Annotated in this window: 53 protein-coding genes, 1 tRNA gene, 3 pseudogenes and 1 riboswitch (1 of these 58 cut by a window edge); of the genes and pseudogenes, 20 read left to right on the plus strand and 37 right to left on the minus strand. The window is 70.4% G+C overall.

Features of this window, described 5'->3' with window-relative positions; genetic code table 11:
• The 6 genes from ACGFWI_RS11165 to ACGFWI_RS11190 all read right to left on the minus strand — a co-directional run.
• Positions 1–1186 carry the 5' portion of a sugar kinase gene (locus ACGFWI_RS11165; protein ID WP_393905663.1) on the minus strand. Its footprint begins 155 nt before the window's first position, so 1186 of the gene's 1341 nt are visible here — the first part of the coding sequence; it begins with the start codon at positions 1184–1186; its stop codon lies beyond the left edge, outside the window.
• Entirely contained in the window at positions 1183–1803 is a 621-nt protein-coding gene (locus ACGFWI_RS11170; RefSeq protein ID WP_393905664.1) for a bifunctional 4-hydroxy-2-oxoglutarate aldolase/2-dehydro-3-deoxy-phosphogluconate aldolase, read from the minus strand. Before ACGFWI_RS11170 ends, ACGFWI_RS11165 begins: the two co-directional genes overlap by 4 nt.
• A gap of 286 nt (positions 1804–2089) precedes the next feature.
• Positions 2090–3235: a galactonate dehydratase gene (gene dgoD / locus ACGFWI_RS11175; protein WP_393905665.1), complete on the minus strand. Its 1146-nt coding sequence runs from the start codon at positions 3233–3235 to the stop codon at positions 2090–2092.
• 335 nt (positions 3236–3570) lie between these two features.
• Positions 3571–4272: a FadR/GntR family transcriptional regulator gene (locus ACGFWI_RS11180; RefSeq protein ID WP_393905666.1), complete on the minus strand. Its 702-nt coding sequence runs from the start codon at positions 4270–4272 to the stop codon at positions 3571–3573.
• Positions 4273–4569: 297 nt separating this feature from the next.
• Positions 4570–5319 (minus strand): DUF4383 domain-containing protein, encoded by a 750-nt coding sequence (locus tag ACGFWI_RS11185; RefSeq protein ID WP_393905667.1) that lies wholly within the window; start codon positions 5317–5319, stop codon positions 4570–4572.
• Between the two features lie 204 nt (positions 5320–5523).
• A complete protein-coding gene (locus ACGFWI_RS11190; RefSeq protein ID WP_393905668.1) occupies positions 5524–6906 on the minus strand; it encodes a hypothetical protein in 1383 nt (460 codons plus the stop codon).
• Positions 6907–7048: 142 nt separating this feature from the next.
• Here ACGFWI_RS11190 and ACGFWI_RS11195 point away from each other — a divergent pair.
• Positions 7049–7123 (plus strand) — tRNA-Val (locus tag ACGFWI_RS11195).
• A gap of 20 nt (positions 7124–7143) precedes the next feature.
• Here the strand turns inward: ACGFWI_RS11195 and ACGFWI_RS11200 are convergent.
• Together ACGFWI_RS11200 and ACGFWI_RS11205 are read right to left on the minus strand one after the other, a co-directional pair.
• Positions 7144–7715: pseudogene (locus ACGFWI_RS11200) on the minus strand (site-specific integrase); the annotation flags it as partial.
• Positions 7716–7953: 238 nt separating this feature from the next.
• Positions 7954–8691 (minus strand): VOC family protein, encoded by a 738-nt coding sequence (locus tag ACGFWI_RS11205; protein WP_393905669.1) that lies wholly within the window; start codon positions 8689–8691, stop codon positions 7954–7956.
• 267 nt (positions 8692–8958) lie between these two features.
• On the opposite strand from ACGFWI_RS11205, the gene ACGFWI_RS11210 reads away from it, so the two are divergent.
• Positions 8959–9105 (plus strand): hypothetical protein, encoded by a 147-nt coding sequence (locus tag ACGFWI_RS11210; protein WP_393905670.1) that lies wholly within the window; start codon positions 8959–8961, stop codon positions 9103–9105.
• A 526-nt stretch (positions 9106–9631) separates the two neighbouring features.
• Here the strand turns inward: ACGFWI_RS11210 and ACGFWI_RS11215 are convergent.
• The 3 genes from ACGFWI_RS11215 to ACGFWI_RS11225 all read right to left on the minus strand — a co-directional run bounded on the left by ACGFWI_RS11215 (position 9632) and on the right by ACGFWI_RS11225 (position 12425).
• On the minus strand, positions 9632–10432 hold the full coding sequence (locus tag ACGFWI_RS11215) for a DUF4239 domain-containing protein (protein WP_393905671.1): 801 nt from the start codon (positions 10430–10432) through the stop codon (positions 9632–9634).
• Between the two features lie 289 nt (positions 10433–10721).
• Positions 10722–11303, minus strand: a complete 582-nt coding sequence (locus tag ACGFWI_RS11220; RefSeq protein WP_393905672.1) for a DsbA family protein — start codon at positions 11301–11303, stop codon at positions 10722–10724.
• Between the two features lie 381 nt (positions 11304–11684).
• A complete protein-coding gene (locus ACGFWI_RS11225; RefSeq protein WP_393905673.1) occupies positions 11685–12425 on the minus strand; it encodes a GntR family transcriptional regulator in 741 nt (246 codons plus the stop codon).
• Between the two features lie 81 nt (positions 12426–12506).
• On the opposite strand from ACGFWI_RS11225, the gene ACGFWI_RS11230 reads away from it, so the two are divergent.
• On the plus strand, positions 12507–13607 hold the full coding sequence (locus tag ACGFWI_RS11230; RefSeq protein WP_393905674.1) for a DUF1152 domain-containing protein: 1101 nt from the start codon (positions 12507–12509) through the stop codon (positions 13605–13607).
• A 130-nt stretch (positions 13608–13737) separates the two neighbouring features.
• Here the strand turns inward: ACGFWI_RS11230 and ACGFWI_RS11235 are convergent, their stop codons facing one another.
• Both ACGFWI_RS11235 and ACGFWI_RS11240 read right to left on the minus strand, forming a co-directional pair.
• A complete protein-coding gene (locus tag ACGFWI_RS11235; protein WP_393905675.1) occupies positions 13738–14055 on the minus strand; it encodes a hypothetical protein in 318 nt (105 codons plus the stop codon).
• 239 nt (positions 14056–14294) lie between these two features.
• Positions 14295–15194, minus strand: a complete 900-nt coding sequence (locus ACGFWI_RS11240; RefSeq protein ID WP_393905676.1) for a LysR family transcriptional regulator — start codon at positions 15192–15194, stop codon at positions 14295–14297.
• A 235-nt stretch (positions 15195–15429) separates the two neighbouring features.
• Here ACGFWI_RS11240 and ACGFWI_RS11245 point away from each other — a divergent pair, with 235 nt between their 5' ends.
• From ACGFWI_RS11245 to ACGFWI_RS11275, 7 genes are all read left to right on the plus strand, one after another.
• A complete protein-coding gene (locus ACGFWI_RS11245) occupies positions 15430–15876 on the plus strand; it encodes an ATP-binding protein (RefSeq protein ID WP_393905677.1) in 447 nt (148 codons plus the stop codon).
• A 215-nt stretch (positions 15877–16091) separates the two neighbouring features.
• Positions 16092–17369: an MFS transporter gene (locus ACGFWI_RS11250; RefSeq protein ID WP_393905678.1), complete on the plus strand. Its 1278-nt coding sequence runs from the start codon at positions 16092–16094 to the stop codon at positions 17367–17369.
• A 160-nt stretch (positions 17370–17529) separates the two neighbouring features.
• Positions 17530–18900, plus strand: coding sequence for a M20/M25/M40 family metallo-hydrolase (locus ACGFWI_RS11255; RefSeq protein WP_393905679.1), 1371 nt, complete (start codon positions 17530–17532; stop codon positions 18898–18900).
• Between the two features lie 47 nt (positions 18901–18947).
• Positions 18948–20174: a CaiB/BaiF CoA transferase family protein gene (locus ACGFWI_RS11260; protein ID WP_393905680.1), complete on the plus strand. Its 1227-nt coding sequence runs from the start codon at positions 18948–18950 to the stop codon at positions 20172–20174.
• Between the two features lie 5 nt (positions 20175–20179).
• Entirely contained in the window at positions 20180–20965 is a 786-nt protein-coding gene (locus ACGFWI_RS11265) for an enoyl-CoA hydratase/isomerase family protein (RefSeq protein WP_393905681.1), read from the plus strand.
• Between the two features lie 148 nt (positions 20966–21113).
• The gene (locus ACGFWI_RS11270) at positions 21114–21665 is read left to right on the plus strand and encodes a DoxX family protein (RefSeq protein WP_393905682.1); all 552 of its coding nucleotides are present in this window, start codon (positions 21114–21116) and stop codon (positions 21663–21665) included.
• Between the two features lie 165 nt (positions 21666–21830).
• Positions 21831–22331: a VOC family protein gene (locus ACGFWI_RS11275; protein ID WP_393905683.1), complete on the plus strand. Its 501-nt coding sequence runs from the start codon at positions 21831–21833 to the stop codon at positions 22329–22331.
• A 68-nt stretch (positions 22332–22399) separates the two neighbouring features.
• Here ACGFWI_RS11275 and ACGFWI_RS11280 read toward each other — a convergent pair whose 3' ends face one another.
• The 3 genes from ACGFWI_RS11280 to ACGFWI_RS11290 form a co-directional block, all read right to left on the minus strand.
• Positions 22400–23572 carry a HoxN/HupN/NixA family nickel/cobalt transporter gene (locus ACGFWI_RS11280; RefSeq protein ID WP_393905727.1) on the minus strand — a complete coding sequence of 391 codons (1173 nt, stop codon included), beginning with the start codon at positions 23570–23572 and terminating at the stop codon, positions 22400–22402.
• A 30-nt stretch (positions 23573–23602) separates the two neighbouring features.
• A riboswitch (cobalamin riboswitch) is annotated at positions 23603–23810 on the minus strand.
• 150 nt (positions 23811–23960) lie between these two features.
• Complete coding sequence (locus ACGFWI_RS11285; protein WP_393905684.1) at positions 23961–24809, minus strand: alpha/beta fold hydrolase; 849 nt, start codon at positions 24807–24809, stop codon at positions 23961–23963.
• The gene (locus ACGFWI_RS11290) at positions 24806–25426 is read right to left on the minus strand and encodes a MarR family winged helix-turn-helix transcriptional regulator (RefSeq protein ID WP_393905685.1); all 621 of its coding nucleotides are present in this window, start codon (positions 25424–25426) and stop codon (positions 24806–24808) included. The genes ACGFWI_RS11285 and ACGFWI_RS11290 overlap by 4 nt, the downstream gene beginning before the upstream one ends.
• Before the next feature lie 152 nt (positions 25427–25578).
• Between ACGFWI_RS11290 and ACGFWI_RS11295 the strand changes: the two genes are divergently transcribed.
• A complete protein-coding gene (locus ACGFWI_RS11295; RefSeq protein ID WP_393905686.1) occupies positions 25579–26004 on the plus strand; it encodes a hypothetical protein in 426 nt (141 codons plus the stop codon).
• Here ACGFWI_RS11295 and ACGFWI_RS11300 read toward each other — a convergent pair.
• The 8 genes from ACGFWI_RS11300 to ACGFWI_RS11335 form a co-directional block, all read right to left on the minus strand.
• Complete coding sequence (locus ACGFWI_RS11300; RefSeq protein ID WP_393905687.1) at positions 25961–26617, minus strand: nucleoside/nucleotide kinase family protein; 657 nt, start codon at positions 26615–26617, stop codon at positions 25961–25963. The genes ACGFWI_RS11295 and ACGFWI_RS11300 overlap by 44 nt on opposite strands.
• A 182-nt stretch (positions 26618–26799) precedes the next feature.
• The gene (locus ACGFWI_RS11305) at positions 26800–27993 is read right to left on the minus strand and encodes a methyltransferase (RefSeq protein ID WP_393905688.1); all 1194 of its coding nucleotides are present in this window, start codon (positions 27991–27993) and stop codon (positions 26800–26802) included.
• Positions 27994–28194: 201 nt separating this feature from the next.
• Positions 28195–28779, minus strand: a complete 585-nt coding sequence (locus ACGFWI_RS11310) for a GNAT family N-acetyltransferase (protein ID WP_393905689.1) — start codon at positions 28777–28779, stop codon at positions 28195–28197.
• 91 nt (positions 28780–28870) lie between these two features.
• Positions 28871–29521 (minus strand): DedA family protein, encoded by a 651-nt coding sequence (locus ACGFWI_RS11315; RefSeq protein ID WP_393905690.1) that lies wholly within the window; start codon positions 29519–29521, stop codon positions 28871–28873.
• 243 nt (positions 29522–29764) lie between these two features.
• Positions 29765–30229 carry a DoxX family protein gene (locus tag ACGFWI_RS11320; RefSeq protein ID WP_393905691.1) on the minus strand — a complete coding sequence of 155 codons (465 nt, stop codon included), beginning with the start codon at positions 30227–30229 and terminating at the stop codon, positions 29765–29767.
• Between the two features lie 79 nt (positions 30230–30308).
• Positions 30309–32342: an FAD/NAD(P)-binding protein gene (locus ACGFWI_RS11325; RefSeq protein ID WP_393905692.1), complete on the minus strand. Its 2034-nt coding sequence runs from the start codon at positions 32340–32342 to the stop codon at positions 30309–30311.
• Between the two features lie 204 nt (positions 32343–32546).
• Complete coding sequence (locus ACGFWI_RS11330) at positions 32547–34295, minus strand: alkaline phosphatase D family protein (RefSeq protein WP_393905693.1); 1749 nt, start codon at positions 34293–34295, stop codon at positions 32547–32549.
• A 135-nt stretch (positions 34296–34430) separates the two neighbouring features.
• Positions 34431–35075 (minus strand): HNH endonuclease family protein, encoded by a 645-nt coding sequence (locus ACGFWI_RS11335; RefSeq protein ID WP_393905694.1) that lies wholly within the window; start codon positions 35073–35075, stop codon positions 34431–34433.
• Between the two features lie 210 nt (positions 35076–35285).
• Between ACGFWI_RS11335 and ACGFWI_RS11340 the strand changes: the two genes are divergently transcribed.
• The gene (locus ACGFWI_RS11340) at positions 35286–36044 is read left to right on the plus strand and encodes an ABC transporter permease (RefSeq protein ID WP_393905695.1); all 759 of its coding nucleotides are present in this window, start codon (positions 35286–35288) and stop codon (positions 36042–36044) included.
• A 180-nt stretch (positions 36045–36224) separates the two neighbouring features.
• Positions 36225–36806: a TMEM165/GDT1 family protein gene (locus ACGFWI_RS11345; protein ID WP_393905696.1), complete on the plus strand. Its 582-nt coding sequence runs from the start codon at positions 36225–36227 to the stop codon at positions 36804–36806.
• Positions 36807–36895: 89 nt separating this feature from the next.
• Here the strand turns inward: ACGFWI_RS11345 and ACGFWI_RS11350 are convergent, their stop codons facing one another.
• Positions 36896–37558, minus strand: a complete 663-nt coding sequence (locus ACGFWI_RS11350; protein WP_393905697.1) for an HAD-IA family hydrolase — start codon at positions 37556–37558, stop codon at positions 36896–36898.
• A 216-nt stretch (positions 37559–37774) separates the two neighbouring features.
• Positions 37775–38821, minus strand: a complete 1047-nt coding sequence (locus ACGFWI_RS11355; RefSeq protein ID WP_393905698.1) for a peptidoglycan-binding protein — start codon at positions 38819–38821, stop codon at positions 37775–37777.
• A gap of 233 nt (positions 38822–39054) precedes the next feature.
• On the opposite strand from ACGFWI_RS11355, the gene ACGFWI_RS11360 reads away from it, so the two are divergent.
• Positions 39055–41133, plus strand: a complete 2079-nt coding sequence (locus tag ACGFWI_RS11360; RefSeq protein WP_393905699.1) for a DHA2 family efflux MFS transporter permease subunit — start codon at positions 39055–39057, stop codon at positions 41131–41133.
• 86 nt (positions 41134–41219) lie between these two features.
• Here ACGFWI_RS11360 and ACGFWI_RS11365 read toward each other — a convergent pair whose 3' ends face one another.
• Both ACGFWI_RS11365 and ACGFWI_RS11370 read right to left on the minus strand, forming a co-directional pair.
• Positions 41220–41744, minus strand: coding sequence for a GNAT family N-acetyltransferase (locus ACGFWI_RS11365; protein ID WP_393905700.1), 525 nt, complete (start codon positions 41742–41744; stop codon positions 41220–41222).
• A 67-nt stretch (positions 41745–41811) separates the two neighbouring features.
• Positions 41812–42042 carry an antibiotic biosynthesis monooxygenase family protein gene (locus ACGFWI_RS11370; RefSeq protein ID WP_393905728.1) on the minus strand — a complete coding sequence of 77 codons (231 nt, stop codon included), beginning with the start codon at positions 42040–42042 and terminating at the stop codon, positions 41812–41814.
• A gap of 41 nt (positions 42043–42083) precedes the next feature.
• On the opposite strand from ACGFWI_RS11370, the gene ACGFWI_RS11375 reads away from it, so the two are divergent.
• Both ACGFWI_RS11375 and ACGFWI_RS11380 read left to right on the plus strand, forming a co-directional pair.
• Positions 42084–43103 carry a recombinase family protein gene (locus ACGFWI_RS11375; protein ID WP_393905701.1) on the plus strand — a complete coding sequence of 340 codons (1020 nt, stop codon included), beginning with the start codon at positions 42084–42086 and terminating at the stop codon, positions 43101–43103.
• Positions 43104–43179: 76 nt separating this feature from the next.
• Entirely contained in the window at positions 43180–43428 is a 249-nt protein-coding gene (locus tag ACGFWI_RS11380; protein ID WP_393905702.1) for a hypothetical protein, read from the plus strand.
• 56 nt (positions 43429–43484) lie between these two features.
• On the opposite strand, the pseudogene ACGFWI_RS11385 reads toward ACGFWI_RS11380, so the two are convergent.
• A pseudogene (locus ACGFWI_RS11385) lies at positions 43485–43981 on the minus strand (transposase); the annotation flags it as partial.
• Positions 43982–44488: 507 nt separating this feature from the next.
• On the opposite strand from ACGFWI_RS11385, the gene ACGFWI_RS11390 reads away from it, so the two are divergent.
• Both ACGFWI_RS11390 and ACGFWI_RS11395 read left to right on the plus strand, forming a co-directional pair.
• Positions 44489–44782, plus strand: a complete 294-nt coding sequence (locus tag ACGFWI_RS11390; protein ID WP_393905703.1) for a type VII secretion target — start codon at positions 44489–44491, stop codon at positions 44780–44782.
• 15 nt (positions 44783–44797) lie between these two features.
• A complete protein-coding gene (locus tag ACGFWI_RS11395; RefSeq protein ID WP_393905704.1) occupies positions 44798–45925 on the plus strand; it encodes a hypothetical protein in 1128 nt (375 codons plus the stop codon).
• A gap of 514 nt (positions 45926–46439) precedes the next feature.
• Here ACGFWI_RS11395 and ACGFWI_RS11400 read toward each other — a convergent pair.
• From ACGFWI_RS11400 to ACGFWI_RS11415, 4 genes and pseudogenes are all read right to left on the minus strand, one after another.
• Positions 46440–46616 (minus strand): annotated as a pseudogene (locus ACGFWI_RS11400) (IS701 family transposase); the annotation flags it as partial.
• A 259-nt stretch (positions 46617–46875) separates the two neighbouring features.
• The gene (locus ACGFWI_RS11405) at positions 46876–47193 is read right to left on the minus strand and encodes an antibiotic biosynthesis monooxygenase family protein (protein WP_393905705.1); all 318 of its coding nucleotides are present in this window, start codon (positions 47191–47193) and stop codon (positions 46876–46878) included.
• 64 nt (positions 47194–47257) lie between these two features.
• Complete coding sequence (locus ACGFWI_RS11410; protein WP_393905706.1) at positions 47258–47404, minus strand: antibiotic biosynthesis monooxygenase family protein; 147 nt, start codon at positions 47402–47404, stop codon at positions 47258–47260.
• 61 nt (positions 47405–47465) lie between these two features.
• A complete protein-coding gene (locus ACGFWI_RS11415) occupies positions 47466–47876 on the minus strand; it encodes a DUF2000 family protein (protein ID WP_393905729.1) in 411 nt (136 codons plus the stop codon).
• 139 nt (positions 47877–48015) lie between these two features.
• Here ACGFWI_RS11415 and ACGFWI_RS11420 point away from each other — a divergent pair, with 139 nt between their 5' ends.
• Positions 48016–48867: an AraC family transcriptional regulator gene (locus tag ACGFWI_RS11420; protein ID WP_393905707.1), complete on the plus strand. Its 852-nt coding sequence runs from the start codon at positions 48016–48018 to the stop codon at positions 48865–48867.
• A 21-nt stretch (positions 48868–48888) separates the two neighbouring features.
• Here the strand turns inward: ACGFWI_RS11420 and ACGFWI_RS11425 are convergent, their stop codons facing one another.
• From ACGFWI_RS11425 to ACGFWI_RS11440, 4 genes are all read right to left on the minus strand, one after another.
• Positions 48889–49962: a DUF2330 domain-containing protein gene (locus ACGFWI_RS11425; protein ID WP_393905730.1), complete on the minus strand. Its 1074-nt coding sequence runs from the start codon at positions 49960–49962 to the stop codon at positions 48889–48891.
• A gap of 322 nt (positions 49963–50284) precedes the next feature.
• A complete protein-coding gene (gene proP, locus ACGFWI_RS11430; protein ID WP_393905731.1) occupies positions 50285–51664 on the minus strand; it encodes a glycine betaine/L-proline transporter ProP in 1380 nt (459 codons plus the stop codon).
• 617 nt (positions 51665–52281) lie between these two features.
• Positions 52282–53313, minus strand: coding sequence for a CU044_5270 family protein (locus ACGFWI_RS11435; protein ID WP_393905708.1), 1032 nt, complete (start codon positions 53311–53313; stop codon positions 52282–52284).
• The gene (locus tag ACGFWI_RS11440) at positions 53306–53974 is read right to left on the minus strand and encodes an RNA polymerase sigma factor (RefSeq protein ID WP_393905709.1); all 669 of its coding nucleotides are present in this window, start codon (positions 53972–53974) and stop codon (positions 53306–53308) included. The genes ACGFWI_RS11435 and ACGFWI_RS11440 overlap by 8 nt, the downstream gene beginning before the upstream one ends.
• A gap of 127 nt (positions 53975–54101) precedes the next feature.
• Here ACGFWI_RS11440 and ACGFWI_RS11445 point away from each other — a divergent pair.
• Positions 54102–54620 (plus strand): cbb3-type cytochrome c oxidase subunit I (locus ACGFWI_RS11445; protein ID WP_393905710.1); only part of this gene is annotated, 519 nt, incomplete at its 3' end.

Consider the following 54620-nt stretch of genomic DNA (forward strand, 5'->3'; position numbering starts at 1 on the left):
ACAGATAGCCCGCCACGAAGGCATCGCCGGCCCCCACGGCATCGACGGCTCGTACTGGCGTGGCGGGCCGGTGCAGGGAGCCGCCGTGGGTGAAGGCCGTTGCCCCGTCCGCGCCGAGTTTGACCACGATCTCGCCGACACCCAGATCCAGCAGGAGCTTGGCCTGCGACACGATGGTGGCGGCAGAGCCGCCGGCGGTTTCCCCGAGTGGGAGGGGAGCGGTGTCCCCTTCCGCGCCGCCCCGCGCCGACGTAGCGGCCGCGGGAGCTCCCACCTGCTCCGACCCGGGACGGGCCGCCCCTTCGTCGGCTACCTGCGGCCTCTGCGTCCCCTGCATCACCTGCATCCCGTCGGCTCCCTGGGCCGCCTCAGCCGCCCGGGTCCCTTCGGCGCTTTGGGCTCCCTCGACGTCTCCGGTACCTGGAGCCCCCTCGCCCCCTTGGGCCCCGCCCGGCACGCCCTCCGCACCCGCCCCGTCCGGCAGGCACAGCGGAAGCTCGTCATCGGAGGCGATCAGGACATCCACGGAGGGAATCCACTCGCGTAGGACCGCGGCGGCCTCCTCGGCGGTCCACAGCCGAGCCCGGAAGTTGACATCGAGGCAGACCAAGGAGCCGTGCTCGCGGGCCAGTTGGAGACACCGCAGAGCCGCTGAGCGAGCCGTGGGGCCCAGGGACGGGGTGATGCCCGTCAGGTGCAGGACGCGGGGCGGGGCCGCGCAGAAGGCGCGCTCGACGATGTCTGCCGTGACCCGCGAGCCGGCCGATCCCGCACGGTAGTAGTGCACCCGGGTGACCTCGGGCAGTCGCGGCTCGAAGAGGAGCAGCCCGGTCGGGGCACCGGGGTCGGTCGAGGCACCGGAGACCTCGACGCCCTCGGCGCGCAGCGTACGCAGCACCAGTTGGCCGGCCTCGTCCTCGCCGACCGCGCCCGCCCAGCGGACGTCGTGCCCGAGCCGCGCCAGCCCGATCGCGACATTGCTTTCCGCTCCGGCGATGGAGACCTGCACCGTGCCGCCGAGCTTCAGCGGGCCGCTGCCGCGTAGCGCGACCATGGTCTCGCCGAAGGTGAAGACGTCCGGGCGGCCCGGTTGCCGGGGAACCCGTGGACGGCCGGGGTCGGCCCCGGGGTGGGCAGCGGCGCCGCCCCGCTGCGCCTCCTCGTCCCCCGAAGTCGGCTGCGTCATCGTGCGCACACCGCCCTGAACTCCGCCGCGCGCTTGCGCAGCCCGTCCAGATCGCCGCCGTCCGCCGCGTCTCCGACCAGCGGCGAGCCGACGCCCACCGCCACCGCCCCGGCGGCGAAGTACGCCTGCGCAGCGGCCGCGTCCACGCCTCCGACCGGCACGAACGGCAGCTCGGGGAAGGGAGCGCGCAGCGCCTGCAGATACGAGGGCCCGCCGACCGACGCCGGGAACAGCTTCAGGGCCGAGACGCCCAGCGCGTCGGCCGCGATCACCTCGGACGGCGTCATCACCCCGGCGAGCGTCGCCAGCCCCTGGCGCACGGACTCCTCCAGACCGGCCCCCAGACCGGGCGTGACGATGAGATTCGCCCCGGCCTCGGCGGCGCGCCGGGCGTCGGATGCGGTCAGGACGGTGCCGGCGCCGAGCCAGGCCGCGTCGCCGAGCTCGGCACGCGCCCTTCGGATCACGGTGAGGGCGTCCTTTCCGCTGAGCGAGATCTCGATCAGCGGAAGGTCCGCTTCCGCAAGCGCCATGACCGTACGGAAGGACGCCTCCGCATCTCTGCCCCGGATGATGGCGACCAGCCGCTCGGTCCGGAGCGCTGTGCTGAAGTCCATGGCGTTTCCTGCTTTCTCCTGCACCCCGCCGCGTGCGTCTGCGCGGCTGGGTCGGTCGGGCGCGCGGGTGACACCTTCGATTATTCCGGGCCGGACTGACGGATGTGCGGGGTGTGCAGCCTGGGACGGTCCTGGAGCTGTGGGGTGACCTGTGTGTTCGTCGCCGGCCACGAGCCCCCGGTACCCGATCTCAGCGCAGCGGGGTCCTGGTACCGGGGCAGCGGAGGTCACCGCCAACGGGTTCCCCATGCCCGGGTTCCCCGTAGGGGCCCGGTGCCGGTACCCGTCACCACTCGGCGAACGCCCCGTCCTCGTGCCGCCACACGGGGTTCCGCCAGGCGTGGCCCCGCTCATCCGCCGCCCGCACCGCGGCCTCGTCCACCTCCACACCGAGCCCGGGGCGGTCGGTCCGCAGCAGTGCCCCGCCGTGGAAGCGGAACGGCTCCGGATCCACCACGTAGTCCAGCAGCTCGGCGTCCTGGTTGTAGTGGATCCCGATGGACTGCTCCTGGATGAGGAAGTTCGGGGTGGTGAAGGCGACTTGCAGGCTGGCGGCGAGTGCGACCGGACCGAGCGGGCAGTGCGGGGCGAGCTGTGCCCCGTACACCTCCGCGAGGGCGGCGATCCGACGCAGCTCGGAGATCCCGCCCGCATGCGAGATATCGGGTTGGAGGATCGCGACGCCGGCTTGGAGGGGATCCAGGAACTCTCGCCGGGTGAAGAGACGTTCACCGAGTGCGAGGGGGATGTTGGAGGCGTTGACGAGATCAGGGAGGGTTTGCATGTAGTCGGAGAGGACCGGCTCCTCGACGAACATCGGTGCGTAGTCGGCGAGCAGGGGGAGGAGCCTGCGGGCGTTGGCGGGCGAGACCCGGCCGTGGAAGTCGAGGCCGAAGTCCCGTTCCTCGCCCAGTACTTCGCGTGCGGTCTCGGCGCGCAACAGGCATTGGCGTACCTCGGCGCGGGTCGCCACCGGCGTCATCCGGCCGCAGCTGTTCATCTTGACGGCGGTGAAGCCCGCCTCGACCTGCGCGGTGACCGCGTCGCGGATGGCATGCGGCTCGTCGCCGCCGACCCATGCGTATGCGCGGATCTTCTCGCGGACCGGCCCGCCCAGCAGCTGGTGGACCGGGACACCGTGCCGCTTCCCCTTGATGTCCCACAACGCCTGGTCCAGGCCGGCGACGGCCGACGACAGGACGGGCCCACCGCGGTAGAAGCCGCCTTTGGTCATGACCTGCCAGTGGTCCTCGATACGGGCCGGATCCTGGCCGACAAGGTACTCGGACAGCACCTCCACCGCGGCCCGGACCGGCTCGGCCCGCCCCTCGACCACCGGCTCACCCCAGCCGACGAGGCCCTCATCGGTCTCCACCCGTACGAACATCCAGCGTGGTGGGGCGAGGAACGTCTCGATGCGGCTGATCTTCATGGACCGGTCCGTCCTTTCGGCGCGGGGTGTGGGGTGTGGGGTGTGGGGTGCGGAGTGTGGCGTGTGGCAGGTCGTGTGCGGTGTGCGGTGTGCGGTGTGCGGTGTGCGGGATGTGGTGTGCGGTGTACGGGGACCGTGCGGCGACGTGGCGTCCGGCCCGTGCGCGGTGTTCTGCCCACCCATGATCGCGATAACCGGTGCTGCGCCGCCTACGGGTGTGCTCCGCCTCCCGGGGGGGACCGTGTCCCACGGCCGCCCGCGCTCCCGCGCACTCACCCGCCCCATCGGTGCACCGGCCCGTACCGGTGCACCGGTCCCTACCGACGCACCGCCCCCTACGGATGCTCCCGCGCCGACAAATCAAGCAGTTCGAGCATCGCCATATAAGCCCCGTCGACATCCCGGTTCCGTACGGCCTCGACGACCGCGGCGTGGACCGCGTGCGGGGGCTCGAACGCGCCGTCCGCGGCGAGCACCGCCCGGTCGCGCTGGACGAGTACCGGCACGATCACCCGGTGCATCTGCGCGTAGAAGCGGTTGTTCGACGCGACCAGCATCGCCGTGTGGAACGACGCATCGGCGCGTACGAGCAGTACCGGATCGTTGCCGGTCGCGGCCATCGCTCTGAGCGCGGCGTCCAGCGCCGCCAGATCGTCGTCCGTACGGCGCTCCGCGGCGAGCGCGGCCGCCGCGGGCTCGATGGAACGGCGCAGTTCGAGCACATCGGCGAAGAAGTCGGACGAGACGCCGGCCGCGAGCTTCCAGCGCAGTACGTCCGCGTCCAGGAGGTTCCAGTCCTCCCGGGGGCGGACGAACGTGCCACGCTTCTTGTCGGTATCGAGGAGGCCTTTGGTGGTCAGCACCTTGATCGCCTCACGCAGCACGGTCTGGCTCACGTCCAGCTCAGCCATCACCTCCGGCACGACGAGGCTGTCGCCCTCACCGTAAGCGCCCTTGAAGATCCGCTTGGCGAGCGCTTCGACCGCCTCATGGTGAACCCCGTGCCCCATGGAGGAGGCGTGGCCCGAACGGCTCATCGTGTGCTCCCTGCTCCCTGCGTCCGCCGAGCTGCCACCCCTGCCCGCGCCGAGCCGCTCAGCCGCGGTGTTCCACGCAGCCACTACGGGTGACCAGCCCGGTCCGGTCCCGTCCCGTCCGGCCCACCGCTCAACCGGCCGCCTCCGCCGCACCGAACCCGCCGGGTCCGGCGGCGGTCGCCGACGCCGTCCACCCCACCGTCCCCCTACCGCCATCCCCGCCCCAGCCGTCAGGGCGTACCGAGCACCCCAATCCCCATCCCACCTCGGTACGCCCTGACGTCTCCTCGCCCCCGCTCAGGGCCCCTTGCCGCTGGTTCCGGTGCCCGTGCTGGTGCCGGCGCCGGTGCCGGCGGCAGTACCCGTACCGGTGCGGGATCTGCTCCCGCTGGTGCCGGCGCCGATCGAGCCGCGCCCGGCATGCGAGGCGCCTTGCATCTTGACCCGCGCCGCCTGCCGTGCGGCCGTCATGCCGGAGACGGGGCGCAGCTGTCCGCGGTCGAAGCGCTGTGCTTCGTCCGGGTGCCGGGCGCGCCAGTACGGGTTGTCGTGCGTGAGGCCGCCGCTGACCCGTCCGTACATCCCGAAGACCAGCAGCATCAGTCCGACCACGAAGCTGAAGAGGACGTTCTGGAGCTGGAAGGCGAGGAAGTTCGCGTCGGTCTGCAGCAGTGCCAGATTCACAAAGCCGCTCAGGAGGAAGAGGCCGCCGAATACGATGTTGAGGGTCGAGGCGAGATTCCCGCCGATCACCATGCCGGCGACGAGGATCGCGCCGACGACGATCGAGAGGACGCTCAGGGCGCCATTGGTGTTCAGCCCGGCAACGGTGTCGCCGCCGGTGTCGAAGAAGCCGATGTGGTGGATCAGCCCGAGGACGCCGAAGGCGACCAACACCAAGCCCATCAGCCCCGCGCCGATGCGGTAGACCTTGCTGAGCCGGTGGTCCACGGGCAGATGCTCATCGAGCCGCGTGTGGTGCGTCTTCACCCGGTGGAATGGGCTCGAGGGCCCGTGCAGGGTCTGGCCAGTAGCCCCAGTAGCCATCTCCGGCCTCCTTCGCGCAGGTGTGCCGCCTGGGCCGTACTTCCCTCCAGGATCCGCCCACGCGGAACATCACGCCATTGCGCCGGGCGCCGAGCACGTACGCCGTAATCCGAGCGCGGTGGCCACCGGCCCGCGGATTCTCAGCCGCCGCCCTGAGCCTCGGTTGCCGCCCTGAGCCTCAGCCGTAGCCGGTAGCCCGTAGCCTCAGCCGCCGCCGGCGCCGCCCCTGGCCCCGCGGATCTCCTGCACCACCCGGGCCGCCGTCTCCCGTACCGCCTCGGTTTCCGTCAGGAAATGCCACCAGTCCGGATGCCGCCCCTCCAGGCCCGCGACCGCACGGTCCAGCCGCGCCACCGCATCGTCCAGGGGGCCGGCATGCCGCGGATCGGGAGTGCTGCGCCCCGTCATCGCCAGCCGCTGCGCATCCCGGATCGCGAAGCGCGTCCGTTCGACCTCCTTCTGCCGGTCGAAAGACACCGCATCGAGCCGCTGCAGTCGGTCACCGGCCGCCGAGACCGCCTCGTCGGTGCCGCCCAACAGCGCCCGGACGGTCGCCAGCAGGCTCGTGGCATCCGCCCAGCGCTGCTCGTCACGTGCCTGCTGCGCCTCACGCAGCTTGGCCTCGGCCTGCTGGACGGACTGCGTGGCCTGTTCCGGTACCTGCTGGAGGTCCTGCCAGCATGCCGCGCTGTACCGCCGCCGCAGCTCACTGAGGACCGGGTCGACCTTCCCTGCACGCGTCGTGATCGCCTGTGCCCGGGTCCGCAACGACACCAGCCGTTTGTCGATCTCCGCGGCCGTCCCCGGCAGCCGCTCGGCCTCGGTCCGTACGCCCTCGGCCTTGCGCAGCACGTCGTCGGCGCGTCGGATCGTCTCCTGTACGCCATGCTGCCCGGCGCCCTGGTTGAGCTTGGTCAGCTCGGGGCCGAGCGCCGCCAGCCGGGTCGCGAGATCATCGGCCCGCAGACCCTGCGCACGGACCGCGTCCAGCGCATTGCTCGCCGCCAGCAGAGCCTGCCGCGCCCGCTCCACGGCGGGGGCCAGCCGTGCCAGCTGTGTCTCGGCGGTCTGCAGCAGCGGCCCGAGCCCTTGCGCGAAGCGCTCGAGCTCGCCCTTGACGCGATCCAGCTCCTCCTTGGCGCGCGTCAGATCGGCTCGCGCCCGTGTCGCCGCGGCGCCGTCCAGATCGTCACGGTCCAGATCGTGGGAGTCGACCGCGGTGATGTACCGCTGACTCACCTCGTCGATCCGCCGGCCGAAGTTCTCATAATCCTCTGCGGCCTTCCGCGCGGCCGGCGAATTGTCGACCGCGGTGATCGCCTCTATGGAGATCCGCAGGTCACGGTGTGCGGTGTCCAGCTCGTAGAACGCCGCCGCCGCGGCATCCTTTGCCGCCTGCGCATCGGCCCGCTGACTCTCCCCGCGCCCGAACCAGCGACGGGTCCCCCCACCCGCGAACGACATCGGCACCATCGCCACCAACAACGGCAACGGCAGCAACATGAGACCCACCACGTCCCGGAGCGGACCCCCACGGACGCGACGGCGTTCTCGCTGCTCATGCGGCTGCGTCTTTGTCGCCGTCACTTCCCTCTCCCGATCGGATCGCCCCAGAACCGAATGTCATTCTCCCACTCACCGGAAACGAACACACCGGCCGGTAAGTTCGCACTTCGAGCACTGGTTTGCAGTTCATCCCAGGAGGCAAGGTAGTCTGTCGGCTCGGCCAGGGCGCATAGCTCAGCGGTAGAGCGCTGCTCTTACAAAGCAGATGTCGGCGGTTCAAATCCGTCTGTGCCCACCAGTCAAAAGACCCCCTACTGATCATGGTAGGGGGTCTTTGACATCTGGAATTGACGTCAACGGCACTGGTCGGCCGGCAGTGGGCCGCCGCTTCAAAAGCCGGTCCATGTGACTCACCGCCTCACGCTGCGTGTCCTGCACGACGCGCGCGTACGTTTTCATCCACCACGTGCGCGTACGTGTTCATCGTGAGGGCGATCTGGCGGTGTCCCAAGATCTCCCTCACCGCTCGGGGAGCGACGCCGGCCGCGGTGAGCAGCGTGGCGCAGCCGTGCCGGGCGTCGTGCAAGCGGATCACCCGAATCCCCGCGTTCTTCGCAGCACCCGGATCTCCCGCTTATCAAGATCCACATCTCCCCAGCGGAGAGCGGTGATCACACCGCGGCGGAAGCCGAGCGCAAGGGCGAGCACGAAAGCCGCATACAGCGGGTCGCGCCGGGAGGCCGAGAGGAACGCCACGTCTCGTCCAGCGACCACGGCGAGAGATCGCGGGACTCCGGCGACGGCGGCTCGACGAGCGTGGCGACGTTCCGGGCGATCAGCTCGTCCCGGCAGGCCGCCATGAGCGCAGTACGCGGTACCCGGTGAGACTCCGCATTGGCACCAGGTAGAGCCGTACGTGGCTCCCTCTTTCCCCTTGTGGCGTTTGGAGTTGATCGCGAAGACACCAGCTGCTTCAACACGGCATCCCCGGGGCGGGGGCGACGCTCCTGCCTTCGGCCCGCTCCGCCCCCGGCTCCGTGCCACCACTCGTGAGTTGGCGGCCGGGGAGGGCGGGGCCGGGCGCCGCGCACTGCCGCACCGGCATGAGGGGGCGGACGGAGTTCCGCGTCAGCCCCGGCCGAGGACGCAGAACTCGTTGCCTGCCGGGTCGGCCAGGACGACCCAGGAGACGTCACCCTGACCCACGTCGGCCCGTTTCGCGCCGAGGCCTTCGAGCCGGGCGACCTCCCTCGCCTGATCCTCGACGGGGTCGGACATCAGGTCGAGATGGACGCGGTTCCATACGACCTCGTCGTCGGGCGTGCGGCGGAACTCCAGGTACGGCCCGACGCCCTTGACGGAGCGCAGCAGGGCGCGGTCGTCGGTCAGCTCGTGGACGGTCCAGTCGATCGCCTCGCCCCAGAACCGGACCATGGCCCGTGGGTCGGCGCAGTCGACGACCACGGCGGCTATCGGCCCGGTGTCCCGGTAGAGCTCCCGGGGCTCCAGGACGCTGAACACGTTGCCTTCCGGGTCGGCCATCACCGTCCACGGCACGTCTCCCTGGCCCACATCGGCGGGCGTCGCCCCGAGCTCCTTCAGACGTGCGACCAACTCCGCCTGATGGGCGTCGGAGGTGGTGGCGAGCTCGATGTGCACGCGGCACTTCACCATCTCCGGGTCCGGGACGCGGACGAGATCGATGCAGACGGCGGACGGGTCCGGCCAGTCGAAGCCCACAGGTTCCAGATTGGTGACGCCGGGCCCTTCGCTGGAAACACCCCAGCCGAGCACCTCTGCCCAGAACTGGCCGAGCGCCGAGTCGTCCCGGGCCTTGAAGTTCACCTGAACAAGTTGCAGCGTCATGCCGCATACGTTAGGTGATCCCCCATCGGGCAGGCGTGCCAATTCAAGTGACGGGAGCCTGCGCTTCTTCCTCCATCGCACACATCCGCCCTGAGCCAAGGCGCTCTGTAGCGCGGCCATTTGCGCTGTGAACGTTGGGGCCATCAGGGTTAGGGGGACACTGAGCGTATGGCCCTACCCCAAACGCATCATTGCTCGGCCTGCTCGGACGGTGCCGCGCCGGGCACAGCCCTTCACGAAGACCTCGTCGTCGGAGCGCCGTTGTCCATGGAGGATCTCACCGACGCGCAGCGCCTCGACCGGTTCGCCCGCAAGTATGCCCACGACGGTTGCGAGGTCAGAGAGGTCCGGCGGGTCCCGCACGACTGCTCGAGCGGCTACGCCTGGTCCGTCCGCTTCACCGAGAGTCTCTGACAAGTTGATCACCGAGCAGCTCCGGGAAGGTGTGTGCGAGGAGGAGCCCCGACCCGATGGACATCGAGCTTCGCCTAGCGGGACGGCGACGCCTCGGCCTGTCTGAGCGGGGGCTTCCCCGTTCGCGGACCGACATCCACCGCTGACCTCAACGACGGCGGACAGTCGCGGAAGTGGACGTCCGAGGACAGCCGGTCCGACGGGCGCTCCGCAGGCCAAGATCAGCTCCGCGCTCGAACCTGCAAAGCGGATGTCGGCGGTTCAAATCCGTCTGTGCCACTCACTGCGCAGAACGACAAAGGCCCAGGTCATCCGATGTGAAATCGGATTCCTGGGCCTTTGTCGTTCTCTGCCTCGGGCGTCGTGCGACAGGGGCTGTGCCACTTACGTGCCGGATGGTCCGTCCGGGCCGCCGCGGTCCCGCTTCGACCACCGGGTCTGCTCGTGGACATGATCGGTAGTCGCTTGATCACGACCGTTGGCCAGGGGCTGGTAGACGTCCGTCCGTCTCGCCCCGCCCTCCGGTCTACTGAGGCGGCTGAGGCGACGACAGGATCTGGAGCACCGCATTCAGTGGCTCCGGCGACGAGGAGAACTCGCCGAGGAAGGGAAATGCCAGTTCTGTGACGAGGAACAGGTTGGCGGCAACGAGGACGCTCACCGCCCCGACCATCCCGTAGTGCATCTGGGCCTGCTCGGAGCCGAAGGCGACGGCGAACGCAAGGACCAGTGCACTGTTCAGAACGATCACCATCCACAAGGACGGGGGCGGGCCGGTGTTGGTGCGTGCCGCAAGCAGCCGTTCGGTGCGTGCGTCACTCAATTCCCTCAGGGACGCGAGCGAGCTGGTGAGGAAGGCTTGTTGGGTGTCGTTGCGCGGCTTGATGTCCTCGTACGTGCGGTACAGGCGGTTCAGCGCGTTCTCGGCCTCGGGTGTGGTGCGGCCGCCCGAGGCGTTGGACCACTCGGCCGTCGCTGCGTGTCCGTAGTCCAACAGGCTCTGCCGGATCCGTGCGCTGTCGGCCGTGCCGAACGCATTGAGGCCCCTCGCCAGCTGCACCGCCGCGGCGCCCTCGGCCCGCGTCGTCTGGTCTGCCGAGTTCACCTGGCCCCAGAGCACGAGGACCATGAAGCCGATGAGGAACCCGTAGACAAGACCGACGACGGGAAATACGAAGACGGCGACTTCGTTGTGCCTGCCCTGCTTGAGGCGAGGGAACCGGTGCCGGACAAAGGCCTGGATGATCGCTGTCCCGCCGGTGATACCGACGATGAGCCCTGCCAGCAGCGCCAAGGGCGGGACGTTGATCAAGATCCAACGGGCCACTGCTCCACGCTCCTGAAGTACCCGACACACGCCACCACCGGCGCGGTGGCCAACGAATGCGCCGGGCTGCGGACACGCTCGGCTTCAAGGCTTCGGGACTTCAGGGCTTGGGGGCTTCGGCCAGAGCCGGTCGCGCGTGATCGCCATCCGCCCGGTACGGGGGCGGGGCGGGGCGTGCCGGGACGCATCGGGAGCCACACGTGCCGGCCGTCCGCGGTCAACGGTCCGGGCCGGGCAGCGAAGGGCTCGCATCTGCCTGCCGGCGGCTGCCCGTTGGAACGGCCGGGTGTCACGCTCCGGTGCGTGCGGTCGCGTGCACCGCGGCCCTGATGAGGCCGGGGTGCGGGGAGATGGCCATGCTGTTGACGAAGACCGTGGGTGTGCCTGCGACGCCGTGCTCGACCGCCCACGCGGTCACATAGGGCGGCCAGTCGAGATGGACACCGCCGTGCACACATGCAGCGAAGGTCGCCTCGGTCATCCCGACCCCGGCGCCGATGTCGACGAGCTGCTGGTCGTCGAGGCCGACACCGCCCTCGGGTGGCTGGTCGGCAAAGAGCGCCCTGACGTAATCGCGGAACCTCCCGCTGTCGGCGGCGCAGCCCGCGGCGGCCGATGCCCTGGTCGAGTAGCGAGTGGTCGACATGGCATCGAGGAACGCCAGGGGATGGAAGATGATCGTGATCAGGTTCTCGGCGACCAGCTGGTCCAGGACCGGCCCCGAAACCTCCTCGAAGTGTCGGCAGAAGGGGCACTGGAAGTCGATGTAGACGTCGACGTCGACCGGCCCCTCGCCGACCATGACGCCGTCGCCCTCCTCATTCGCGCCGGCCGGGACGCGGGCCGGCCGGGACACCGCTTTGGCGCGCATACGGCCCTCCTCGCCTCATAGCAGTGACGGGCACGTCGCCGGGCGGGCGATTCGCGCCCGGTCCCTGTCTCTCAACCGTAGGCACACCACGGGCGAGCACGCGCCTTGAGGACGACGGTGCACGTCACCCGGGCTGCACGAAGCGGCTGCAGATCCCTGTGCATGCCTTCGACGGGCGGTGCCGCCCTGCGGACTGTCTGTGGACACGCAAGCCACCGGGGCGGGCCGAACCCCGCCATGACCTGGGCATCAGCACCGACGGCACGGGCCGTCTCCGGAGCCGTGTGTGGCCTCGTCATGCCGCAGCGTGGATCGTCAGGCGGAGGAGCGTCTTCGCTCTCGTGCCGGAACCGTGCCTCCGGTGGGTCAGTCCGCGGCTCCCTATCCGATCGGATAGCCCTGCGCGAACGTCCAGCGGTGGGGCGGATACGTCGCCTCGACGAGCTCCAGAGGGTGATCCTGCAGGTCATGGACGAGGTGATGCACGATCAGCACCGCCGATCCCGGTGCCAGCTCCAGGCCGGCCGTCTCCTCTTCGGTGGCGGGGCGAGCGCACATACGGTCCTCGGCGTAGCTTCCCTGGCGTCCCGTCATGTGCTCGACGTACGTCAGCGTCCCCTCCTGGATCCGTTCGGGATCCCGGAGCTTCGGCGCGCGGTCGCCCACGTCGGGGCCGAACCAGGAGGTGGAGAGGGTGATCGGCCCGGAGTCGTTCTTGGTGACCCGTCGACGGTGCACCGCACGGGTGCCGGGCGCCAGGTTCAGCGACGTCGCCACGTGGTCCGGCGCCTCCGCCCAGCCCGCCGACATGATCACCGCGTGCTCGCCCGGTGGACAGGTCCTTCCGGTCCGGTCGGCGCGGCCGTGCAGCTCACGGGCGCGGCGACGGACCGGCAGGCCCCGCACGTACGTCCCCGACCCCTGGCGCTTCTCGACCAGCCCCTGGTGCCTCAAGGCCTCCAGTGACCGTGCGGCCGTCGGACGCGACACACCCCAGTCCGCCGCCAGTTGGCGTTCCGAGGGCACTTCGCCGCCGGGCCGCAGGTCGCCCCGCAGGATCTGGTCGCGGAGGTGGTGCGCGATCTGAAGGTACTTGGGCCGGCTCTCCTCGATCTTCGGCATCCGTTCCCCCTGGCCAAGTGGCTATTACCACTGGCCACTATAGAGCGAGTGGCCAGCACGGCAGCCCGTACGCTGACGCACGTGGCGCGCTTGATCGTGGCAGCGGGCGGTGGCGGTGACGCTGTGGCCGCCGCGATGCTGGATGCCGCTCTCCATGGCGGCGAGGCTCCGGCGGTGGTGCTCACCTACGCGTGGGACCGCCTCCTGGTCGACCCCGTTCCGGGCCCCAGGGGACCGGCCAACTTCACCGGCCTCCGCCCCCTCACCCGAAGCGTCCAGGCCGTCCCCGCCGACGCACAACCGATCGCTCCGGCGGGCTCCACGCTTCCCCGGCTGGCTGCGGAGCTCCCGCAGACCTTCGCGCTCATCGACCCGCACCACGGCGCCGAGGGGATCATCCGCCAGCTCGAAGAGCTCGTCCAGCACCTGGAGCCGGACTCCGTCGACCTCCTGGACGTGGGCGGCGACATCCTCGCGCGGGGCGACGAGCCCACGCTCCGCAGCCCCGTCGCCGACGCGCTCACCCTCGCGGCGTGCTGCGAACTCAACTTCCCCGTACGGCTCCTGGTCGCCGGCCCCGGCCTCGACGGTGAACTCCCCGCCGACGCCCTGCGCGACTGCATGGGACCCGTGGTCCTGGCGCTCACCGCCGAGCACGTCCAGCCGGTCAGCTCCGTACTGGAGTGGCACCCTTCCGAGGCAACGGCGATGCTGGCCGCCACGGCGCGAGGCGCCCGAGGCGTCTGTGAAGTGAGGGAGGGCGGCCCACCGGTCCCGCTCACCGACGAGGGTCCCACCGTGCATGCGGCAGACCTCGACGAAGCCCTCAGCCGTAACCAGCTCGCCCGCGCCATCCTCGCCACGGAGAACCTGCATCAGGTCGAGCGGTACAGCCGCGAGATCTGCGGGTTCTCCGAGATCGACCACGAACGTAGCGAGGTCGGCCGGCTGGGCAGCCGCCCCCCCCGGACGCTCGACCCGGAAGCCGTACTCCGCCGGCTCGACGAGTTCGAGCGCGATGCGAGGGGCCGCGGCATCACGCACACCACATTCCGCCGGCTCACCGAGGCGCTCGGCCTCAGCGGCAGACAGCGCGAGAACCTCAGGGCAGTTCTGCTCCGCAGTCGCCCGGAGCAGTACCGGGCCCCGCTGTGGCACATCGCGTCCGGAGCCTTTGGGTGACGGCCTTCGCCCCGGAGTTTTTTGGGGTGAGGGCTTTCGCCCCGGAGTTTTTTGGGGTGAGGGCTTTCTTCGTCCGATCAAGGCTCGCTGCGCCGGCTGCCCAGCCGGTGTGCGCCGGCCGCGCGTGTGATCAGGGGGCGGACGCGAGGTCGATGAGGAAGGGGCGGCCCGGCGTGTCCGGCTTCCATCCCTGCCGGAGTGCGGAGCGGATGCCGTGCGCCACTGCGGCGGGGCGGACCGCGGTGGCGGGGGCGCCCATCCAGTTGCCCGGGTGGGCGTGTGGCATGCGGAGCACGGCGACGGAGCCTGGAGTGTGGCCGAGTACCACCGCCACACTCAAGTGGGCCTGGCAGATGCCCTGGCTGTAGGTGGGCTTACGGCGGACGGACCATCGGTAGTCGACACCGTCCACCGTGATGGGCCGGGAGCCCTTCTTCGGAATGGCCATGTCCCACCTCCTGCCGCTTGCGGCCGTCACAGCTGACACTGCCAGATGGCCTCGACGTCGTGGTACCGCAATGGACCGAGGCGATCGTGGGTGCGGCCGCACCATGCGTGAAGGGAGCGGCCCGCACCGTGCGTGAAGGGAGCGGCCCGCACCGTGCGGAAATGCGCCTCCTGGCGGCTCTGGTCGAGCCTGTTGCCTGTTGCCTGTTGCCTGTTGCCTGTTGCTTGTCGTCCGGGCCCCTAGACCTCGGTTTCCGAAAGCTGGTGGATGAGGTGGTCGGCGAATGCGCTGACCACGGCGGGGAGTTGACGGCCTGCCATGGCCTGGATCTGGATGGTGCGCAGATGCATTTCCGGGTTGAGAATGCTGATGGATTTCAGGCCTTCGATGCGCAGGCGCTCGTGCACGCTGATGTGGCCGGTCAGCGAGACGGCATTCGCCTCTTTGACGAAGGTCGACAGGGCGCTGGAACTGGAGCTGACCAGGAGTGGTTCGAAGGTGATTCCCTCGATGGAGCAGCAGAGGTCGAAGAGCCGTCTGTTCGTTGTGCCTTCTTCGGTGAGGGCGACCGGGTAGGGGAGGAGGTCGTGGAGGTGGATTTCGTCTCGCTGGGCCAGTGGGTGATCGGATCTGACCAGGGCTTGGATCGGGGCGCGCTGGGCGTGTATGACGCGGACCTCGGGAATAGGGGCAAGGCTGAAGGTGACTGCCAGGTCGACCGAGCCGTCCTGGACCTTTCGGGTGGCCAACGAGGGGGAGACCACGGGCAGTTGGAAGGTGGTGCCCGGGTGTTCTTTACGGAAGGCGGCCATGGCGTGCGGGAGGAATTCCTGCGAGGCGCCCTGTGAACTGGCCACACGGACGACACTTCCCAGTCGGCCGCGGCCGCGGATATCCGCGAGCACCTGATCGGTTTCCAATGAAGCGCGGCGCGCATAGGCGGCGAGCAGGGCGCCGGCCTCGCTCGGCACCATTCCGCGGGGTCGGCGCTCAAAGAGCGGTACGCCGATTTCCTGCTCCAGTTTGCCGATCTGCCGGCTGATGGCCGAGCCGGCAACCAGTAGCCGCCTGGATGCCTCGTTGACCGAGCCGGTGCGAACCACTTCGAGAAAGTACTCAAGAGCCGGACTGTTCAACATGGCACCAGCTTAGGCAGCTATTGCATTTCAAGCAATGGATTGCTCCATAAATTGCGATTGTGCGAATGGTCGGCCCCTGTCTACCTTCTGCATATGCCCTGCGGGCTCACCCGGCCGGGCGGACCGCACAACGGAGCGGCGCCCCCACTGCGGCGCCCGCGTCAGCGGTCGCCCAGGGTCTCTTGGTCGCTCAGGTGTGCATCCTCCCCGCAGGCAGCAGAGGCAGGGGAAGGCGATGAATGCGACAACCCCCAGGGAATTCACCGGCTCGCGCGTGACGCCGCACCGGGAAGCGGAATTCCGCTGTCCGCTGCCGCATGTCCCGGAGGCTGCCGGCTTGGTGCGCCGCCGGGCGCACTCGGTCCTGACCGGCTGGAATCTGCCTCCCGACACCATTGAGGACGCGGTTTTGGTGATCTCGGAGCTGGTCACCAACGCGGTCACCCATGCCCTCCCTCCGGTCGTGCTGCAGCTGTCCAGGACGGGGGGCGAGAGGCCCTGTGCCCTGCGCATCGAGGTCACCGATGCGGGGCCCGCGGCGGACGCCCGGCGGCCGGTCGACGGCCGGCAGTCCGAGGAGCACGGCCGGGGGAGCGGCATCGTCACCGCTCTGTCCGTCCGGCGCGGCGTCCGCGTCCACCGCGGCTGGATCACGAGATGGGCGGATCTCGGGGCGGCATGAGGGGCGTTTCCCGGCGTTGCCGTATAGGCAATCAGGCGTTCTGGAAGTTGCGATTGTGTGAACGATGCGGGAGCTCTAACGTCATCGCTCAACGCGTCCACGAGTCCCCGTCCTCCGCTTCGGACTCACCCATCGGCGGTTCCACCCTGCGCGACAGTTCGTCTGATCGATCCGAGGGAGTATCACTCATGACGACCGCTAGAGAGACAGGTCAGATGATCGCCGAGAAGCCCGTCAGTAAAAGCCGCGCGAGGCGTGCCGTGGTCGCGGCCACCGCGGGAAACACGCTCGAATGGTTCGACCTGACCACCTACGGGTTCTTCGCGGGTTCGATCTCCAAGGCGTTCTTCCCGGTCAGCGACCCGACGGTTTCCCTGACGCTCGCCTTCGGCACGTTCGGGGTGTCGTATTTGGTCCGGCCCTTGGGTGCACTCGTCCTGGGTACTTTCGCGGATCGCAGCGGACGAAAGGCCGCGCTGCTCCTCACGATTCGGCTCATGATGATCGGCACTCTGCTGATCGCTGTGATGCCCACATACGCATCCATCGGCATCGCCGCACCGGTTCTGATTCTGATGGCCCGTTTGCTGCAGGGATTCTCGGCGGGTGGTGAGTTCGGCAGCGCGACCGCATTCCTGGCCGAGCAGGCACCTGACCGGCGGGGTTTCATGGCGAGTTGGCAGTTCGCCTCTCAGGGGCTGGCGACGCTGCTGGCCGCGACCTTCGGCACCGTACTGAGTCTGACGCTGTCCGTGGCGCAGCTGGATTCATGGGGCTGGCGCATTCCCTTCCTCGTCGGCCTGTTGATCGGCCCGGTGGGATATATGATCCGCCGTCAGGTTCCGGAGACTCCCGCATTCGTCGAGGCCACCGAAGCGGGTGACGTCGCGACGACCCCGGTCCGGCAAGTAATCCGGAACCAGAAGCTGCGGGTGCTCCTCATGGTCGGCGCACTGGTGATGTCCACCGCGGTGACCTACGTGATCGTCTATATGCCGACCTACGCACAGAAGGTGCTCGGTCTGCCGCCCTCCGCAGGCTTCATCGGGGCCGCGGCGGCCGGGGTGGCGCTGACGGCCGTGACACCCCTGGCCGGTCACCTCTCCGACCGGGTCGGCCGCATCAAGGTGATGCTCATTGCCGGGATCGCCATGGTGCTCAGCATCTACCCGCTGTTCCTGCTGCTGTCGGGCAGCCCGTCGTTGCCGGTCATGGGCCTGGTGCTGTTCACGCTCGGCCTGTTGAAGGCCTGCTACTTCGGTGCGCTGCCCGCGCTGATGTCCGAGGCCTTCCCGACCGCGACGCGCAGCACCGGTCTGTCGCTGAGCTACAACATCGGCGTGATGACCTTCGGCGGCTTCGCCCCCGTGATCATCACCTGGATGATCGCCGCGACCGGCAGCCACCTCTCGCCGGCCTTCTACATCATGGTGGCTGGCGTCCTGAGCATCGCCGCCCTGCTGGCGAGCCGACGCTTCCTCGGCCTGCGCTGACGCCCCCGCCGCATCCCGTAACCCGTGCCCGCCGAACCCGTCGGAGCCCGAGCCGGTGCCTGAGCCCCAGCAGCAGGCGGAGCCCGCACCCGGTGTCTGACGCATCCCCCACTGACGGACCCCACGCCCCACGGCGCCCCACGAAAGAACGAGGTCAACCATGACGGACGCGTCCACGATCCGTGCCCAACTCGCCGGCACGCCCCGTGAACTGGTGCACGAGCGCCAGGACGAACTCATCGCCGGACTGATGGACTACGTCAGCCAGCCCAGCGTGAGCGCGACCGGCGAAGGGTTCCCCGCCGCGACCGACCGTGCGCTGGAAGAGGTCAAGCGGGCCGGCCTGACACCGTCGGTGCTGGTCGGCGACGGCCGGCCGCTGGTGACCGGCCACCGCGCCGGGCCCGCCGGAGCGCCGCACGTCCTGATCTACGGCCATTATGACGTCCAGCCGACCGGGCCACGCGAGCTGTGGGATTCCGAACCCTTCGCCCCGGTCCTGCGGGACGGGCGGATCTGGGGGCGCGGCACCGGCGACAACAAGGGGCAGCACTACGCGCACCTTCAGGCGCTGCGGCTGTTCGAGGAGCAGGTCGGCGCGCTTCCGTGCTCGGTCACGGTGCTGCTCGACGGTGAGGAGGAGATCGGCAGCCCGTCGCTGGCGGGCATCCTGCGCGCGCACCCGGAGCGGTTCGACGGCGATCTGGTCGTCTGGAGCGACCGCTCGGTGCACGAGTCGGGTGAGTGGTGTGTCTCGCACGGAGTGCGCGGCATGGTCCGTCTCCGGCTCCGTGCGACCGGCCCCAGCCGTCCCCTGCATTCCGGCAACTTCGGCAATGTGGCGCCCAATCCGGCATGGCAGCTGGTCCAGGCGCTGGCCTGCCTCAAGGACCCGAGCGGCCGGGTCCTCGTCGAGGGCTTCGAGGACGGCCGTGAACCGCTGTCCGACGCCGACCGCGCCGCGTTCGACGCGCTCCCGCTCGATCTGCCGCAGGTCCTCGGTGACATCGGGCTGACCGAGATGGATCCGGCCTTCAACGGGCTGTCCTTCTATGAGCGGCTGGCCGACCGCCCCACCCTGACGATCAACGGGATCACCACGGGCGACGTGGCCCGGACCATCATCCCCGACACCGCGGAGGCGGGTGTCGACATCCGGCTGACGGCGGGCCAGGACCCCCAGGCCGTCTTCGAGCGCGTGGCCGCCCACCTGCGTACTCATGCCCCCGAGGTGACGGTCACCAAGAGCGGTGGCGTGCCGGCCTCCCGGACCTCGATCGACAATCCGTACACGCCCAGGGTGGCGCGTGCCATCTCCCGGGTCACCGGGCGTGACCCGCTGCTGATCCCCGCGTACGGCGGCACCCTTCCGGACTGGATCTTCACCGGGGTCCTCGGTGTGCCCAGCATCGGCCTGCCGCTGGCCAACGCCGACCAGGCTAATCATGCGCCCAACGAGAACCTGCGCGTCGACTACTTCCTCGACGCCACCGCGATCTGCATGGAGCTGCTGCTCGAACTGGGCTCCTGACCCTCCGGTCCCTCGGCGAACCACACGAACAAAGGCGTGACACCGCAATGCGCACCACACCACAATCCCCGCCCTGGCTGGTCCACGACGGCGTTCTGACCGGTCTGAAGATCCTCGATCTGTCCCGCATCCTGTCCGGGCCGTTCTGCAGCATGGTGCTGGCCGACCTGGGCGCCGACGTGATCAAGGTCGAGGACACCGCCTCCGGCGATGACACCCGCGCCTGGGGTCCCCCCTTCCAGGGCGAGGACGCGGCGTACTTCCACAGCGTCAACCGCAACAAGCGCGGCATCGCGGTCGACCTCAAGGACCCGGACTGTCTGCGTCTGATACAGGACCTGGCGGCCTCCGCCGATGTGATCGTGGAGAACTTCCGGCCCGGCACCGCTGCCCGCCTCGGCCTGGGCTATCAGGACGTCCGCGACCGTAATCCCGGTGTGGTGTACGCCTCGATCAGCGGTTACGGGCAGACCGGGCCGTACCGGAGCGAGCCGGGGTACGACGCGATAGCGCAGGCGATCAGCGGCGTCATGAGCGTGACCGGAGAGCCCGCAGGTCCACCCGTGCGGTTCGGGGTGTCCCCGGCCGATCTCGCTGCCGGAATGTGGGCCGCCATCGGCGTCCTTGCCGCCCTGCGCAACCGCGAGCACACCGGCTGCGGTGAGTGGGTCGATGTCTCGCTGCTGGACGGCCAGGTGGCCTGGCTGAGCTATGTCGCCAGTGGGTACTTCGCCTCCGGCGACGTTCCGCAGCGCTATGGCTCGGCCCACCCGACGATCGTGCCGTACCAGGCGTTCCCGACCGCCGATGGTCACCTCATGGTCGCGGCCGGGAACGACGGCCTGTGGCGCCGCTTCGCCACCGCGATCGGACTCGCCGAGCTGGCCGACGATCCACGGTTCGTGACCAACCCCGACCGGGTCCGTCATCGCGGGGAACTGCTCCCGCTCATCGAACGCGCGCTGCGGGCACGCGGCGCGCAGGAATGGGCCGTGCTCCTCACCGAGGCGGAGGTACCGGTCGGCCCGATCAACACCGTCGACCAGGCCCTGCGGCATCCCCAGGTCATCGCGCGCGGCATGGTCGCCGAACTCGAACACGCCGACGCCGGCACCCTGCGCACCCTCGCCTCTCCCGTCAAGCTGTCCGGCAACCCGGCGACCGTACGCACCCCGCCGCCCCGGCACGGGGAGCACACCGCGCAGATCCTGGCCGCCCTCGGCGTCGGTCCGCGGGAGTTGGCCGTTCTCCGCGCGCGAAAGGCCGCGAAGTGAACCCCGTGCCCGCATACGAACCCACCATCGGGACGTCCCGGTCCGGCGCGGTCGCCGAGATCCGTATCGGAGACGGCAGCCGGCGCAACGCCCTTCCCGGCCGGGCCTGGGCGCAGTTGGCCCGCCAGGTCAGGGAGCTCGGGGCGGGCCGGTCGCTGCGGGTGCTGGTGATCCGCGGGCATGGCGACACGTTCTGCGCGGGTTCGAACATGACCGACTGGGTGGATGCGGACGACGGATACGTCGAGGAGTCCTTCGCCCAGATGGAAGCGGCGTTCACCACGATCGAGGACTGTCCCGTTCCGGTGATCGCCGAGATCCGCGGTGTCGCCGCCGGTGCGGGATGCCAACTCGCCCTCGCCTGCGATCTGCGGCTCATGGCGGACAGCGCCCGGATCGGGATGCCGATCGCCCGGCTCGGCATCCTCGCCAGCCCTGCGTTCGCCGCCCGCATGGTCGCGCTGGCCGGGCCCGCCGCGACGCGGGAGTTGCTCTACACCGGCCGACTGGTCGACGCCCGCACCGCGGTGTCCCTCGGGCTCGCGGACGAGGGCGTGCCCGCGGACCAACTCGCCGCCCGCACCCGCGACCTCGCCGCCCGTATCGCCGAGCAGCCACCCGCGGCGATCCGGGCCGCCAAGCAGGCGGTGACCGCCGCGCTGGCACCACAGCGGAAGGCCGCCGCCGTCAATCCGCGGCCGGCGGTGGCGCGGTCCGACTTCGACCGGGCGATCGGCGCGTTCCTCGGGCGGCGATCGGACGCCGCACCGGTCCCGCCCGCCGCCTCCTGACCGCTGCCGGTCCGGGCGTCGGTCCGTGTGCCGGGGCATGTTGTCCGGCGTGGGGGTGCTGTGTATCGTCGGGACAGTGACTTGAAGTTTCAAGTAGTTCTGGGCGGTGCCCTCGCGGGCCGTCCCCGACATGCGAAAGAGCGCTCTCATGACGTCCCCCCTCAGCACTCTCGAGTCCGCCCGCATCGGCGCCTCGATGCGCCCCGCCCCCTCCTCGCACGGCTACGACACCGGGCTGCTCCTGCTGCGGATCGCGCTCGGACTGACCATGGCGGTCCACGGTGCCCAGAAGCTGCTCGGCTGGTTCGGCGGCCCGGGGCTGGACGGGACCGGGCAGTTCTTCACGATGAGCGGCTATCCGTCGGGCAGGACGATGGCCGTCGTCGCCGGTCTGAGCGAGACGCTCGGCGGGCTCGGGCTGGTGGTCGGGCTGCTCACGCCGCTCGCCGGTGCGGCGGTCGTCGGCACGATGATCAATGCCCTTGCCGTGAAGTGGGGCGGCGGCTTCTTCGCGCCCAAGGGCGTGGAGTACGAGCTGCTGCTGACCGCGGGTGCCGCGGCCCTGGCGCTGACCGGGCCCGGCCGCTACGCCATCGACCGCCTCCTGCCGGGCCTGCGCGCACACCGGCCGGTCCACGGCGTGGCCGCGCTGGTGCTGGGTGTGGTGCTGGCGGGCGCGGTTCTGCTGGTCCGGAAGTGACCCGGAAGTGAGCCGCTCCCCGCACTTCGGGCACCCGGGCCGAAAACGGCCGGATCCCGGCCGGAGGAATTCGGGCAGCGGCGGGGCGGGCGGGGTAGATCAGGAGTGGGGGAGGGCACGGCGGCCCCCGGCGGTGTCGTGGCAGGAGATCGGAGAGCAGGCTGCATGTCCGTACGACGTCTGAACCACGCGGTGCTCTACGTCCGTGATGTGGCGCGGTCGGTCGCTTTCTACACCGAGGCCCTCGGGCTCGCGGTGGGGATCGAGGTCCCGGGACGGGCCGCGTTCCTCGGCGCTCCCGGCTCACTCAACGATCATGATCTGGCGCTGTTCGCGGTGGGGCCGGATGCGCCGGGGCCCGAGGCCGGGCGGGTCGGGCTCTACCACCTGGCCTGGGAAATCGGCACGCTCGGTGAGCTGGTCGCGGCCCATGCGCAGCTCGTCGAGCGGGGCGCGCTGGTGGGGTCGAGTGATCACCTCGTCGCCAAGTCGCTGTACGCCAAGGACCCGGACGGCAATGAGTTCGAGGTGATGTGGCGGGTCCCGCGGGAGGACTGGCCCGGTTCGGACCAGCCGGAGCGGCTGCTGCCACTCGATCTGGCGGCGGCGCTGGAGCGCTGGGGGCCGGATCTGGTGACGGGTTCGGCGGCCGGTTCGGCCACCTGAAAGGGCGGCTGTGGCCCGACGCCGATACGGGCGCCGGGGACGTACGGGGCGCGTGCGGCTGACGCGCCTCAGGAGCCCGGCGCGGCCTGCTCCGCCGACCCCGTCTGTTCCGCCGCCTCCGTCCGCTGCGCCGACTTCGTTCGCTCCGCCCGCTCCGCCCAGCGCTTTTCGACGCCGGCCAGTCGCCAGTACGCCAGCGCCGCGGCCCACACCACCATGAACAGGCCGACGATGAGGAAGCCCGCATTGCCGAGGTCCAGGCCGGAAATCCAGCCGGTCAGCGGGTCGTTGAGGGCGAGCTTCTCGTGCAGCACGGTCACCAGCTCGATCGTGCCGATGAAGAAGGCGACGGCGATCGACAGGCCGGTGATGGTGAGGTTGTAGTAGACCTTGCGCACCGGGTTGGAGAACGCCCACTGGTAGGCGAAGTTCATGAAGGTGCCGTCGAGGGTGTCGAACAGGCTCATCCCGGCGGCGAAGAGCAGCGGCAGGCACAGCACGGCGTACCAGGGCAGGCCGGCCGCGGCGCCACTGCCGGCCATCACCATCAGGGTCACTTCGGTCGCGGTGTCGAAGCCGAGCCCGAAGAGGAAGCCGAGCGGGAACATCTGGCCGGGACGGGAGATCGAGCGGGTGAACCGTCCCAGGAAGCGGTTCATGAAGCCGCGCGCATTGAGGCGCTGTTCCAGCTCGGCCTCGTCGTAGTGGCCGTTGCGCATACCGCGGAAGACCCGCCAGATCCCCGTCAGGGCGATCAGGTTGAGGGCGGCGATGAGGTAGAGAAAGGTGCCCGAGATCGTGGTGCCGACCGTGCCCAGGATCTGGTGCGTACGGGACTCGTCGTTGAGCAGGGTGCCCGCGAGCTGGGCGCCGCCCGCCACCAGGGCCGCCATTGCGACGACCATGCTGGAGTGGCCGAGGGCGAACCAGAAGCCGACCGAGACGGGCCGCTTGCCGTCGGCCATCAGCTTGCGGGTGGTGTTGTCGATCGCGGCGATGTGGTCGGCGTCGAAGGCGTGCCGCATACCGAGGGTGTATGCGGTGATGCCGAGACCCACCCCGAAGACCTGGCTGCCCACCGCGTAGTGATGGGGCACCACGAGCAGGAAGAGCACGCCGAAGGCGATGAGATGCAGACCGGCTATGACGGCCATCAGGCCCGCGGTGCGGACGGTGTCCTGCCGGCGCCAGCGGAAGGCGGTGGAGGCAGGGGTGGGTCGGGTATCGGTGGACAGGACCATCCGGCGGTTACGCTCCAGCACCTCGTGGATCAGTTCGTGAGATGCCGTGGCCGGTCTCCTGGCTTACGGGTGCACGCGCCCGCCCCCGCCTTCCCGGCCGCGGCCAGTGGCGCCGCAGGCGCGCCGTGCGCCTGCGGAAGGGGCGGAAACTCCCCGATCACAGTGGCGAGGGCCGCTCCGGTCTGGGACCACAAGGTCCGTCACCGGCTTCCCGAACACCACGGCCCGGTCACTCTAACTGCCACCAGGGAGGGGTGAGGTGCACGGGGCTTGCCCGTGGCCCGGGAGGGAGCACTCCCCGGGCGCGGCCGGCCGTTCCACGGGGCGGTCGTTGCCACCGCGGCCGCCCTCGGAGCCGGTGGTCCCAGGGGCCGTGGTCCGCGGTGGGTCAGTGGTCCAGGGAGGAGAGGAAGGTGTGGAGTTCGCGGTCGAAGAGCGCGGTGTTCTCCAGATTGACCATATGGGCCGCCCCCGGTATCCGGACTCTTCGGGCGCCGGGAACGGTCAGCGCTATCGCATGGGCATTGGCGGAGATGTCACTGCTGTCGAGGTCGCCGTCGAACACGACCGTCGGCACCCGGATCTCGCCCAGGCGGCCCGCGGCGCCGACCTCAAGGGGCATACCGGCACCCGCACCCTCGGCATGCACCTCCACATTGGCCTCGGCCGAGGCGCGCATCCGCTCGCGGAATCCCGGGTGCACCGCGGACGGTTCGCGATGCGGTCCGTCCACCCACATCCGCAGGAAGTGCTCGACATACCGTTCCGCGCCGTCCGGTGTGCCGATCGCCGCCACCTGCGCCTTGATGTGCTCCAGGAGGAAGGGGTCGGTGAAGGCGCGGCCGCTGATGCCGGGGGAGGCCAGCGCGAGGGCCGTCACCCGCTCCGGGCGGGCTATGGCGGCGTCGAGCGCGACCCGCGCACCATGGGAGAGGCCGACGAGGACGGCGCCGGGAACATCGAGCGCGTCCAGCAGGGCACAGAGGTCGTCGTGGTTGGCGTAGTCCCCGGCCACGGTGGAGGACAGGCCGTGGCCGCGGAAGTCGTAACGGATCGCGCGCAGGCCGGAGTTCACCAGCCAGGCGAACTGCTCGTCCCACATGTGCTGGTCGAGCATGCCGCCGTGGAGCAGCACCACCGCGGGGCCCGAGCCGGCCGTCTCGTAGAACAGCTCACCGTCGTCGATCGGCACGAGCCCGTTGTCGATCTCGGACCAGGCGGTGATTCGTCGGGTCATCTTGCGGGCCGTCCTTTGTGTACCGGATGCGATGAACTGGGCGTGATGCCATTGTCGTCGCTATTGCCGCCGCTGCCGCAACTGCCGTGACTGCCGGTTTCCTCCGGTGTCATGTGTGAGTCGTTCGCCAGGTGGCGGAACTCCTCGCCGAGCCGGTCCAGTACACGCAGCGCGGTACGGACGTCCTCGGCGGACAGATCGGCCAGCCGCTGCCTCAGCTCCGCCGCCTCGCACTCCTGGACGCCGCGTATCGCTTCCGCGCCTTCGGCGGTGAGCCGGATCAGGGACGAGCGGCGGTGTGCGGGATTCGGGGCGGTCACGACCAGGCCCAGCTCCACGGCGTGGTTCACCCAGCGCTGCACCGGCTGCCGGTCGAGCCCCATCCCGCGCGCCAACTGCGGGACGGTGCGCGGGCCTTCGGTGCGCAGTGCGTCCAGCAGTGCGTGTTCGCCGGCGGTCATGCCCGTGCCCGCCAGCTCGCGCTCCACCGCGCGGACGACCGTGCGATGCAGCGGCCACAGGCGTCGGATGACGCCGTACAGCAGGTCGTCGGTGGTCGTCGGTTCGCCGTCACCGGCGACTTCGGTCTCTCCGGCACAGCCCTCAATGACACTCATGATGTCATGATGACATCGATGATGTCGTTTGGGGAGAGGGCTGCCGCGGAAAGGAGTTGAGGAGGCGGCCGGCGCGACGGGGCTCGTGCGGCCGGTGGAGTGGGATGAGAAAAGTGGGACGAGAAAAGTGGGACGAGAAAGGTGGACGGCGGATGAAGGTTGGTCTGTTGCGTGCGGTCGGGGCGGCCACGGCCGTGTACGGGGTGGCGGTGGCGGCGCTGCCCGATCTGCTGGCGCGGCCCTCGGGGCTGGTGGACGGCGAAGGGCGGACCGCGTCGGCGACCCGGACCGCACTGCGTCCGCTGGCCTGGCGGGATGCGGTGAGCGGACTGGCGATGACGCTGGCTCCGGAAGGCCCGGCGCTGCGTGCCGCCGCGTATGTGCGGATTGCGGCGGACTTAGGGGACGCCGTGCTGCTCGGTGCGACGCTGCCGGGCCGCGACCGGAAGCTGAAGGCGGTGGCGGTGTCCGTCGGGTGGGGCGCGCTGTCGGTGGCCGGACTGTTCGCCGGCCGGCGGGGGCGGGGGAGCGGGGTTATGCGCTCGGTGGAGGCGGGGCCTCTTCGGGTGCGAAGCTGATGACGAGGTCGGCGCGGTCACGAGTGGCCGCCACGACACGGGCGTTGGCCTCGTCCGAGGTGTGCACGAACCGCTCGGCGTCGGCGCGCGGACGCCCGAACCGCTCATGCCGGTCGACCAGCCGGCGGATCCGTTCCGGGGTGTCCAGCTCCACGTACCAGACCTCGTCGAGCAGCGCCCGGACCCGCGGCCACGGGGCGGAGTCGAGGAGGAGGTAGTTGCCCTCGGTGACGATGAGGGGAATGTGGGGCGCCACGGGGATGCTGCCGGCCACCGGCTCCTCGATACGGCGGTCGAAGGCCGGGGCGTAGACGGCGGTGTCCGGCTCCGGGGAGCGCAGGCGCGCCAGCAGTGCCGCGTATCCGGCCGGGTCGAAGGTGTCCGGCGCGCCCTTGCGGTCCGTACGGCCCAGACGGTGCAACTCCGCCTCGGCGAGATGGAAGCCGTCCATCGGGACGAGCGCCGCCTGTCCGGCCAGCTCCGCCACGAGGTGGGCGGCGAGGGTGGACTTGCCGGCGCCGGGCGGGCCGGTGATGCCGAGCAGCCGCCGTCGGCCGGGTGCCGCGGAGGCGGCGAGCCGACGGGCGCGGGAGAGGAGATGCCGGGGATCCATGGTGCGTCCATCGTGCCTGACGGGCGGGGCGCCTGCGGGATGCCCGCGGTCGGCGGCCGGGTACGGGGCGCAGGAGGCGGGCCGGGGCGGGGCGGGCCGGTCGGCTCGGCCGTGGTGCTGGTGGTACGGCCCCGAGGGCCACCGCGCCTCGGGGCCGGTCGGGGCGGAGCGGCGGGAAGGTCCTAGCGGGGGCCGGACGTACCCCGGTCCGCGGTGCCCAGGCGCCACAGGGAGGTGACCTCGGCCGCGCGGGCCACATGGAGCGGGTCGGAGGTGTCGCGGGCACGTGGGTGGCGCGGGGTGATGTCGAGTCGGCCCAGGATCGTGAGGCCGGCCTTGGCGAAGGCGTCGAGGAGCTCGGCATGCGCGCGCAGGCCGAGGTGTTCCGCCAGGTCGGAGAGGATCAGCCAGCCCTCGCCGTCCGGTGTCAGATGGTCCGCGAGGCCGCTCAGGAAGCCGTACAGCATCCGGTTGCCCGGGTCGTAGACCGCGTACTCCACGGGCGAGGTCGGCTTTGCGGGCACCCACGGCGGGTTGCAGACGATCAGTGGCGCGCGGCCGGCCGGGAACAGATCGGCCTCGATCACTTCCACCTGTTCGCCGACGCCCAGTCGTTCGGTGTTCTCACGGGCACAGGCCAGCGCACGAGGGTCCTGGTCGGTGGCCACGACCCTGCGGACGCCGCGCCGGGCGAGCACCGAGGCCAGTACGCCGGTGCCGGTGCCGATGTCGAACGCCAGGTCCTCGTCCGGCAGCGGAGCCTCGGCCACCAGGTCGACGTACTCGCCGCGGGCCGGCGAGAAGACGCCGTAGTGCGGATGGATGCGGTCGCCGCCGAGCGCCGGGATCTCGACGCCCTTCTTGCGCCATTCGTTGGCGCCGATGAGCGCGAGGAGTTCGCGCAGCGAGACGAGCGAGGCGGTCGGGCCGGATCCCTCGGCGCCTGCGGCTTCCCCGTCGGCGGGCCGGCCGGGGCCGTACGCCCGGGCGCAGGCCTCACGGACATCGGGGGCGCGGTGCAGCGGGACGGCCAGGGTCGCATCGAGCGGGACCAGCAGCATGCCCAGGATGCGGGCGCGGTGATTCTGCGCGGCGCGGTGCACATGGAACGCCTGGGTGACATCGGCGGGCGGTGCCTTGCGGGGGCGGCGGTCGATGCGGCGGGCCAGCGCCGTCAGCAGCTGGCGGGCGTTGTGGAAGTCGCCGCGCCACAGCAGCGCGGTGCCCTCGCAGGCGAATTTGTAGGCGTCGTCGGCCTTCGTCCGGTCGTCCGCGATGACGATGCGGCGCGGTGGCGGGGCACCGTTCTCGGAGTGCCAACGGGCGGAACGGGGCTCGTCGGCCTCGGTCCATTCGACGACCGGCGGTTGGTTCACCGAAATGTGCCTCGCGTGTGTGGTTCGGGCCCGTCCCATGGGCGCCGCTGTGGTGCGGCATCGGTCCGGCGCCGAAGGAGCGGCGATGCGCTCGCAGGAGACGGTGGGCGGGGTGGTGACGCTCGACTTTACTCCGTATTGGGACGCATCCGGTCCCGGCCGTCGGCAGCGCGGGGCCGAAGCCACGGGGCGGAGCCGGGGTCAGGCGATGCCGAACGCCGCGGGGTAGCGCACCCTGCCGCGCGGGGGCCGGGAGCCGTCCAGGGACAGCGCCATGAAGGCCTTGTCCGGCCAGGGCTGTGGCGGCAGGATGCCGAACCGGGTGGCGGCCGGTGTGAATCCGAAGCGCGGGTAGTACGGCGGATGACCGAGCACGATCGCGGTCCGCTCGCCGGCTTCCCGCGCCGCCTCCAGGAGCGCCCTGATGACCGCGCCGCCCGCACCGCACCTCTGATACCCGGGCAGCACCGCGCACGGGGCGAGCGCCACGGCGGGGGCGTCGCCGACATGACAGCGCGTCAGCAGCGCATGGGCGACGGGGGTGCCGTCGGCTGCCTCGGTGACATAGGACAGCCCCGGCAGCCAGGCCGCCGGGTCCCGGCGCAGCGCATCGACGAGGTCCGCCTCGCCGGCCCTCTCGAAGGCGTCGAGGTGGATCCGGCGGACGGCCGCTATGTCCTCGGCGGTTTCGGGGCGGGGGCGCCGGCCGCCGGAGGCCGCGGTCGGTGCTCGGGGAGCGCCGGCGCCGGTGGCGGGTGAGCCGTCGCTGTCGTGGGTCCCCCTCATGCGCTTCATCGTCGCACCGGGGGCTGACAACCGGCCAAGGTTTTTCCGCTCCCGCCGGAGGGCGGCGGTCAGCGGGCTTTCGTCCCCGCCGTCAGTGCGCGGTCCGGCCGTCCGGGCGGCGCATCAGGAAGGCGGCGGCCGATCCGGCGGCGAAGAGGGCGATCACGGAGAGCGCGGTACCCACCCACGACGTGCCGAGCCAGTGCCCGCCGAAGTAGCCGAGGCTGACGCTGTAGGTGGCCCAGGCGAGACCGGCCAGCGCGGACCAGGGGAGGAACTCGCGGACCGTACGGTGCGCGACGCCGGCGCCCAGGCTGACCACGGAGCGTCCGGCGGGCGCGAAACGGGCCAGGACGACGATGCCGCCGCCGCCCCGCTTGAGCGCCGCGCCCAGCCGCTTCTGTGCCGCCGTCAGACGACGGGAGCGGCCGATGGCGCGGTCGAAGCGGTCGCCGCCGCGCCAGGCGAGCCGGTAGGCGACCATGTCGCCGAGCACCGAGGCGGTGGCCGCGCACAGCATCAGGGAGAGCATCTCGGCCAGGTGGGCACCGGTGTGGACGGAAGAGGTGACATCGACGCCGGCCGCATCCGCCGCGGTGCCGGTGCCGGCGGCCGTGGTGGCCGCGGCGATCACCAGGACTCCGCTGGGCAGGATCGGCACGAACACATCGAGAACGATCGAGAGACTGACGATCACATACACCCAAGGGGTGCCACTGAGGGCCCCCAGGTTTTCCAGCAACGTCCCACTCCCGGTCCGAACCCCGCCGCGACGTCGCTCGGTGCGGCAGGGGCGGCCCTACAGCCATACAGCGTACGCCTGGGCTCCGCGGGCGGGCGCCGGGGGTGGAAGGTGCGGCACAGCGGGGATGCCGCAGGGCGCCGGAGGTGCCGCAGAGGCCGCACGGCCCGCACGGCGGAGGTGCCGTACGGGCCGTGCGGGGGCGGGGCCGGGAGCGTGCCGGCCGCCGACAGGGGTGGTGCGTCAGGCGGCGGAAGGCTCCTGGTGAGCGGTCGGAGCCTGCTCCCGCTCACCCTCGCCGAAGAAGATCCGGTCGAGTGCCCACGAGCCGGGGCCGATGAAGAAGATCAGCAGGAAGGCCCAGCAGAACATCGCGGACGCCTCGCCGCCGTTCTGTATCGGCCACAGCGCCGAGCCCTGATGCGCGGAGAAGTACGCGTACGCCATGGAACCGGAGCTGATGAACGCCGCGGGGCGGGTGCCCAGGCCGAGCAGCACGAGGAGCCCGCCGGCCAGCTGGATCACGGCGGCGTACCAGCCCGGCCAGGCGCCGGCGGGGACGGTGCCGCCCTGACCCATGGCGCCACCGAGGACACCGAAGAGCGAGGACGCTCCGTGGCAGGCGAAGAGCAGCCCGACGACGACGCGGAAGAGCGCGTGCACGTGCGGGGTCGATCTCTGTATGAGTGCGGTCAGCGGTGCGGACATGTGGGGGCTCCTACGGTTTCTGGGGACGAGGTAACCGTCGGAGGCAAAGGTTAGGGAAACCTAAGCAGTGCTTGCAAGTTCAACCTCTGGCCAAATGGGACCTTCGGCCCGAAGCGGCCGGGCCTGCCACCGGGACCGTGGCCGGATCCGCACCCCCACCCGCCGCCGGGCCCGCGTCGGTGTCGGCCACCGGGGCGGCGCCCACCTCCGTGCCGGTACCCGCAGTCGCCCTCCCCGCCATCGCGGCCCGCAGCGCCGCCCGTGCCACGGCGTCCGTGTCCGCCAAGGTGACCGACCCCACCCCGGGGCGCGCTCCGGCCGCCGTCACCCAGTGCACGCCCTCCGTCGGCACCCCGACCGCGAAGCGCCGCGGATGGAGCCCGCCATCGGCCTCGACGAGGTGGTACGGGCTCGGCGACACATCGAGCCCGCCCGTTTCGTAGCCGTCCGCGGTGTGCGGCCGGCAGCCGCCGTCGGCCAGCAGCCGGGCCAGCAGCGGGTCCGCGGTGCGCCGCAGATCCGGCTCGGGCAGCCGCGCCTCGATCAGCGCGGTCGCCGTCACCTCCGAGCCCGGAACGTCCGGTGAATGCGCCGTGAACCCGGGCCCGCGGCCGTCGGCGGCGCCGAGCCGGACCGTCATCCGGGGCCCGACCACCTCCAGCACCCCCGCCTCGATCAGCGCGGTCATCTCCTCGATCCGGCGCCGCGGCGGCCCGATGGACAAAAAGGCGTTGAGCGGGGTGTACCAGCGGTCCAGGTGGCTGCGGCGGGAGGCGCCGGCCAGCCCGCCGTGGTCGACGATCTGCCGCAGCTCGTTGCGCAGATCCCGCAGCACGTCGAGGGCCGCCTTGAGCGGGCCGGACACATTGTCCTGCCGGGCGTGTGTGACGTCCTGGCGCAGATGCCCCAGCAGCCACTCCCGGAAGGCGGCGCGGCCGGCGAACGACCGCTCCGTGTGCGGCCGGGCGATCCGGTCCCAGTCCCAGCGTTCGGCCGGCGCGATGCCGGAGGCGTCCAGGGCGGCGGCCTCTTCGGGGCCGCGGTGCGCGCTGTCCAGGAAGCGCTCCCGGAAGCGGTGGCGCGGCTCATCGCCCGCACCGCGCCGCATCAGCAGCGCCTCGTAATAGACCACCTCCACCTCCTTGGCCACCAGGGGCCAGACCTCCGTCAGGAAGTCGGGCAGATCGCCGGAGTCCGCGCGCTTGCGGAAGCCCGCTATCACCTCCGGGGTCAGCAGCAGCGGCAGATGACGGCCGTGCGCGCCCTTCGCGTTGTCGCCGCGTGCGTGGTACGGGATGCCACGCCGGGAGCCCGCGTAGAGGCGGGGTTCGCGGCCGGACGGCAGATACGTCAGCGCCCCGTCGGCACCGTGTACGAACCGGCCGCCGCGGGCCGTGGTCAGCAGCGCCATGTGATCGAAGAAGTTGAGGCCGAGACCGCGCAGCAGCACCGGGCGGCCCGGGGCCAGCGCCGCCAGGCCGGCGGAGAGATCGGCGGGGTTGGCGGGCGGGAGGTAGCACAGGCCGTGCCCGGCGGCGTAGTCGGCCAGGCGCCCTTGCTCCGGATCCGCAACGGCCGGCAGATGGCCCTGGGCGAGCACCACCGCCCCCAGGCCGTGCAGCGTCCGGCCGTCGTCGAGGGTGAGCGACTGCGAGCCGCCGGGGGCCTCGGCCAGCCGCACCGCGCGGGCCCGGTGCACCACGACCGTCACCTCCTCGGGAGCGGTGCGCACGGTGCGGCGGAAGACCCACTCCAGATAGCGGCCGTACAGCGCCCGGCCCGGATAGTCGTCCGGGCCGACCTCGCAGCCCTCCCAGGCGTACAGGCTCGGCCCGGTGCGTATCGGACCGGCGCACTCGACGCTGTCGTCGGTGAACAGCGTGACCTGCGACGCCACGGTGTTCATCAGCAGCTCGGGCGGCTGGGCGGTGCGCCAGACCTGGCCGGCGCCGGGCGGGGCGGGGTCGATGACATGGACCGTCAGAGGGGCGCCCGGGGCCAGTTCGGCGGCCGAGGCACAGATCCGCTCCAGAACGCTCGTCCCGCGCGGCCCCGCGCCGACGAGGGCGAGGGCGGGCCGGGGCTGGCGGTCGGCGAAGTGGTCGGCGGCCAAGAGGGGCTCTCCCTGGGGCGGCGGACGGCCGGCGCGCGGGCGCGGCCGCCCGAAAGTGCGGGCGACGGGCAAAGGTGCGCCCCATCATCACCGCCCGATCCGCCGGTGCAGCACCCGGGGGTAGGCAAAAATACGCCGGATCCCGGGGAAGTTGACCGGCCGCCGGCGCCCTGCCGGACGCTTACCGGAGCCGGAGCGTCCGCATCATCCGGTCTTCGGTCGATCGGTTCCCGGTGCGCCACCGCCCGCATCACCGTATTTCCCGGCAACCCGCGCATCGGACAACGCCGCCCGCCAGACCGTGACGAGCCGGACGCCGCCGTGCTTCTCCCGGCGGGCCTGGTCCAGGGCGAGGCGGGCCGCCCGGCCCGCCAGCGTCAGCGTCATCAGCTGGTTGCCGAACCACGGGCCGCCCGTGCGGCGCCACTTCACCGCCGGCCGGGGCAGCCGCCCGTGCCGGGCCAGCAGCTTCCCCAGCCAGCGGCCGGACCGGCTCCAGCCGAAGCGGAATCCGGCCTGCAGCGAGCCGGGGATGCTGTTGTGGACGGGGGAGCAGGTCAGTTGCAGCACCCGGCTCGTGGGGTGCGGGCCGGCGCCGCGCCAGTGCGGCTCCGCCACGTAGGCGTGGTGCACATCCCCGGACAGCACACAGACCGTCGTCGGCGCCTCCGAACCGGAACCGGCCTCGGCGATCAGCTCGGTGAGCGCGGTGAACGAGCCGGGGAAGGCCGCCCAGTGCTCCAAGTCGGCGCGCTGGCGCAGGAATTCGCTTCTGCGGGCCCAGCGGGGGCCGCGCTCGCCGGCGCACAGCGCGGCGTTCCAGCCCTCCGCCGCATGGATGAGATGCGGCAGCAGCCAGGGCAGCGAACTGCCGAGCAGCAGATGGTCGTAGCTGCCGCGCCCCTCCAGCACCGCCTGGCGAAGCCATTCGCCCTCGGTCTTGTCGAGCATCGCGCGGTTGCTCTCGTCCAGTACGCGGGTGGCCCGGGTGTCGATCATGACCAGCCGCACCCGGCCGAAGTCGCGGCGGTAGCTCCAGCGCGCGCACGCCGGATCGGCATCCGCGCCGGCCGCGAACTCCCGCACCAGGTCCGTCCCGTCCGGCACCGCCCGCACCCGCGCGTACAGCTCGTCGGCGGCCAGTTCGGCGGGCGGGAGATTGCCCAGGTGCTGGTACACCCAGTACGACATCAGACCGCCGACTATCCGCTCCTGCCACCAGTCGGTCGCCCGCATCCGGGCCAGCCAGGCCGATGAGGTGTTCCAGTCGTCGATCACATCGTGATCGTCGAAGATCATGCAGCTGGGGACCGTGGACAGCAGCCAGCGGACCTCCGGGTCGAGCCAGGACTCGTCGTAGAGGTGGGTGTACTCCTCGTAGTCGGCGACCTGTTTCCAGGGCGGCTCGCCGATGTCGCGGCGGTCGGCCAGCGCACGGGCGGTCGCCTCGGAGGTCTGGTCGGCGTATACCTGGTCGCCCAGCAGGAGCAGCACGTCCGGGCGCTGCCGGCCGGAATCGGCGGCCAGCGTGGCGGCGAGGGTGTCCAGGGCGTCCGGGCCGACCGGGTCGTGCGCCGCGTTCGAGGGCGTCGCCGACCAGCGGCAGGAGCCGAAGGCGAAGCGCAGCGGCTCGTCGGCGGAGGCGGGGAGAGTACGGATGGTGCTCGCGGGGAAGCGGCTGGCCGGCGGCGGCCAGACCTGCTCCCCGCTGCCGCCGGTAGGTGCCCCCGGCTCGTCCAGGAGGACCTGGTAGGCCGTCTCGGTGCCGGGCGTCAGGCCGGTCACCGGTACCAGCGCATAGTGGTGCCCGGCCACCTGCCAGGTGCTCTCCGCGCCGGCCGTCCCGTCGTCGCAGCGGATGTGCACCACACACGGCTCATCGGTCTCCACCCACACTGTCGCGCTCTCTGCGTCGACGTAGCGCAGCAGTGGCCCCACGCGCAGTCCGGCCATCGGTGCCTCCCCATATGTCGTGGTCAGAGGATAGGAGCACGACGGGCACGGTGGGGGGCCGGGGCGGCGGCGCGCCCGCCGGCCGGTGGTTCCGGCCGGCGGGCGGGCGGGACCGGCCCCGCTGAGGCGTGCGGCTCAGCAGCCGTCCAGGATCTTCTTCAGCGCGGCCTTCTCCGCGGAGTCCGCGGTCATGCCGTACTCATGCTTCACCCACACCCACATCCGGGCGTACTCGCAGTGGTACGAGGCCTTCGGCGGCAGCCACTTCGCCGGGTCCTTGTCGCCCTTTTCCTGGTTGAGGTTGTCGGTGACCGCGATCAGCTGGGAGTGGGTCAGGTCGTTGGCCAGCTCCTGGCGGCGCGCGGTGGTCCACTGCGCGGCACCCGACTTCCAGGCCTCCGACAGCGGTACGACATGGTCGATGTCGAGGTCGGACGCCTTCGTCCAGGTCGCGTCGTCGTAGGCCGAGACCCACTTGCCGCTCACCGCCGCACAGCTGCCGTCCTGCTGCACGTCCGTGCCGTCACGCTTGAGCACCACCTCGCGGGTGTTGCAGTTCTTGCCCTGGTCGATCCAGTGCGGGAACTTGTCGCGGCTGTAGCCGTCCTGCGGGCCCTCCGCCTGTTCCTTGATCTGGGTGAGGTACGTCCGTGCGGTGGCCGCGTCCGGCGGGCTGGGCGGTGCTGCCTGGGCGGACTGGCCGCTGAGTACCAGCGTGCAGAACAGTGCCGCCGCCGATCCTGCGGCGAGGGAAACTCGACGCGCGTAGACCTTTTTCATCGAAACTCCCGGAATGTGGGGGGAAGTTGCCGTGCGGTGCGGGCCCATGGTGGCGATGTGGGGTTTCCATGGGATGGGCACCAGGTAACAGAGTGGCGACATGCCCACGTCAGTTCAAGGGGAGCTGACGGAGTGCCATAAGTGCATCACGGCACTCCGGTTGAACCGCTCCCGCGCATGCGCCCCCGGTCGCCGCCCTACAGTGAGCGCGTGCTGCTGCCGGTCAATGCCACCCTCGGGGTCGTCCTCGCCGTCCTGCTGGCCGCCGCCGTGGCCATTGCCGCACTGGCGCGCCTCGGCCATGCCCGGGCCATCGCCGTCGCCGGACTGCGCGCCGCCGCGCAACTCGCCGCCGTCTCCTACCTCATCGGCTGGGTGGTGCACGCCCTCCCCTGGCTGCTGAGCTTCCTCGCGCTGATGTTCCTGGTGGCGGTACGGACCGCCGGCCGCCGGATCACCCAGAACCGCACCTGGTGGTGGGCCGCCGCACCGATCGCCATCGGTGTCGTCCCGGTCGTCGGTCTGCTGCTGCTCACCGGCCTGGTGCCGCCGCGCGGTCTGACCCTGATCCCCGTCGCGGGCATCCTGATCGGCGGCGCGCTGACCGCCACCGTCCTGGGCGGGCGGCGGGCGCTGGACGAGCTGGAGACCCGGCGCGGCGAGTTCGAGGCGGGCCTCGCGCTGGGGCTGCCGGACCGCGACGCACGGATGGAGGTCGCCCGCCCGGCCGCTTCGGACGCCCTGCTGCCGGGGCTCGACCAGACCCGGACCGTGGGACTGGTCACACTGCCCGGCGCTTTCGTCGGGATGCTGCTGGGCGGCGCCTCCCCCGTACAGGCAGGCGCGGTGCAGCTGTTCGTGCTGGTGGCGCTGCTGACGGTGCAGGTGGCGGCCTGTGCGACGGTGCTGGAGCTGGTCGCGCGCGGAAGGCTGCACCGCGTACCCTGGACGGCAGCAGAAGGGGAGTAGCTCTCTGCCGGACCGTCGACATACTGCCCGCCCGTCGTGGCGAGCCGGCGCCCGGAGCGCGGTACGCAGCCGTACCGCGCCAGCGAGACCTTCGGCCGCAGTGTTTGACGCTGCCGTGCCGAAGCGACCCCTTTCCCGGGCCCCCTTTGGTGCGGCCCGACCGATCGAGGTATCCACCCCGTGTTCAGCTTCACCGTCGCCGCCGTCGTCTTCGGCGTCGTCTTCCTCGCCGAACTGCCCGACAAGACCGCCCTCGCCGGCCTGATGCTCGGCACCCGCTACCGCGCCTCGTACGTCTTCGTCGGCGTCGCCGCGGCCTTCCTCGTGCATGTGGCGCTCGCCATCGCCGCGGGCAGCGTGCTGACGCTGCTCCCGCACCGCTGGGTACAGGGGGTGGTCGGCGTCCTCTTCCTGGCGGGCGCCGCCGTGCTGCTGTTCCGGAAGGACGGCGACGAGGAAGAGGTGAAGAAGCCCGCCGACCAGAGCTTCTGGAAGGTCTCCGGGGCGGGCTTCATGATGATTCTGGTCGCCGAGTTCGGTGATCTGACCCAGATCATGACCGCCAACCTCGCGGCCCGCTACGACGACTGGCTCTCGGTCGGCGTCGGCGCCGTGCTGGCCCTGTGGGCGGTGGCGGGCCTGGGCATCCTGGGCGGCCGTACGCTCATGAAGTATGTGCCGCTGAAGCTCATCACCAAGATCGCGGCGGGTGTGATGCTGCTGCTGGCGGGCTTCAGCCTGTACGAGGCGATCGCCGGCTGAGGCGTTCGCAGGGCGGGAGGACTGCTGGGGTGCGGGGGCTCCTCGTGGGCGCTCGTACCTCGCCCCGCGGCCGGCTCCCGGCGCGGGTCTCAGCCCGTGAGGTGCACCGCGATCAGGCCGTCCGCCAGCGCCTCGACACGGATCCCGGTGAGGTCGCGCACCTGCGCGGTGGGGGCGAACGCGGCGGCCCGGTCGCCGACGCCGATCACCCGCATCCCGGCCGCCCGGCCCGCCTCGATGCCCGCTTCGGAGTCCTCGAAGACCAGGCAGTCCTCGGGGGCGTGGCCCAGCTCGGCGGCGCCCTTGAGGAAGCCCTCCGGGTCGGGCTTGCTGGCGCTCACGCTCTCCGCCGTGATCCGCACGGCGGGCATGGGCAGCCCGGCCGCGCCCATCCGGGCGTCGGAGAGCGGGATGTCGGCGGAGGTCACCAAGGCGTGCGGAAGGGCGGCGAGGGCGGCCATGAAGGCCGGCGCGCCGGGGACCGGCACCACGCCGTCCGTGTCGGAGGTCTCCTGCGCGAGCATCCGGCGGTTGTCCGCCAGGTTGCGCTCCATCGGGCGGTCCGGGAGCAGCGCGGCCATGGTGGCCCAGCCCTGCCGGCCGTGGACGACCTTGAGGACCTCGTCCGCGTCCAGCTCCTGCTCGGCGGCCCAGCGGCGCCAGCAGCGCTCGACGACGGCCTCGGAGTTCACGATCGTGCTGTCCATGTCCAGCAGCAGGGCGCGGGCGGTGAGCGTGGTGATGGCCGTCATCGGCGGGCTCCTGGGCGCTACGGGCATACGGACGGTGCGGCCGCATGCGGACGGTGCGGATCGCACGTGCGGAAGACAAGCGGCTCCGCCCGCCGGTCAGGGAGAGCGGGCGGAACCACTTTGTTTTCGTACGATACAAAACGTATCCGGGTGCCGACAACCCGGGCTTGGTCAGCGCACCTGGCCGGGGCCTGTCCGGCGGATCCGGACGGGGCCTTACGGCTCGCGGGTGCGGGACTCCAGGGACGCCCGGGTCTGCGCGCCGTAGACGCCGTCCGGGTCGCCCGTCACCCCGTAGGCGTGCTGGTAGCGGGAGACGGCGGCCCGCACCTCCGCGTCGTAGTGACCGTCGTCCGGGCCCGCGTAGACGGCCAGTTGCCGCAGCCGCCCCTGCAGCTCGGCCACTTCCGGACCGCCGGCTCCTTCGCGCAGCACGATCGGCCCGGTGGGCGGGGCGCTGGGGCCGGGACCGCCGGGGGAATCCGTGACGCTGCCGGATGCCCGGGTGGGGGCGGGGGGAGGCGCTTGCCCGGCCCGGGAGAACTTCACGCCGGCCGAGGGGCCGGGGAGGCCGGTGGCGGACGGCGACGGCGAGCGGGCAGCGGAGCGGGAGGGGGTGACGCCGCTCCGCGTGGGGACGGGCGCGTCGCCGGTGGGGAGGTCCGCGCTGGGGGAGACGGGGCCGGGGCCGGGCGGCGCCGCCCGGTCGCGAGTGCCGCCGGACAGCGCATCGGTGGTGATCAGGACCGCGGCGGCGGCCACCGCGGCACCGGCGGCCGCCAGTACGGCCGGCAGGGTGCGCCGGCGGCCGGGAGCGGAGACGCCGGCGGCCGGCTCCCGCTCCGAGGCGCTGAACGTCCGGGAGGTCGGGCCGGGGCGGCGCCGCGCCGCGGGAAACAGGGGCTCGGCGTCGGCAGGGCCGGAAGCCCGGTACGGGGCCGCGGCGGCCGACGGGTCGGGTAAGACGGGTAAGCGAGGCGGACCGGCGGAGTCGTCGACGGGTGAGGGGCCGCCGGCCCTGTGCACCGCCGCGTCCACCCCGGGTAAGTCGTCCAGCCGGTCGCCCCGGCCCACGAGGGTGCCGCCCGGCCCGACGTCGGCATCGTGCGCGTGGTCGCCGGCGTCGTCCTCGTCGGGCAGTGACACGTACGGCCGAATGCGCAGCGGATCAAAGTCGTCCGCATCGACCGCCGCACACAGGCAGGCCGGCCGGCCGTCGCCGCGTACGGGGGCCAAGCAGTGCGGGCATGCCGGTGCCGTCACGAGCGGGTCCCCTCCCTGGAGGCATCGAACCGGCAGCGATTATCCAGAGGACGCACCCGTTCGCGCAGGCGCTCGAAGACATCCGTACGGCATACGGCGGGTGTCCCCTGAACGGCCCCGTATGCCCAACGCCGTTCGGCGGGCCATATCCGGCCGAACCGCCCAGGATGGAAGAAGCCCGAAGGGCGCTCCGCAACGGAAAGGGCGGCCTGGTGGAACAGAGGGAGACGCTCATGGCGCAGGACACCAGCGCTCCTGCCGTTCCTGGCGAGGACCGGTCCCGGCGGACGGTCCTGGTGGCGATCGGCGCGCTGTTGCTCGGCCTGCTCATCGCGGCGCTCGACCAGACCATCGTCGCCACCGCGCTGCCCACGATCGTCAGTGAGCTCGGCGGCCTCGACCACCTCTCCTGGGTGGTCACCGCCTACCTCCTGGCCGCGACGGCCGCGACTCCCCTGTGGGGCAAGCTCGGTGACCAGTACGGTCGCAAGAAACTGTTCCAGACCGCCATCGTGATCTTCCTGATCGGCTCGGTGCTGTGCGGAATCGCGCAGGACATGGGGCAGCTGATCGCCTTCCGGGCCCTCCAGGGGCTGGGCGGCGGCGGCCTGATCGTGCTGTCGACGGCGATCGTCGGCGATATCGTGCCGCCCCGTGAACGCGGCAAGTACCAGGGCCTGTTCGGTGCCGTCTTCGGCGGGACGAGCGTCCTGGGACCGCTGCTCGGCGGGCTGTTCGTGGACCACCTCAGCTGGCGCTGGGTGTTCTACATCAACGTCCCCGTCGGCATCGTCGCGCTCGCCGTCATCGCCGCCGTGCTGCACATCCCGCGCCGCCGCACCCCGCACCGGATCGACTACCTGGGCACCGTCCTGATCGCCGCGGTCGCCGCCTGCTTCGTCCTGATGACCTCGCTCGGTGGCGTCACCTACCCCTGGGGCTCCTGGCAGATCGTGGGATGCGGCGCGCTCGGCGTGGTGCTGCTGGGGGCGTTCCTCGTCGTCGAGCGCCGGGCCGCCGAACCCGTCCTGCCGCTGCGCCTGTTCCGGGGCCGCACCTTCACACTGACCGCCGTCATCGGCTTCGTCGTCGGCTTCGCGATGTTCGGATCGATGACGTATCTGCCGACGTTCCTGCAGGTCGTGCAGGGGGTTTCGCCGACCGTGTCCGGGCTGCACATGCTGCCGATGGTGGTCGGCATGCTGCTGGCCTCCACCGGCTCCGGGCAGATCGTCAGCCGCACCGGCCACTACAAGGTCTTCCCGATCGCCGGGACCGGCGTCGTGGCGCTCGGTCTGCTCTTGCTGCACCGGCTCGACCCGTCGAGCAGCGTCACCGAGATGAGTGCCTACTTCTTCGTCTTCGGCTTCGGACTCGGCCTGGTCATGCAGGTGCTGGTGCTCATCGTGCAGAACGCCGTCGCCTACCAGGACCTGGGCGTCGCCACCTCCGGTGCCACGTTCTTCCGCTCCATCGGCGGCTCGTTCGGCGTGTCCCTCTTCGGCACGCTCTTCACCAACCACCTCCGGCCGCGGATCGCCGACGCCGTCGCCGGAACGCAACTGCCGCCGGGCGTCGACCCGTCCAAGATCGCCGAGGATCCGCGGACCGTCACCCGGCTGCCGGCCGGGCAGGCGTCCGGCGTCCTCCACGCCTACGCCGTCTCGATCACCGATGTCTTCCTCTACGCCGCCCCTGTCGTCCTGGTCGCGTTCGTCCTGGCCTGGTTCCTCAGGGAGGAGCCGCTGCGCAGCAGCGTGACCGCCCCCGACACCAGCGAGGTGCTCTCCTCCAACCCCGTCGAGCGGTCCTCACACGACGAATGCGCCCGCGCACTGTCCAAACTCGGCAGCAGGGAAGGCCGTAAGCACATCTACGAGAAGATCACCGCACGGGCCGGACTGGACCTCGAACCCGCCGCGGGCTGGCTGATCCTGCGCATCCACCGCCACGGCTCGGTGCAACCGGCGCTGCTCGCCGAACGCAGCACCGTGCCGCTCGGGGTGATCTCCGCGAGCATCCGGCAGATCGAGGAACGCAAACTCGTCACCCGCGACGGGCTGTTGCTGCGGCTCACCGACAGCGGACGGGAGACCGCCGACCGGCTCTCGGCGGCCCGTCAGCAGTCGCTCGCGGAGATGCTGGGCGACTGGTGGACCAAGGACCGGCCCACCGACCTCACCGCACTCGTCCGGGAGCTGACGGAGGGGCTGTGCGGCTCGGACGCGGAGGAGCCGCACCACGACGATGCCCGCCGTCCCCTGCCGCGTACCCCTCCGCACACGCCACGGCCACCCGACCTGGCGAAGTGAGCACGGTCGAGGGGGAGAGCTGACGGCTGGCAGCGGCCGGCGGAGCCCCGCGGCGGGGTGCGGGTGCTCGTGCGGCGCACTGCCGGTCAGCGGCCCCCGTCCAGCCGCTTCTCGAAGTAGACCTCCGCGTAGGGGTCCTCGTGGTACGGATCGATCTCCACGAAGCCGTGCCGCCGGTAGAGCGCGACGGCCTCCACCAGATCCCGCCGGGTGTCCAGCCGGATCCGCTCGGCGCCCAGTTGCACCGCGACCCGCTCGGCGGCCGTGAGCAGCACGCCCGCACCGCCCCGGCCGCGCCGGGCGGCCCGTACGAACATCTGCTTGAGCTCCGCGGTACGTGCGTCCAGCAGCCGCACGCCGACGCAGCCCGCCGCCACCTCGCCGTGGCGGGCCACCAGCAGCACGCCGTTCGGCGGCGTCAGATCGGCGCTGGGGTACTCCGCGATCCCCTCGTCGATCTCCTCCGGAGTCGAGCTGCGGCCCTCGTGCAGCGTGAAGTACCGGTCGGCCACCTCGGTGTAGTACTCGCGCAACAGCGCCTCGGCGTCCGGCGAACCGACCGGCTCGGGGGAGACGGCCCAGGGGAGGCGGAGGGTGGCGGCGTCACTCATGGCGTCATTGTGGCGGCCGGGGCGGCGCGCCGCGCAACGGGTTTTGAGTGACGCCGCCGGAGGGCGGTCAGCCCTGCTTCGGGCCGGTCTGCTGCACCACCTCGAAGGACCACAGGGTGGAACCGGACGCGGCGGGCTTGGGCCGCTCGCCGCCCTCGCCGCCGCCGCCCTGCTGGTGCGCGGCCTTCATCGGGCCCTCCATCCACGCCTGGAACGACTCCTCGTCCCGCCACCGGGTGTAGACGAGGTACTGGTCGGTGCCCTCACGGGGCGGGACATCAAGAGCACCAAGGAACAGGAGCGCGACGGCCGCGACTTCATCAGCCGGCGTGGTGGCTCGTGCGTGCACGTCTACTACGAGCCGGACACGTCCGCCTGGCGCAAGAAGCGAGTGCGGCTGCCCGACGGGCGGACGGTCTACAGGGTCGTGCGTCCTGTCTTCGAAGGACCTTGGAGGACCTGAAGTCAGGTCGGACGCATGATGGGCCGCGCCTAGACGGAATGATCGTCTACGACATCGACCGCCTGACGCGCGACAACCGTCATCTGGAGGACGCCATCGACGTGGTTGAGCGCCACAGGCGGCCGATCATCGACATCAACGGCAGCCTTGACCTGTTGACGGAAAACGGCCGTGCCACGGCGCGAGTCGTCGTGGCGATGAGCAACAAGCAGTCCGCCGACACCTCCAGGCGGGTGCGCCGCAAGCACAGGGCTCTGGAGCGCGAAGGGATCCCGACAGGCGGAGCCCGACCGTTCGGCTGGAACGACGACAAGCGCACCCTGCACCCGACCGAGGCGAAGCTTCTACGGGCAGCAGCACTCGGCATCCTTGGGGGCGCTCCGGTACGGGCCTCCTGCGTGCGCTGGAACGAGCAGGGTGTGACCATGCCGCGGGGAAGCACTTGGAGCACAACCAAGCTCAAGGCGGTATTGCGGAATCCACGTATCTGCGGGATCCGCTCCCGCAAGGTTCGCGTACTCAACCCGGACACCGGCAGCGAGAACGAGCGCTGGGAAATAGTCTACGGCGACGACGGCGAGCCCGTACAAGGGCAGTGGGAGCGCATCATCACCGAGGAGCAGTGGAAAGCGCTCATGGAGGTGATCGGCGACAACACGGCACCGGGGAGTGGGCACAACTCGCGGAAGTACTTGCTCACAGGAACTCTTCGATGCGACAAAGATGACTGCGGTACAGCGCATAGGGCAATCAAGGCGCCGAAGAGCGCGAACAAGCCAGATGGATTCTTCTACTACGCATGCCCGGACAAGGGCCAGGGCGGGTGCGGTGGTGGCACCAAGATCCCAGGCCCGGACGCCGAGAAGGCGGGGACTGGGAGGGGGAGGAGGAGCTGACGCGCGTCCGTGAGGACATCGAAGATGCCAAGGAAGCCCGCAGGAAACGGATGCTCAGCAAGGAGCGTATTTTGCGATGCTCCAGGAATTCACTGCCCAGGAGCGCCGTCTGGTGCGAGACCGGAATCGCTGGATCAAGCATCAGTATGCCTCGTTGGGTAAGCCGGTTGACTTGCGGGCTGATTGGGACGATCTGACGCTTCCGGAGCAGCGTTCCTATGTCGAGCAGACACTCACTGCTGTCCTTGTCGCGCCGGCGGTCGGTCGCCGAAAGTCGGTGCACACACGACTGACCCCGCTTTTCCGTTCTGAAGATGACGCTTAGACCCTGTCCTTCAGGTCAGATTGCGGAGTCGTTTGTAGCGGCAAAGGGCATCTACCAATCGGAGAAAGGCCAGGTAGTTGCCGACCGTCGTGGGTGTTGGCCGCGGATAGTCCGACGATTGGGGGCGGTCCGTTCGCGTTGGGGACAGGACGCGCGTCTTGGGACCGGGCTTACCCCGGTCCACGGGGCTCGGACCTGCAAGTTCGCCCCCTTTGCGCGGACCTGGGCGGAGTCGAGGACTGTGCGGGAGAGGTCGACCAGGTCGCGTTCGTCCAGGAGTTGGAGAACCCTCTGGTGCAGCTGGGCCCAGACCCCGTGCGGGACCAGATGACAAACCGCGCTTCACGGTCGACTTCGACGCCCCGAAACACGGTGGCAGCGCTCGCCAGGCGCAGCCGCTGACGAGTACATAGATGATCGCGGCGAACACCGCCTCATCATCGATGTTCGCGACTCCACCGCCCTGCAGCCACACCCGAGCCGCCGACTACAGCGGTCGTGCGATCTCCCACAATCCGTCCGGAACGATCCATCCCCAACGCCCACCCCCAATGCCCAGTACAACAGTCAACCGGCCAAGTGGCACACGATCTTATGGAGGCTGCCGTACAGCTGGGTGAGTCGGCTGGCTGCCACAAGGTGCAGTTGCCGGAAGCAGATGACGTGTACGTCCACACCCTCTCTGTGGCGTCTTCCAGGCTGCTGCACGCAAGCCGCTATTCGGCCACAAGGCGGTGGCCGACGGCGGGCAGCTGCCCAGCCGCCTCTGACATGCCAACTCGCCAATACTACAGTGAGTTGTTCCGCAGCAGGGCGGCCCTATGGGGTATCAATCCCGTGCCTGTTGGGGACAGGGCTGGAACGACGACTCGAGGAGATGGCGATGAATGACCGTGTTGACCCAAGGCTGGCCTACACCATGAGCCCCGGTCCTTCCCCCGGCCCAACTCCTGCCCCCAGCCCGTCACCCTCCCCGCCAGGATCTTCCCCAAGTCCTGAGCCCTCTCCTTCACCGGGGCCGAGACCTCAACCGCCGGCCCCATGGGGCAAGGATCCTGACGTGGGGGTCGATCCATCATTCCTGCGCAGCAGAGCCGATGCCTGTGATGTCGCAGTCGAGACGATTCGCATGACCAGGGGCGCAGCCATGGATGCCAACGACGGCCTGAGTAAGGCGGCTTCCGGCTGGGCCTTCACGCAAAGTATCGACGACATGCAAAGTCGCTGGGAAGCACTCGTGAAGGAGGTCACCGGCCGACTGGACACTGCGTCCGATAACTTCCGGATCAGCGCGGATGCTTACGAAGAAAATGAGGATCGGGTCCAGTCCTCGTTTTTCAACATCTACCGCTAACGAGCAGGACACGCAATGGTTACCTTTACTCAGATTATCGAATTGGACGTTTCCGGCCTGGAGACGTTCGCAGACCGATGGGGCCGCGTACATAGGAAAATCAAGGAAGCCCGCGAAGGTTTCCATGACGATGTGGTCCGCAAGCTCCATGACGATCAATGGCGGGGGGCGGGCGGCAGCAAGGCACAGGGTTACTGTGATCGAATACAGACGGCAATCGACGCCCTGGATACCGAAGTGATGAGTCTGCGTAGGTTTCTCGACGAAGAGGCCGACGGCTCAAAGGGTAGCGGTGGCGTCAAAGGGTTCGAGGGCCTGCAAAAAGAAGCTTGTGCGCTGCAAGAAGAAGCGTTCGGCCACGGCTTGCTGATCAATGATGACGGCAGCATCCAGCGTATGGCGGGATATGACCCTACTGCGCCTGAAGGCTCGGAAAGTCTCGACGAGGAGAAGCGCATCATCGCTGATTCGCTCGAAGAGAGAGCCAAGAAGGTGATCGGTACGGCTACTGAAAACGACGAATGGATAGCCGCTAGCCTGAAGGTGATCTTCGGTACGGTCGGCAACTTCGAGACGGAGGACCGACGGTACAACGTCTCCGAGCCCACCTTGAAGGATCGGATGGTGCGCAATCAGCTGAATAATGTTGGCGCGATGGCGAATATGAGGGGCTGGAAGACGACTGCTGGGCTAGTCCAGCACTTCCTGGACGGCAATGGTGAGCCGGTCGAGGTCCAACCGCAGCAGATGATGAAGGATATCCCGCAGTTTCAAAGAGACCTCGACAAGACCATGGATCATGACGTCAGCAAGCGACCAGACGGCCCCTTCACCACTGAATGGCAGTCGACCGCACCGAACCCCAAGGATGGGGACAAGAGTATGGACTGGTATTACGGGCTGAATCACTTTCAGTACCGGACAGTCGGCGAGAAGCATGGAAATGAAGTCACCTACCACGTGGAAGTTCAGAAGCGGTACGACTGGGGAATTCCCAGCGAACATCGCAGAACTCAAGAGGCATTTGGTGGACCGTTCGAGATGTCATTGGAACAGGCGGATCTCGCTCACCTCAACACCACTGGACTGGGCCACGACTTCGACGTTAAAGGGAGTTCAGGGCAGATGAGGACAACGGTATGAAACCTCTATATGTTGGCCGTCACACTGGTAAGCCACGGGAACCGCGGGATCCGAATGAATCGAAACAGTCTGCGCCTCAGTCGCGGAAAGGGCGTCTCGCCGCCCTCAGTCGAAACAAGGGCGCAAAAATAGCCTTTTGGGTGGGAATCTTCGCCTGTCTTGCGTTTTCGCTCGCCGTGATAGTCGGCCTCGTCCAAGGCTATTACGAGATGAGCCACCCGTCCGGCGGCTGGTGTCAGGACAATTCCCCCAAGTGTGTGAAGCCCTGACCAGGGTCAGCCTGGTCGGTCTGGTGGATATGGGGCGCATGCTCGCGCCCATGTTGCGTGAGTTGGCCAGGACGAACCTGACCTTCCTTTCCGGGCCTTAGATGGCGGCGCGTACGGCTGCACCTTGGCGCAGCCGTTGATGCGAGCGTGGGTGTCAGTCTCTGGTGAAAGGTCGGATCTCTCGCACTCGCCGCCGCCAGCTGCTACTACAAGCGGCTCGACCGCCTCACCATGTAGGACCCGCCCTAATACTGCATTCTGGCCCGCAGGACGGTCAGGCAGACGTGGGCGGCCATGGCCAGGGTCATGTGGCGATGCCAGCCGGGATAGCGACGAACCTGATAGTCGTCCAGGCTGCACTCCTGCTCGGCGGTCTGGAAACACTCCTCAACAGCCCACCGGCTACCCGTAATCGAGCACAAGCGCCCGGACGCTGACGGAGTCGATCGCGCATCGCGACCAGTCCAGCTCGCGGCCAGAACTTCACGGTCACCAGCCCAACGCCTGCCCCCACCTTGCGGACGCCTTACTCCGTAGGCGGCACCACTCGCCGGAACAACACCCACAACTCATCCGGCACCAACCGCTCAACCAGATCCGTCATGCACGGCTCAACGAACAAACTCGCCATAAGAGACGACGTCTTAGCGGATGACAGCAAAGGTTTGACGGATGATGAGGCTAGGCGGTCTTCGGCTTGGCCTGTTGTACTACCTCGAACGACCACACGGTAGAGCCGCTAGCGGCAGGCTTCGGTCGGTCACTACCGCCCTGGTGGGCCGCCTTCATGGGCCCCTCCATCCACGCCTGGAACGACTCCTCGTCACGCCACCGTGTGTACACCAGGTAGTTGTCGGTGCCTTCGACCGGGCGGAGGAGCTCGAACCACTCGAAGCCGTCGGAGTTCTCAACCGCGTGGGCGCGGGAGGCGAAGCGCTTCTCCAGGGTTTCCCGCTGTTCGGCGGGGACGGTCAGCACGTTGATCTTGACTACGCTCATGCGTCCATCTTGCCTCATAGGGTGTCAGCGGAGTGTCAGTGGCCGCGAGCGGCACAGTGGTACATCAGAGCATCCGTTGCGGGCGCAGCAGCTCGAACCACTCGAAGCCGTCCGAGGAGTCCACCGTGCCGGCGCGGGACGCGAAGCGCTTCTCCAGGACCTCGCGCTGCTCGGCGGGCACGGTCAGTGCATTGATCTTCACGATGCTCATACCGCCCATCGTGCCGCATGGCGTGAAGGGGGCTCAGGTCAGGGCCGGATGGCGCGGCCGCTCAGCCGTGCAGCTTCAGCCCCTTGGTGATTTTGTCGACGATGCCGCGCGGTCCGTGGACGGCGAGTCCCACCAGATCGAGGGCGTCGGCGGCCACGGCCCGCACCGCCGCCCGGTTGTCGTCGTCGTTCCCCGTCGTGAACATCCCGGCGGTGTACAGCGCGGTCGGTACGGCACGGCTGAGCGCTCGGGCATGGGTACGGGACAGCCCCCGGGAATCGGCGGTGTAGCACAGCACCGGCTCGCGGAACAGCGCCAGATAGTCGTGTCCGGAGGCGTCCTCGTAGCGCTTGCCCATGATGTCGCCGGAGGCGTGTGCGAGGCCGCTCGCGAGAAACGCGGTGACGTTCAGCTTCTGCCAGACGGCGAGGTCGTCCCGGACGATCACGGCGATCTTGGTGTCGAAGCGCAAGGGGGCCGGCACCGCTGCGGGCTCGGCAGGGGCCGTGGCGGGGGAAGCGGTCGTGGTCGGTGCGGTCGTCATACGGGGAGTCTCGTCCGGCATCCGGACCACCGTCTTGAACGCTGGTGCGGCGCGGCAGACTGGAATGATGAGCAGGCAGCACGACGGGGACTGGGCACGCTACTGGCGTGATCCTGAGCGGCCCCTGGAGGCGATGCACGCGCACTTCGTCCGCCATGTCTTCCACCCGCACAGCCATGACGCCTATTCGTTCGCCGTGACGGAGGCCGGCGCCCAGCGCTTCACCTGCCGCGGCGCGGGCCACACCAGCGCCGTCGGCATGGTGATGGCGTTCAACCCGGACGACCCGCATGACGGAGAGTCCGCCGTCGAACTCGGCTTCACCTACCGGATCATGCACATCGGGCCGGACGTCGTACGCGCCGTGCTCGACGATGTGACCGACGGCCGGGGCGCCATGCCGCTGTTCGACCGCCCGGTGGTCGACGACCCCGTGCTGGCCCGCGCCCTGCGCCGGCTGCACCCGGCGCTCGTCGGAGGTGCGGAGCCCCTGGTGCGGGAGGAGCGGCTCACCGCGGCCGTCGAAGCCATGGTGCGGCGCAATGCGTCCCGCGGCGCCGTGCGTGCCGGACCGCGCGAACTGCCCGTGGGGGCGCAGGCCAGGGCCGCCCGGCGGGTGCGCGATCTGCTCGTCACGGCCTACGACCAGCCGCTGACCGCGCAGGAGCTCGCCGACGCCGCAGGGTGCAGCCGCTTTGCGCTCTACCGGGCGTTCCGGGCCGAGTACGGGATGGCGCCCAGCGACTTCCAGCGGCTGATGCGCCTGCGCCGCGCCCGCACACTGCTCGTCGACGGCCGCCCCACGGCCGAGGCGGCCACCGAGGCGGGCTTCGCCGACCAGGCCCACTTCCACCGCTGGTTCGTACGGTGCTTCGGCGTCACTCCGGGTGCGTTCCGCCGGGCCGGCGCGCGGGTGTGAGGCGGGGCGCTTTTGGCCCGGTCACCCCGGCGGTGGGGGTACCCGCACCCCCACGGGCGGTGTCCCGGGACGGCGTCTGCGCAGCCCGATCACCAGTACGGTGACCGCCGTCAGGAGCACCTGCAGTCCGCCGACCGTCACCATCCAGGCCGGGACGCCGCCCACCCTCAGCAGTGCATCCTCGTACGTGACCCGCTGATACGGGGTGTCCTCGGCGGTGCGGAGGAGTTCGTGGTCGCCGGTGATGTGCTGCGGCTGTGGGAAGCGCTGGTCGATGGCGGTCAGAAAGGTCCGGTGGGAGCCGCCGAGGTCGCGTAGCGCCCCTCGGGGGGTGATCCGTCCCGCGAAGAAGACCTCGGGCTTTGCGCCGCCGATGGCGCTGCGCGGCTCCATCCGGTGCGGCGCGAGGACGTAAAGCCCCAGCGACTGCGGTGTCTTGGCGAGACGGGAGAGCCGCATGGGGTAGACGAGCCGGTCACTGGCGAAGGACAGCCGCAAGGGTTCGAGGGTCCCTGTCAGAGGGCGGTGGGCCTCGGCCGGGGCCAGCCGTATCGCCACGTACTCCCATCGCTGCGTCACATACGGGCGGAGCGCGCTCGTGAGCGAGGCGGGGAGCTGGAAGCCGTTGGATTTCAGCCAGTTGCGCAATGCCGCCGGGTCGGTGGCGGTCAGCCGGGCGACGTCGAAGGGCCCCAGGCGCTCGCGGCCGACCACCCCGACCCCCGGGCCGCTGGCGCCGGGAGCGGGGGCCCCGGCGCTGTCGGACATACCGCCGAAGGGCCAGTCGCCGCTGCGGGGCCAGAAGTAGTGGCGCGGCTCAACGGCGGGTGCGGTCAGCGCGGTGAGCCGGTCGAACAGCTCGCGGTCGCCGAGCCGCACGGTGGCCCGGTGCGGTACCGGCATGATCCACGCGGCGTCCGGCGCCGTGCCGTCCACCGTCAGGCTCATGACGATCTGCTCGGACTTCCCGTCCCAGCGCACCACCGAGGTCTCGCGGTTCACCGCTATCGTCGTCTTCGGGTCGTGCACCATTGCCCCGCAGCCACAGGCGTACGCCGGCCGGGCCAGCGACACCAGCTGCACGGCCAGCAACATCAGCACCACCAGCAGCGCCCGCCGCCGCCCAGCAGTGGTACGCACCGTGGCAGCCGCCTCCGCCACCATGCCCATAGTCCGTCCCCCGTCCCCCGTTTACCGCTCGCCGGTCCATGTGATCGCCAGCGACACAGACGGCGCCGGCCCCATGGCTGGTTCCCGCCCCGGCACGCCCGGCCGTGACAGGCCCCGCGCCCACACTCCGCGCCGTGCCGGGAGCAGCCCCGGGCGGCTCCTCTCCGTACGCCCGGAAGAACGGCCGAGGGCCCGGCCGGAAGTATCCGGCCGGGCCCTCGTATGCCTGGTGCAGCGAACTGAGCGGTCAGGCCACCGACTCGGCCCTGGCCGCGCTGCGGATCTCGCGCGCCTCCGCCTCGGTCTCGACGGCCGGCGGGGAGCCGGGCAGCGGCTTGCGGGCGCTCTCCGACATCAGCAGGACGGCGATGCCGCCGATCACGGCTGCCGCCATCATGTAGTAGGCGGGCATCATCTTGTTGCCGGTCGCGCCGATCAGGGCGGTGACCACCAGCGGCGTCGTACCGCCGAAGAGCGACACGGAGATGTTGAAGCCGATCGACAGCGAGCCGTAGCGCACCTTGGTCGGGAACAGCGCGGGCAGCGTGGCCGGCATCGTCGAGGTGAAGGCGACCAGCAGCAGTCCGAGCGCGGCCATGCCCAGCGCGATGGCGACCAGCGACCCCTGCCGGATCAGCAGCAGGGCGGGCACGGACAGCACCAGGAAGCCGAGGCAGCCCGCGGCGATGACCGGGCGGCGGCCGAAGCGGTCGGTGAGCCGGCCGGCGAACGGCTGGACGCCCATCATCAGGACCATCACGGCGAGCACGACCAGCAGTCCGTGCGTCGCGTCGTACTTCAGCTCCGAGGTCAGATAGCTCGGCATGTACGACAGCAGCATGTAGTCCGTGACGTTGAAGACCAGGACCAGTCCGATGCACAGCAGCATCGACCGCCACTGACCGAAGATCATCTCGCGGATGCCGATCCGCTTCTCGGTCTCGCGGCGCTCCTTCTCCTTCGTCCGTGCTTCCTTCTCCAACTGGGCGAAGGCCGGGGTCTCTTCCAGCCGCATCCGCAGGTAGAGGCCGATGATGCCCATCGGTCCGGCGATCAGGAACGGGATGCGCCAGCCCCAGGAGTTCAGGTCGTCGGTGGACAGCAGCGCGGTCATCAGCGTGACCAGGCCGGCGCCGCCGACGTAGCCGGCCAGGGTGCCGAACTCCAGCCAGCTGCCGAGGAATCCGCGCTTCTTGTCCGGCGCGTACTCGGCGATGAAGGTGGAGGCACCGCCGTATTCGCCACCGGTCGAGAAGCCCTGCACCAGGCGGGCGACGAGCAGCAGGACGGGCGCCCCGACGCCGATGGAGGCATAGGACGGGATCAGGCCGATGGCGAAGGTGCCCGCCGCCATCATGATCATGGTGATCGCGAGGATCTTCTGCCGTCCGATCCGGTCGCCGAGCGGTCCGAAGACCATGCCGCCGATGGGACGGACCAGGAATGCCGCCGCGAACGCTCCGAACGTCGACAGCAACTGCGCGGTCGGACTCCCGGACGGGAAGAAGACATGTCCGAGGGTGACCGCGATGTAGCTGTACACGCCGAAGTCGAACCACTCCATCGCATTGCCGAGCGCGGCCGCCGACACGGCACGCTTGACCATCGCGGGATCGACGACGGTCACCTCGTCCGATGTCTGGTACGCCGGATCCGCCGCCCGCTCCCGCTGCGGATCGGATGCCTTGCCGGCACGGCTGCCGGCGGGGTTACTGGGCCCGGGTGCGACGGGGGACTGCGTCGGCACGTGCTCGCTCGCCTGCGCTCTCTTTGGACGACAACATGATTCCGCCCGCCACGGGGTGGCGGGCCGAAGCCCGCCATGGGGGGCGACGGGCAAAGGTCGACCATAGGGGCAGAACGGATCATCACGGACGGTGTGCGGACGACCGCGCAGGTGGCCGTATACCCGCTCCTTGCAGGGGAAACGCCCTGCCGTTCAACAATCCGTGGCACTTATGTCTGTGATCCATATCGCGATGATCTGCTGCAACCATCGGAGGATTGTGAGCTGCGCCACGCGTGGTGGCGCGGTGCGGCCGGGAGGCGGGAGCGCCGCGGCCGGACACGAAGACGGCGCGGCAGCGCACTGCACCGCCGCGCCGATGTGGATCGTCGCGTTCCCTCAAGGATCAGCCATGACCGCCCGCCCCGCCACTCGGGCGGGACCGCCGGCCGGGCCTTCACCCGGTCCTTCACCCGGGCCCGCGGTGCGCCGCCCGGCCCGGCCGGTGGACCGCCCCCTCAAGGCATCCACGCCTCGTACGACATGACCTCCCCCGACGTGATCTTGAAGTCCGGCTCGTCCTTGGTGAAGGTGATCTCCAGTCCCAGGAGTTCGCCGGTACGCGGATCGAGGATCACCATCTGGCGGGTCGAGTTCGTGGCGCCGTCGGGGCCGTCGTACACATACGCCTGCCCGCGCCGGCCCAGCCGGTCGGTGACCACGCCCGCCTGCCGGAGCCCGCCCGCATCGGCCAGCATCCGGACGACGGCGGCCGTCTCCCGCGGCCCCGGGGTCCACTCCTGGCGGAAGGAGGAGAGCGCCGACAGGAGCTGCGGGGTCGTTCGGGTGCCGTCCGGCCCGCCGTACAGCCACGACAGCTGTTCGCGCAGTGCCGCGGGGTCCGTCGACGGCTTCGTACGGGAGGCGAGGCCGCTGTGTTGGCCCTCCGAGCCCGCCGGGTAGGTCTTGCGGTGCAGTACCTTGCCGTCACTGACGGTCTGCCAGTGGCCGTCGTTGTCGTGGATCACCGGGCGGCCCGGGTGCCGGGGGTCGGTGGCCACGACCAGCTCCGAGCCGCTGCCGTCGTCGTGCCAGCGGGTGATGCGCTCCTCGGGCACGGTGACCGGCGGCGCGGCGTCCGGGCCCGACTCCATGCTCATGTACCAGCTCTGCAGATGGCTGCCCCGGCGCGGCCCGTCCGCGGCACCGGCCGTCCGCGCCCTGGCCTCCGCCCTGCGGGCGAGGACGTCCAGCGAGACGGACGGCGCATCGGCATGCAGGGCGAGGGCGACGGGCGCGGCGACGGCGGGGCTGCTGCCGGCGCCGGAAAAGGTGAGTGCCAGGGCGGCGACGGCGGCCGACGACACGGCGGTCAGGCCCATCACCAGACGGCGTCGGCGTACGGGACGCGGACGGCCGCGGGGCACGTCCCCGGCCGTCAACGCCTGCAGCCGGGCCTCGGCCCGCAGGGTCAGCGGGCGGTCGCGCCAGGGCCCCTCGTCGGCGGAGACGGGGTCGGCCTGCCGCAGCAGCTCCAGTTCCTCAGTCATGGCGGCGGCCTCCCGCTCGGGTCGGTACGGGGTGGGGGGAGACGGGGGTCGGTACGGGGCGGGGGGCCGCCGGGCGTGGTGTGGGCGCCGGTTGTGAGGGGGGCGACGACGGGGGCGCGCCGGATCGCGGCGGGGGCGCATCGGGCCGGGTGGTGCCTCTCGGCCGCATCCGCTCGATCTGCGTACGGAGCCGGCCGCGCGCCCGGTGCAGTCGCATGGCCGCCGCGCTCTGCCCGCACCCGAGGGTCACCGCCAGCTCCTCGATGGTCAGTTCCTCCCAGGCCGTCAGGCGCAGCACCTCCTGATCGGCGGGTGAGAGCCGGGCCAGTGCCTCGTGCACCCAGGAGCCGGGCCGCTCCGCGTCCGGACTCTCCACGGTCTGCCGCCGGTGCGCCGCCTCGTGGTTGCCGAGCCGGTGCAGCAGCCGCCGGTAACGGCCCATCCCCCGCACCGTATTGGCCAGACAGTTCCGGGCCACCCCGTACAGCCAGGGCAGCGGCGCATCGGGGAGCTCGGCGCGGCGTCTCCAGGCTATGGAGAAGACCTCCGCCACCACTTCCTCGACCTCGTGTGCCTGCCCGTCCAGCCGCCGCGCCACAAAGCGGCTGACCGCCCAGTAGTGCGCGCGATAGGCCTCGGCGAAGGCGTCGTCCGTGCTCATGAACCCTTGGTGTCCGGCACGGCCCCCATCTTCACACCGTTCCGGGGTGAGACTTCCCACCGGCCGTGCGGGCCCCTCACCGCTCGCCGGCGGTGATGTTCGAGGCGGCTCCGGACACCTACCGGGCATGAAATCTCCCGTGAAGTGGCTGACGACCACCGACCACAAGACGATCGGCACGCTCTACCTGGTCACCGCGTTCGCCTTCTTCTGCCTCGGTGGACTGATGGCGCTGCTGATGCGCGCCGAACTGGCCCGTCCGGGCCACCAGATCCTGTCGAACGAGCAGTTCAACCAGGCGTTCACGATGCACGGCACGATCATGCTGCTGATGTTCGCGACGCCGTTGTTCGCCGGTTTCGCGAACTGGATCATGCCGCTGCAGATCGGCGCGCCCGATGTGGCCTTTCCCCGGCTGAACATGTTCGCGTACTGGCTCTATCTCTTCGGCTCGCTGATCGCCGTGGGCGGATTTCTGACGCCTCAAGGGGCGGCGGACTTCGGCTGGTTCGCGTATGCGCCGCTCTCCGATTCCGTGCATTCCCCCGGTATCGGCGCGGACATGTGGATCATGGGTCTGGCCTTCTCGGGCTTCGGCACGATCCTCGGTTCGGTCAACTTCATCACGACGATCATCTGCATGCGG

It is taken from the genome of Streptomyces sp. NPDC048434 (assembly GCF_043200375.1).
GTDB lineage: Bacteria > Actinomycetota > Actinomycetes > Streptomycetales > Streptomycetaceae > Streptomyces.

Bases quoted from the DNA above. Each gene is read 5' to 3' on its own strand.
- ACGFWI_RS11170 (WP_393905664.1), bottom strand. From the start codon at position 1,803: ATGGACTTCAGCACAGCGCTCCGGACCGAGCGGCTGGTCGCCATCATC.
- dgoD (WP_393905665.1), bottom strand. From the start codon at position 3,235: ATGAAGATCAGCCGCATCGAGACGTTCCTCGCCCCACCACGCTGGATG.
- ACGFWI_RS11180 (WP_393905666.1), bottom strand. From the start codon at position 4,272: ATGAGCCGTTCGGGCCACGCCTCCTCCATGGGGCACGGGGTTCACCAT.
- ACGFWI_RS11185 (WP_393905667.1), bottom strand. From the start codon at position 5,319: ATGGCTACTGGGGCTACTGGCCAGACCCTGCACGGGCCCTCGAGCCCA.
- ACGFWI_RS11205 (WP_393905669.1), bottom strand. From the start codon at position 8,691: ATGACGCTGCAACTTGTTCAGGTGAACTTCAAGGCCCGGGACGACTCG.
- ACGFWI_RS11210 (WP_393905670.1), top strand. From the start codon at position 8,959: ATGGAGGATCTCACCGACGCGCAGCGCCTCGACCGGTTCGCCCGCAAG.
- ACGFWI_RS11220 (WP_393905672.1), bottom strand. From the start codon at position 11,303: ATGCGCGCCAAAGCGGTGTCCCGGCCGGCCCGCGTCCCGGCCGGCGCG.
- ACGFWI_RS11225 (WP_393905673.1), bottom strand. From the start codon at position 12,425: ATGCCGAAGATCGAGGAGAGCCGGCCCAAGTACCTTCAGATCGCGCAC.
- ACGFWI_RS11235 (WP_393905675.1), bottom strand. From the start codon at position 14,055: ATGGCCATTCCGAAGAAGGGCTCCCGGCCCATCACGGTGGACGGTGTC.
- ACGFWI_RS11240 (WP_393905676.1), bottom strand. From the start codon at position 15,194: ATGTTGAACAGTCCGGCTCTTGAGTACTTTCTCGAAGTGGTTCGCACC.
- ACGFWI_RS11245 (WP_393905677.1), top strand. From the start codon at position 15,430: ATGAATGCGACAACCCCCAGGGAATTCACCGGCTCGCGCGTGACGCCG.
- ACGFWI_RS11250 (WP_393905678.1), top strand. From the start codon at position 16,092: ATGATCGCCGAGAAGCCCGTCAGTAAAAGCCGCGCGAGGCGTGCCGTG.
- ACGFWI_RS11255 (WP_393905679.1), top strand. From the start codon at position 17,530: ATGACGGACGCGTCCACGATCCGTGCCCAACTCGCCGGCACGCCCCGT.
- ACGFWI_RS11260 (WP_393905680.1), top strand. From the start codon at position 18,948: ATGCGCACCACACCACAATCCCCGCCCTGGCTGGTCCACGACGGCGTT.
- ACGFWI_RS11270 (WP_393905682.1), top strand. From the start codon at position 21,114: ATGACGTCCCCCCTCAGCACTCTCGAGTCCGCCCGCATCGGCGCCTCG.
- ACGFWI_RS11275 (WP_393905683.1), top strand. From the start codon at position 21,831: ATGTCCGTACGACGTCTGAACCACGCGGTGCTCTACGTCCGTGATGTG.
- ACGFWI_RS11280 (WP_393905727.1), bottom strand. From the start codon at position 23,572: ATGGTCCTGTCCACCGATACCCGACCCACCCCTGCCTCCACCGCCTTC.
- ACGFWI_RS11285 (WP_393905684.1), bottom strand. From the start codon at position 24,809: ATGACCCGACGAATCACCGCCTGGTCCGAGATCGACAACGGGCTCGTG.
- ACGFWI_RS11290 (WP_393905685.1), bottom strand. From the start codon at position 25,426: ATGAGTGTCATTGAGGGCTGTGCCGGAGAGACCGAAGTCGCCGGTGAC.
- ACGFWI_RS11295 (WP_393905686.1), top strand. From the start codon at position 25,579: ATGAAGGTTGGTCTGTTGCGTGCGGTCGGGGCGGCCACGGCCGTGTAC.
- ACGFWI_RS11300 (WP_393905687.1), bottom strand. From the start codon at position 26,617: ATGGATCCCCGGCATCTCCTCTCCCGCGCCCGTCGGCTCGCCGCCTCC.
- ACGFWI_RS11310 (WP_393905689.1), bottom strand. From the start codon at position 28,779: ATGAGGGGGACCCACGACAGCGACGGCTCACCCGCCACCGGCGCCGGC.
- ACGFWI_RS11320 (WP_393905691.1), bottom strand. From the start codon at position 30,229: ATGTCCGCACCGCTGACCGCACTCATACAGAGATCGACCCCGCACGTG.
- ACGFWI_RS11330 (WP_393905693.1), bottom strand. From the start codon at position 34,295: ATGGCCGGACTGCGCGTGGGGCCACTGCTGCGCTACGTCGACGCAGAG.
- ACGFWI_RS11335 (WP_393905694.1), bottom strand. From the start codon at position 35,075: ATGAAAAAGGTCTACGCGCGTCGAGTTTCCCTCGCCGCAGGATCGGCG.
- ACGFWI_RS11350 (WP_393905697.1), bottom strand. From the start codon at position 37,558: ATGACGGCCATCACCACGCTCACCGCCCGCGCCCTGCTGCTGGACATG.
- ACGFWI_RS11360 (WP_393905699.1), top strand. From the start codon at position 39,055: ATGGCGCAGGACACCAGCGCTCCTGCCGTTCCTGGCGAGGACCGGTCC.
- ACGFWI_RS11365 (WP_393905700.1), bottom strand. From the start codon at position 41,744: ATGAGTGACGCCGCCACCCTCCGCCTCCCCTGGGCCGTCTCCCCCGAG.
- ACGFWI_RS11380 (WP_393905702.1), top strand. From the start codon at position 43,180: ATGCTCCAGGAATTCACTGCCCAGGAGCGCCGTCTGGTGCGAGACCGG.
- ACGFWI_RS11395 (WP_393905704.1), top strand. From the start codon at position 44,798: ATGGTTACCTTTACTCAGATTATCGAATTGGACGTTTCCGGCCTGGAG.
- ACGFWI_RS11405 (WP_393905705.1), bottom strand. From the start codon at position 47,193: ATGAGCGTAGTCAAGATCAACGTGCTGACCGTCCCCGCCGAACAGCGG.
- ACGFWI_RS11410 (WP_393905706.1), bottom strand. From the start codon at position 47,404: ATGAGCATCGTGAAGATCAATGCACTGACCGTGCCCGCCGAGCAGCGC.
- ACGFWI_RS11420 (WP_393905707.1), top strand. From the start codon at position 48,016: ATGAGCAGGCAGCACGACGGGGACTGGGCACGCTACTGGCGTGATCCT.
- ACGFWI_RS11425 (WP_393905730.1), bottom strand. From the start codon at position 49,962: ATGTTGCTGGCCGTGCAGCTGGTGTCGCTGGCCCGGCCGGCGTACGCC.
- ACGFWI_RS11435 (WP_393905708.1), bottom strand. From the start codon at position 53,313: ATGACTGAGGAACTGGAGCTGCTGCGGCAGGCCGACCCCGTCTCCGCC.
- ACGFWI_RS11440 (WP_393905709.1), bottom strand. From the start codon at position 53,974: ATGAGCACGGACGACGCCTTCGCCGAGGCCTATCGCGCGCACTACTGG.